Source organism: Planobacterium oryzisoli (assembly GCF_015354315.1).
Lineage (GTDB): Bacteria > Bacteroidota > Bacteroidia > Flavobacteriales > Weeksellaceae > Planobacterium_A > Planobacterium_A oryzisoli.
Map to the genome: position 1 here is coordinate 1 of NZ_JADKYY010000003.1, position 57215 is coordinate 57215.

Below are 57215 nucleotides of genomic sequence, written 5' to 3' on the forward strand. Positions count from 1 at the left end.
CTGAGGTACCAACTCATCGATAGAGGGCGGGAAAAGCCAGAGTTGGTCTTGGTTGTATTCTTTGAAAGTAGGTCGCATCTTGTTGATTATCAGTAATAAAGATACAAAATACCTCCTAATTATGCAACACTAAAACCTCCTAAAATGAAAAAACCGCCTCAATTTAGTATTGAGACGGCTTCTTTTTTATATTTACTCCTGCAAGACTTCCTAGCTAACCGTGCGCGATAAAGAATTAAGACTAAGAGAATTTACCTCATCGGACGCTGCTGCTCTGACCCTTTTGGCCAATAACCGAAAGCTCTGGCAGAACCTATCCGACCGGTTTCCACACCCCTACCGTATAGAGCACGCAAACGCCTTCATAGATTCCGTTCTCACCGGTGACTCGACCCATACCTTTGTAGTGGAATATCAGGGAGAACTCGCAGGAGTGATCGGAGCAATACTCCAAACAGATGTCTACCGAAAAAACATCGAAATAGGCTACTGGATTGGAGAAAAATTTTGGGGCAAAGGACTCTCTACCCGCGCGCTAGGTTTATACCTCGAGTACCTACGATCCCAAGACGACTTCCACCGGGTATTTGCCCGGGTGTTTGCGCCCAACAAAGCCTCCATGAAAGTCCTAGAAAACAATGGATTCTCCCTTGAGGGAATTTCACGCGAAGCTGCATTTAAAGACAACAGGTTCTTAGATGTGCACACCTTTTCGTTACTTCTATAGAAAGCAAAAAATAAAAATGCCCCCTAGCGTGTTTTATTTCCAGGGGTAGAGGAAACGGTTTAAATGCGTATTTTTAACCCGTGAACAGCGCCACCTCACTTCAATCTCTAAAACATTCCACCCTACTGCATTTTTGGGGACATCATTCCTTTCGCCCGCTGCAGAGTGAAGCCATTGATTCGCTCCTGGAAGGTAGTGATACCACAGTGCTGCTTCCCACAGGAGCAGGAAAATCCCTTTGCTACCAGCTCCCGGCCCTTCTTTTGGAAGGTACCGCCCTGGTGGTATCTCCGCTCATCGCCCTGATGCGTGATCAGGTACAGCAGCTGCGATCCATGGGTATCGAGGCCGAACTGCTCGTATCCTCCATGGAGGACCACGAAATGGAAACGGTACTTGGCCTTTGCCGGGAGGGAGTAACGAAGTTGCTGTTCGTGGCACCGGAACGGCTCAGCAGCAGAAAATTTCGCACGCAAATGGAAGATATTCCTATCTCCTTCATTGCCGTGGACGAGGCGCACTGCATTTCAGAGTGGGGACAGGACTTCAGGCCCAACTACCGCCACATCAAAACGTTTCGTGAACAGGTAAAACCAGTGCCCATCATAGCCCTTACGGCAACCGCTACACCTTCCGTACTCTTTGAGATCAAAGAACGGCTTGGACTTTCTAAGCCTCGGTCTTTCTCCCAAAGCTTTCGAAGGGAGAACCTATCGCTTTTCTTTGAGCAGACCTTAGAACCTTTCGAGCGGGTATATCAGTTGCTCTCTGGAGCCAGACAAAGCGCCTTGGTGTATTGCCGCACCCGTAAGCAAACGGAACTACTCACCCAAATGCTCCTAAACAAGGGGCTAGGCAATGTAGACTACTACCACGCGGGTCTAAGCAGTGGCCTGCGTACTAAAAAGCAGAAACAATGGCTGGAGAGTCCTGCTAAAATCCTTGTGGCCACCAATGCCTTTGGTATGGGTATCGACAAACAAGACCTGCACACCGTCATCCACCTTTCCCCGCCGCAATCCATCGAGAACTACTACCAGGAAGTCGGACGTGCAGGAAGGGATGGAAAGCCTTCCTTTGCCTTCCTTCTCTATAGCCAACCTGCCTTAACTACGATGGATTCGCTACTGGAACGCTCCATTGCCTCCCGAGTAGAATTCTATAAAATCACTTCTCTTCTTTATTCCCTCTGCCAGATAGCGGACGGAGAACGCCCCGAGCGTACCTACTATATGCCTACGGAAAAAATAGAACGTCTAAGTGGATGCCATCCTCAGAAAATACGCGGAGTAGTGGAATTCCTTCACAACCAAGAGCTGCTCTTTCTTAAAGACTACCCCGGTCCCAGTACGCTGCAGATTCATATGGCTGCGGAAGAGATCGACGATCTAGCACCTTCCCAATCCGCCTTTCTGGAAGCACTCACAAGGGCTCTTCCTGGAGTTCTTTCCTTTCCCATACCCTTCCAGCCCAAGGCATTAAGTGAGAAGCTTCAGACTTCTTGGGAGCAGATAAAGGTTAAATTGGAGGAATTATCCACGCAGCAACTTCTCACCTATACGGACGGGGAACGCTCCACTTTGCGCTTTTTAACTCCCAGGAGCGCCCGTGACCTGGAAGGAAAATTCTACCAGCTCTATGAGCGTATCCAACAGAGCAAGGTCCGAAAGTGGGAAGAGATGAAGCACTTTGTGCTGGAGAATACGCGCTGTAAGATGGAAATGATCCTTGCGTATTTTAAAGAATCCTCGCCCACGCGATGCGGGCAGTGCTCTGTCTGCCGCAGAGACCGAAGTGCCCTGGAGGGCAGCAGCGCAGAGAGTGACATACTTAGTGCCCTATCTGAGGGACCTGCCACCTTGGAGATGCTTTCCAATGCCTTCCCTTTCCATGCACGCAGCGAGCTGCAGCAAAGGCTCATCTACCTGCTCGACGAAGGTCTGGTACGTATGGTGAATTTTAAAACCTATGCCTTGGCCTAAAGAAGTTGGTGCAATACCAAGGATTGGATATCTTTGGGGCTATGAAACCACTTCGCGTTGTGTTCTTTGGAACACCAGACTTTGCAGTTGAATCTTTAAATGCCATCGTCGAATCTTCCCATCAGGTAGTAGGCGTGGTCACCGCACCAGACAAAGCCTCGGGCAGAGGCCAAAAGATCCACTTCACTGCGGTAAAGAATTATGCCCTTGAGAAAGGACTTTTGCTTTTCCAGCCCGAAAAATTAAAAGACGATGCTTTTCTTAAGCAAATGCAGGATCTTCAGGCCGACGTCTTTGTTGTGGTAGCCTTTAGAATGATGCCCCAGGTACTGTTTAGTCTCCCTAAGAAAGGTACCTTCAACCTCCACGCCTCCCTGCTTCCCCACTACCGGGGCGCGGCACCGATAAACTACGCTCTGATCAATGGAGAAACCACTACGGGAGTGACTACCTTCTTTATTAACGAGCGTATCGACGAAGGAAGCATTCTTCTGCAGCAGGAGCAGGAAATCCATCCAGAAGACACGGCAGGTACGCTGCACGATAAACTGATGCATCTAGGAGCCCACTTGGTAGTAAAGACTCTGGATGGGATCTCTGAAGGGGTACTCACCCCTACGGCGCAGCAGTCTGTCCAGCAGCCCAGGACCGCACATAAGATCTTTAAGGCCGACACGAAGATCGACTGGAACTGTACTGCTATCCAACTACACAATTTTATTCGCGGCCTCTCTCCTTATCCTGCTGCATTCACTGAAGTTATGATTGGTGAGGAAAAAAGGACACTCAAGGTCTATGCGGGGTACGTGGCCTCTACCTCTGCGCAGGGAGATAAAAAGACGATAGAACGTACAAAAGATGCTCTTCTTATTCCATTCCCGCAGGGGATCTACGCCGTGACCGATCTACAGATCGAAGGAAAGAAACGCATGAAAGCAGGGGACTTTCTCAACGGCCTTGCTCCAGAGACCATCCTTACCAGAGTATAGAGGCCACAGAAAAGCCGGGTCTGCAAGCAGCAGCCCGGCTAATTCGTTATAGCTACAGCCCTGTTTTCTAAAGTTCCACCAATTCAGTTACTTCCACGTCATAGCCTCCTACAACCGGCTTTAGATTAGGACTTTGGGTAATGACCCGAAATTTATTTATGCCTAGATTCTTAAGGATTTGCGTACCTATTCCGTAATCCCGGAAATTGGATGCTAGGGTTGGGCGCTGCTCTGCGCCGTCCTGGAAATCCAAGAACTGCTGGAGCTTACGCATTGTATTTTCTGTATTGGAAACATTGTTAATGAAGATTAGAGCTCCCTTGCCCTCCTGGTTAATCATTCGCGTCACTTTTTCCAATAGTGGCTTTTCCCCTGTGGTAAGCCTGCTTAGTACATCGAAATACGAATTGGAAGCCTGAACACGTACCAGAACCGGTTCCTCTGGAGTCCAGGTTCCTTTGGTCAGGGCAAAGTGGATCTGCTCGGTGCTGGTCTCACGGAAGGCAAAAAACCGGTAGTCCCCATAAAACGTACGCACATCACGCTCTTCAATACGTTCAATAAGATTTCCTTTCTGCAGTAGGTATTGGATCAGATCCTCTATCGAGACAATCTTCAAATCGTGCTTCTTAGCCAAAACCATAAGCTCGGGCAGACGGGCCATGGAACCGTCCTCGTTCATGATCTCACAAATAACTCCTCCTTCCTTGAGTCCCGCCAGTTTGGTCAGATCAATGGCAGCCTCGGTATGTCCTGCTCTTTTCAAAACCCCTCCCTTTCGCGCACGCAGAGGAAAAATGTGCCCTGGGCGCATGAAATCACTCGGTTTGGTTTTCTCATCCATCAAGGCAAGAATCGTCTTGGAGCGGTCACTTGCAGAAATTCCGGTCGAAACGCCCTCCCCTAAGAGGTCCACTGAAACCGTAAAGGCGGTCTCTTTTGGATCGGAGCTTCGACTCACCATAATGTCTAGACCTAGTTCGTCGCAGCGTTTTTCCGGTAGCGGCGTACATATTAGTCCCCTTCCGTGAATGGTCATAAAATTGATGATTTCGGGGGTGGTCAGCTCCGCGGCAGAGAGAAAGTCACCCTCGTTTTCACGGTTTTCATCGTCTACTACTATGATTACTTTTCCGGCTCGTAGGTCCTGGATAGCTTCCGGTATGCTATTGAGTTGTATATCTGACATTTTCGTGTAATAATATGCAAATATACGCCGACTGTACTGCAAAAAAAAATTATCCTGGAGGCTTCGGCACTTAAAAAATAATTAGTAGATTTGCACTCCAACAAAAGGGTACTTTGGCCGAGTGGTTAGGCAGTGGTCTGCAACACCATCTACAGCGGTTCGAATCCGCTAGGTACCTCTAGTAGCAATGCAATTATCTTATATACAGGTAATTGCATTTTTATTTCCTGCTCTTTCAAGCACTTTAACATTTTTTTAACAATACTTTGGCAGCACTCTTGTCTTATCTGTAGCGAACCGATTAAAGTTACCGATATGAGACACATTTTACTAATAGGCGCTTTTTCTGCAATGGCACTTACTTCATGTACGAAGGAAGATACTACTGCGCAGAAAACGCTAGAGCAAGAAAAAATGGAATACCAAGCCAGGCAATTAGATATTGAAAGACAGAAGCTGGCTATAGAGAAAGAAAAGATCGCCTTTGAGCGCGCTAAAGACAGCATCGAGAAGGTGGAACAACAAAAAGCGCAGGCCAGCGTAGCGCGGACTGCTGCAGCGCCCGTTCGCGAGCGCGTAGTGGAACGTACGGTGTACCGTAACAACTCGACTGCCTCTTCGGGTTCCTATGAGGGAGCATCCGATGGAACCTATACCCAGGCACCTGAAAGACAAGGCATTAGTAAGGCCGCCAAAGGAACTATTATTGGTACGGTGGGTGGAGCTGCTGCCGGTGCGATCATCAATAAACGAAACAGAGGCGCCGGAGCCGTTATAGGAGGTATTGTAGGTGGAGCCACCGGCTATACCATCGGACGTGCTGCCGACCGTAGGGACGGAAGGGTGCAGTAAAAAAAAGCAAAAGGATTAATTTTTCATCATAGCAGCTATTTTATGCAAGAAACGCAAGGAAAAAACCCTTGCGTTTTTTTGTGGGGTTAATTCCCGACCTAGCCCTTTAGCTGCGGGTTAAATTGTTATATTTGTTGTATGCAAACACTTGGGAATTACTTAAAGCTTACCACCTTTGGCGAGAGCCACGGCAAAGCGTACGGAGGCATCCTCTCGAATTTTCCTGCGGGCATAACCCTGGATCTGGAAAAAGTGCAGCAGGCTCTAAACCGTCGCAGGCCAGGCCAAAGCCCTATTGTGACCCAGCGAAACGAGTCCGATACGGTAGAGCTGCTCTCCGGGATATTTGAAGGAAAAACCACCGGGATGCCCATAGGCTTTATCATCCGTAATGAAAACCAGCGCAGCAAAGACTACACGCACCTGGAAAATGCCCTAAGGCCCAGTCATTCGGACTACACCCTGGAGGAAAAGTTTGGACACCGCGATTACCGCGGAGGAGGACGCTCCTCGGCTAGGGAAACCAGCAATTGGGTGGTGGCAGGAGAAATCTGCCGCCAACTTCTCCCCTCGGTCTCCATCACCGCGTATGTAAGCGGGGTAGGTACCATTACACTGGATAAGGAATGGCAGCAACTGGATTTTTCCCTTCGTGAAGAGAACCCGGTTCGGTGCCCCGACCCTGAAAAAGCACAGGAAATGGAAGAGCTTATACGCAAGGTACGCAAGGAGGGAGATACCGTAGGCGGGGTAGTGAGCTGTGTGGTGGAAAACGTTCCTAAATCGCTTGGAGAACCCGTGTTCCAAAAACTTCATGCCCAGCTAGGACATGCTATGCTAAGCATCAATGCCGTGAAAGGTTTTTCCTACGGCAGTGGTTTCTTATCTGCGCAAATGCGCGGCTCGGAGCACAACGATATATTTAACGAAGACTTCACTACACGAACCAACCACTCCGGCGGTATTCAAGGGGGCATCTCCAATGGCATGCCCATTACGTTTCAGGTAGCCTTCAAGCCCGTAGCCACCTTGCTACGACCGCAGCAAAGCTATACAATAAGCGGAACTCCCACTACCTTGGAGGGAAAAGGACGCCACGACCCCTGCGTCGTACCCCGGGCAGTTCCCGTGGTGGAAGCCCTTGCGGCATTCGTTCTTGCCGATATGTATCTAATCAACCAAGGAAGAAAAATAGAGTTATAACCTTTACATATGCAAATGAAAAAATACTGGGATAAGGCCCTTACCTTCGAGCAATATCTAGAAGTAAACAAACAGCGACTGGAAAATCCTAGCGACCAACAGGAAAAAGATTTCGCACCCTACTACGAATTAGCGGAGCAGCGCATGGGGCGTGCCATAAAAACATTCAAAGCCGACCCGGCGCAGCAGGCTCTCCTTCTCACTAAGGGGTTCAAAGGCAAGGTGCTGATCATCTCCGAGCCTTGGTGTGGGGATGCCAGCCAGACCGTACCCTCGGTCGTGGCATTTTTCCAAGACTACAATCCGGTACGCATTTTCCTGCGCGACAGTGACCCGAGCCTCATTGAGCAGTACCTCACCGAGGGTACGCAGTCCATTCCAATAGTGGTGCTTCTGGACGAGAACTACCAGCCTATCGACCATTGGGGACCACGTCCCCGTTACGGTCAGCAGCTTCTAAAAAAATTCAAGGCAGACCCCCAGGGGTATCCAAAGGAAGAGTTTTATAACGATCTGCAGGTTTACTATGCCAAGAACCGAGGAAAGGATGCCATCGCTGAAATTTTAGAACTTTTGTAAAAATTGAAACCATGAAAAAAAACCTGATTTATTTTATCGTGTTAGCTCTTTTAGGGGCCGTGTTTTTCATACCGGGGGTGAAGGATAACCTCTTTCCGGTGGCAGAGATTGAAAGTGCCGTAAAGGTAGAGGACAAGGACTATGATGTGGTACTTAAAGGAGTTAATGTGCCAAGTACCAACCTTAAGAACCTGCGGGGTAAGAAACTCATGTTCCTTAATTTTTGGGGAACCTGGTGCGCCCCCTGCCGAGAAGAGTGGCCAAGCATTGAGGCGCTCTACCAAAGCAAAAAAGACGACATGGAATTCGTACTGATCGCCATGCTGGACCAGGAGCAGGACGTAAGGAAATTTATTAAGGAAAACAACTACACCGCACCGGTATACCTTGCGCAGAGCCCTATCGAAGGAAAGATTCTACCCAAAGTATATCCTACTACCTTTATCCTGGATCCCTCCGGCAGAATCATCTCCAAGGAAACTTCCACAAAAGACTGGAATGCCCAGTCCGTACATGACTTCCTGGCTCCTTTCCTCAAGTAACATATTTAACAAATAATTACCATTTCACCGCAGAGGCGTGGAACAGCTTTTGCTACGTATATCCCGTTAAGCATTTATAGCACGATGAAATATTCTAAAATACATCTGATTAAAGAAGCAATAAAACACAAAGGATTCATGCAGAAAATTCCGGTAGTATGGCGTATGGTAAAGATGTGGAAGTCGGGGAAATACCCACTCAAGAGCATCGACATGATTATTCCCATACTGGGTCTACTCTATGTAATCTCACCTATTGACCTAATACCTGAGATTGCGGTACCATTCATTGGATCCCTTGACGATCTTGCCATCCTTGCCCTAATCATTCCCAAGCTTATGAAGGAAGTGGATAAATTCCTTCTCTGGGAGCAGATGCAGCAGGAGGGTCTTACCACCGTGGAAGCCCGCGAAATAAAGTAGATTAATTTTTCACACGATTCATACCTCAAACCACCGCACATCGGCTAGATTGTACGGTGGTTTTTTAATTCAGATAAAATCCCCAATTTTGCCCTGTGAATACGTTAATTTCCATCATTGGCCCCACCGCTTCTGGGAAGACCAGTCTAGCGCTGGAGCTTGCAGAAAAATTCGGCTGTCCAATCCTCTCTTGCGATTCCAGGCAGTTCTATCGGGAGATGCCTATCGGGACCGCAGCGCCCTCTTTAGAGGAACAACGCAGGGCCAGACATTATTTTGTAGGCCATATCGGTGTGGAGGAGCCCTACTCTATAGGCGCCTATGAAAAAGACGCACTGGAGAAAATCCAGGAATTATTCAAAATGCATTCGACGCTTGTTCTGGTGGGAGGAAGCATGATGTACGAAAAAGCAGTCATTCAGGGACTTCACCCTCTGCCTGCGGCCAATGCGCAGAACCAGGAAAAGCTCCTGGCATTATGGCAAAAAGAGGGGCTCGGAGCCTTACAGAATCTTTTACATTCGCTGGACCCCATCTACTCCTCAAAGGTAGACCTACAAAATCCAAGACGTCTTTTGCGCGCCATTGACCTTATTTGGCAGACAGGACAAAGCTATACAAGCCTTCTGAAGCAAACCCGGCCGCAGCGGGATTTTCGCGTAGTACGCATTGGGATGCAGCTGGAGCGGCAATTGCTCTACGAGCGTATCGAACAGCGCGTAGATCAAATGATTGCTCAGGGGCTCCTGGGCGAAGTAGAAGCGCTACTTCCCTATAGAGAACTTCAAGCGCTCAATACCGTAGGATACCGTGAGCTCTTCCCCTATCTTCTTGGGGAGACAACTCTTAAGCATGCCGTCGAGGAAATAAAGAAAAATACGCGGCGCTTTGCAAAGAGGCAACTGACCTGGTATAGGGGCGAAGAGGATATCCATTGGGTAACCCCTCCTCAGACCTTTTTTAATGCCCAGAAGATTCTTGAGAACTTGCGGATTGGATAGTGCATTTTTTTTTCGGGAAAGATAATTTAGTGGGGTAAATAATGTATTTTTAACTCTACAAAAAAAATCGCATTATTATGGCAAATACCCCTTCCAACATGCTTGCTCTGGGCACCAAAGCTCCCTACTTTGAACTACCCAACCCTTCGGAATCTTCCGAGATTCAATCATTGGAGGATCTAAAAGGAGAAAAGGCCACGCTGATTGTCTTTATGTGCAACCACTGTCCTTTTGTACTGCATATCATAGATAAACTGGCAGAGATCTACGAAGATTACCAGGGCCACGGCATTGAAATTATTGGTATCAATTCCAACGATGCAGAAAAATATCCTGCCGATGCTCCGGAGAAAATGATTGAATTCCAGCTGGAGAGAAAATTTGAATTCCCTTACCTCTACGACGAAAGTCAGGCCATTGCCAAAGCCTACGATGCTGCCTGCACACCGGATTTCTTTCTGTTTGACCACAAACTCGAACTCATTTACCGCGGGCAAATGGACGATTCCAGACCTGGCAACACCACGGACGTGACCGGCGAGGATCTGATTATCGCTTTTGAAAATATCCTAGCGGGGCAACCGCAAGAAGAGCTGCAAAAGCCCAGCATGGGATGCAATATTAAATGGAAATAAAAAAAGAGGCGGCATCCACAACAATGCCGCCTCTTGATTTTTTCTAGAAAAAGGGATTATGCTCTTTTTCAAAACCTACCGTGGTAGAGGGCCCGTGTCCGGAGAAAACCTGCGTGGCCCCTGGTAGGGTAAATATTTCAGTGCGCACGCTCTCCAGCAGTTGCATATGGTTACCTTTGTAAAGATCCGTACGACCAATACTTCCTTGGAATAACACATCACCGGATACCATAACCGCACTTTCGCTGGAATAGTAGGCCACGTGGCCAGGGGAATGCCCGGGTACAAAAAGCACCTTAAGGGAGAGTCCGTCCAGCTGCAACTCCTCTCCGGCCTCTATGGGAAGTAGTTCTCCAACGAAGGGTTTAAAGAAAAAACCGTACTGTGCTGCGGTCATAGGATTACGCTCCAAAATCTCCATTTCCAGTGGATGGATTCTTACCCCCACCGCGAAGGTATCTGCGGCCCACTGCAGACCAAGGACATGGTCGATATGGGCATGGGTCAAAAGTATGCTCGTTATCTTCAGATCCTCTTGCGCAATGAATTCCATAAGCTCCTGCTGCTCGGAGGGGGTATAACATCCGGGATCCACCAAAAATGCGTTTTTGGAAGGGGTGTACAGCAAATACGTATTCTCGGAAAAAGGATTGAAGGTAAATTGCTTAATATTCCACATGATTAGTTTATTTGGAAAAGTCCATCTGCTCCATGCAGAGCGTCTTTACTACCTCTATCCAGCGGTCGTCGTCGTTTAAGCACGGCAGATAGGTGAACTCCTTTCCTCCCGCTTCCAAGAATTCTTCTTTCCCTTCTACCGAGATTTCTTCCAGGGTTTCCAGGCAGTCCGATACGAATGCCGGACATACAATGGCCAGGTTTTCCACCCCCTTCTTTGGAAGATGCTCCAGGGTCTGATCCGTGTACGGCTCAATCCATTTGTCCTTTCCTAAACGCGACTGGAAGCTCACCACCACTTTTTCCGGTGCAATCCCTAGCCTCTCGCGCACTAGTTCCGTAGTCTTGAAACATTGGTGGCGGTAGCAATAAGGGTGTGCCGGGTAGTCATCCTTCATACAGCAGTCTCCAATTTTACAGGTCTTGGTAGGATCGGTCTTATATAGATGGCGCTCCGGAACACCATGGTAGGAAAACTGGAGCATATCGTAGGATTCTGGAAGGTTCTCCTTTATGCTTTCGCTTAGGGCCTCAATATAAATAGAGCGGTTGTAGAAAGGTGCCACGTAGTTGATCTTCATAGAAGGAAAGAATTTCTTCTGCACCTCTTTGGCCTTCTCTACCACTGTTTCGGTAGTACTCATCGCATACTGCGGGTAGAGAGGAAAAAGCACCACCTCATCCACACCCTGCGCCTGAAGTTTTCTAAGACCCGTTTCGATACTCGGCTCCGCATACCGCATCCCAATCTCTACAGGCACATCCACGATCTTCTCGAGTTTATCCTTGATCTGCTGTGTAATAACAATCAGGGGAGAGCCTTGGTCGGTCCAAACCGTCTTATACGCCTGGGCCGATTTCTTAGGGCGGGTACGCAAAATAATGCCTCGTACCAGTAGGGTGCGGAAGAACCACCGGTAATCAATAACCCGTTCATCCATCAAGAATTCATCGAGGTATTCTTTTACATCCTTAACCTCTGTGGATCGTGGTGACCCTAAATTAACCAGTAGTATTCCTTTCATAGTAGCAGTTACCTATTTGATTCCTTATCCGTTTACTGCCTCTACTCTCTCTACGAGTTCGGGCACAAATTGTTTTAAGATGTTCTCAATACCGCCTTTCAGAGTGGCTGTAGAACTAGGACATCCCGAGCAGGCACCCTGCAGAAGCATCTTGGCCGTCTTGGATGTGGCGTCGTATTCAAGAAGGGAGATTTTCCCTCCGTCGTTCTCCACGGCAGGAGCTACGTATTCATTTAGTATATCGGAGATTTTTTGCTCGCTTTCGGTGTAGTCCCTCTGTATGATTTGTTCCACAGGGTTTTCGTGTGTCTGGGGCGCGATATGACTTACGCTGCCTCCCGACTGTAGGTATTCAGCAATGAAACCACGCACCGGCACCATCACTTCGTGCCACTGCACCGAATCGTCCTTAGTCACTGCCACGAAATTGTCTGAGATAAACACCTCCCTTGCAAAGTCAAATTCCTGGAAAATGGCATCGGCAAGAGGAACTTGCCCGGCCTGCGTGCGGTCTTTGACTTCCAGAAAACCCTCTACGATGTAGCGCTGCGAAACGAATTTCATAACCGAAGGGTTAGGTGTCATTTCCGCATAGACTGGAAAGAGCTCGCGCTTCTTGGTCTGCTTATACAGCCTGGGATTCTCCAAAAGCGCATCTTCTATCACGGATTTTAGACTGGTAGCTACATGCTCCCATTCCACAGTATCCTGCTTGGACACTGCTATGAAATTAGCAGTGATAAATATTTGCTCGACGAAAGGGTAGTTAAACAGTTCCTGCGCCAGAGGTATATCTGCTATGTCAGAGGTGCGGTCCAGTTCCAGGGAACCCGGCACCAATGTATAATCACATACAAACTTCATCACTTTGGGATTTGCAGTGGTCTCTATTCTGACTTCTCTCATTTTTTTGTATTTTTGAGTAGCAAAAGTACGCAATTAAAGATACATGTACCCATGCCTCATGGTAGACTTTGTCAATGAAGGCGTTGGGTAAAAAAGAATAAGTATGGCACTGATCAGAGAACTACTTGGAAAGAAACCGAAGCTTGGTGAAGGAACCTTCACAGCCGAGACGGCAACGATCATCGGGGATGTCACCACCGGTAAGGACTGCAGCATCTGGTATAATGCCGTGCTACGCGGCGATGTGAATTACATCACTCTGGGCGAGAGAGTGAATGTTCAGGACAATGCCATGCTGCACTGTACCTACCAAAAATACCCTCTTATCATTGGCAACAATGTATCCATTGGCCATAATGCCATCGTGCACGGATGCACGCTCCATGACAACGTCCTGATAGGCATGGGGGCTATCGTAATGGACAACTGTGTTGTGGAGAGCAATTCCATCGTAGGTGCTGGATCGGTAGTCACTCAAGGTACCCACATCCGTTCCGGAGAAGTCTGGGGAGGAATTCCAGCCCGCAAGATAAAAGACATCTCAGTGGAGCTCCTTGAAGGCGAGGTCAACCGTATTGCACAGAACTACGTACTGTACTCCAGCTGGTACGGCACCGAAGAATCCTGATCTTGGGTAGTTTTCCCTGCCGCACTGCTTTAAGAAAATTTCAGGATTTTTACATCCTACGCAAAAAGTAGGCCCTTCGGCACGCTTTGTGAAGCCCCTGCCGTGTTTACTTTCTTATAGCAATGAAGCATCTTTCGTTTTTTATTCAGGTACTTAAAGAGTCCTTTGAGGAATGGTTTGATTCCAGTGCGATGCAGCAGAGCGCAAGCATGGCCTATTTTGCGATTTTCTCTCTTCCGGGACTGCTCATTATATTAGTGTGGGTGCTGGGAGGCATCTACGGTGATGAGGCAATACGAGGCGAGATACAAAACCAGGTAGCCTCCATCGCAGGTAAAGGCATTGGTGAGAGCGTGCAGAATATGATCACCAGCGCGGTACTAGACCATCAGAATTTCTGGATGAAGGCCATAGGAATAGGATCGCTCATCTTTGGGTCCACCACTCTGTTCTTTCATATGCAGAAGTCACTAAACACCCTCTGGGACGTAGAAGCTGCACCAAAGAAAGCGTGGCAGAAATACCTTCTGGACCGTGCCAACTCCTTAGGCATGATACTGATCATCGCATTTCTACTGCTAATAAGCTTAGTGCTCTCCTCCGTCATAGGACTTGCCAACGATTGGTTTGTGCGCCATTTTAATTTGGAAACGTTCTTTCTGGTCAAAACCATCAATTTCCTTGTAAGCTTCGTGGTGGTTTCTGCCTTGTTTGCCTTTATGTTCAAGGTCCTACCGGACGTGAGTATTTCGTGGCGCTCGGTGTGGACTGGAGCAATTCTCACAGCCGGCCTCTTTACGCTGGGAAAATTTCTTTTAGGCTACTATTTTGAAATCAGTAAACCCGAATCGGTCTTTGGCGCCGCCGGCGCATTCATTCTACTAATGCTGTGGGTGAACTATACCTGTCAGATACTGTTCTTCGGAGCAGAATTCACCAAAGTGTATGCACGCAAGAGGGGCCACGTGATACAGCCCTCACGCCACGCCAAATGGAGTGCAGAGAAAATTCTTCGAGATAGGCTAAGAAACGAGAACCAACCTGCGCGGGTGGATTAGATCTCGGACTGGTAAAAAAGTACCGGTTTCCCATTCTCGCAGCGCACGCCCGCTGGAGGAGCTACCACGGCGCAATCGGAAATAAGTCCGTACTTGAGATTGAATTCCGAACTCTGTTTGTTGTAGCGGGTGATTTTTTCCAGAAGTTCTTCTTCCAGGCTGATAGGATAGGCAATAAAGGTGGCCGGACCTCCGCACGGTTTGGAGCCCAGCGCCGCAGTGCGCCATCCGGCCGCATCACTGCACGAGGCACTTGAGATAAGAGCTTCGATCTCTTCCCTGGCAATACCAAGCGCTTTTTGGTCCCTTTCACGCTCCTGGGCCAGTCCTTCGGAATAGTCGCGCTCAGGCATTTCAGCAATATCTTTTGGAAGCTGCTCACTCTGCTCTGCGGTTTTTTTGGATTTGCAAGCGCCGATGCTAAGCAGGCAGGTAAAAAGAAGAATTGGTAGGTATCTCATAGGTAATCGGTTAGACAGTTCTTAAAGCCAACAATATGTATGCCGTAGGAACGGGGCAGTAAATTTATGTATTTTTGCCCTATGGACTCCCTACTTTTCGATCTGGTGGAACATACCTCCCGCAGTGTCTTTCTAACTGGAAAAGCAGGTACGGGGAAAACCACTTTCTTAAATGCCCTTACGGCCCGTACCCACAAGAAGCATATCATTGTGGCCCCTACGGGGATTGCGGCTATAAATGCCGGAGGCGTTACCATACACTCACTCTTTGGACTACCTCTTAGGACCTTTCTTCCTACGATGGAGCGTACCCCGGAACCCTACGGAAACAATATATCAGACCTTGTGCAGCATTTCAGGTACCGAAAGGACAAGCTCAAACTTCTCCGGGAACTAGAACTTTTGGTCATCGACGAGGTATCGATGCTTCGCTCCGATGTCCTGGACATGATCGACCACGCGCTGCGCCACGTGAGAAGGCGCATGGATCCCTTCGGTGGGGTCCAACTACTTCTTATAGGAGACCTCTACCAGTTGCCGCCGGTAGTACGTGAAGAACAGATTCTCTCCCGCTACTACGCCTCTCCTTTCTTCTTTTCCGCAAAAGCCCTGGAGCACCACCCTTTAATTACCTACGAGCTCACCGAAGTTTTTCGTCAAAAAGACCCTAAATTCCTAGAGCTTCTCAATACCATACGGTATGCCAAGCACGATGAGATTGATTTTGACCAGCTCAATAGCCGCTACCAAGAGCAGGTGCCCACTAGCAAGGAAAAATACGTTTACCTCACCTCACACAACCGAATGGCAGAGGAAATCAACCAAAGGGAATTGGAAAAACTAAGCGGCCCTGAAGTTATCTATAAGGCCTCTGTGGTGGGGGAATTCAAGGAAAGCATGTTTCCCAACGAACCCACCTTAAGGCTTAAGACCGGCGCCCAAATCATGTTCATCCGAAACGACGCCTCGGCGGAGAAGAAGTACTACAATGGAAAAATTGCTGAAGTCCTTTCGGTGGGTCCGGAGAGTATAGACGTACTCATAGAGGGAAGCGATGAGCCCTATGCCCTAAAAAAAGAAATTTGGGAAAACAAGAAGTACCTCCTGGACCAAGAAAAGAACATTAAAGAAGAAGTACTGGGGAGTTTCGAGCAGTACCCTATTCGTCTTGCTTGGGCCGTAACTATCCATAAAAGCCAGGGACTTACCTTCGAGCGTGTAGTAATTGATGCGGCCAAATCCTTTGTCCCAGGCCAAGTCTACGTGGCCCTTTCGCGCTGTAGAACCCTAGAGGGTATTGTACTGACCTCTCCTATTGCGCCACAGGCTATACTGAGCGATGCGCGCATCAGTGCCTTTGAACAGAAAACCCGGGCCAATGCACAGGTACAAAACATCATTGAAGAGGAGAAGCATCTCTTTACAGTCCTTCGCGTAGTGCACAAACTGGATCCCCGGTGGATTTCCCAGGAACTGCCCGCATGGCAGAAAGCCGCTTTGGGTGCAAAGAAACTCGAAGCCCAGGCAAGTAGCGACCTTATCCGCTCGCTGGAAGTAACAGTAAAAAACCTTACCCAAGTTTTTGAAAAATTCCAGCGTGTGGCTACATCCATGACCCAGCAGTACAGCACCGGTTCGCTCCCTTGGAGCAAAGTGCATGATAAGATGCAAGGAGCAGCGGAGTTCTTTTATAACCATGTCGAGCGGGATATTTTCCAGAGTCTCAAATCCTTCCTTGCCCAGATCAAAGGGGTGCACGGTCTAAAGACTCTCAGCGAGCTCACCCGCACCCTCACCGAACAGGTCCAGGACTACCTCGAAGAATTGCAAAGGGTCGCGCTCCTTGACCGCGTACTACTCCCGGAGCGAAAGAAACTCAGCATCTCTGTTGAAAAGATTCCTACCCATACCCTTACCATGAAACTTTTTGCTCAAGGAAAATCCCCTGTAGAAATTTCCAAAGAACGGGGCATCATGCCGGCAACGGTAATGGGGCATTTTTCCAAGATTGCCGAAATGGGGCTTCTCGACATACAGGATCTTGAGAGGCTTATTACCAGAGAGAAGATTGCAGCGTTCTCTAAGCTGCACCAAAACACCGGACACAAGACCCTGCAGGAATTCAAGGGCATGCTGCCCCCAGAATTTGAATATCCTGAAATACGGCTGCTTATGAATTTCTTCCTTAGCCGCGATACAAAGTCCTAAATAACACCATTGAAAGAATGGATCAGGATCCTTTGGTCGCTGGGCGGGCTCTTTGTATTTTTGGGTATGAAAGATTATAACCTTCCTTTTGCACTCAGTGTCTTAGACCTGGTCCCGGTAAAAAAACCAGGAGCCTATGGGGAGGCCATTGAAGAAAGCGCCCAGCTGGCAGAGCACGCCGAGCGCCTGGGATACCTTCGCTACTGGCTCGCCGAACACCATAACTTTGAAGGAATTGCAAGTTCTGCAACCTCCCTTTTAATTGGGCATATTGCCTCGCGCACTTCCCAAATACGCGTTGGCTCAGGCGGAGTGATGCTTCCCAACCACAGTTCGCTCATAATTGCCGAGCAGTTCGGAACCCTGGATGCTCTTTATCCCGGCCGGATTGACCTAGGTGTTGGGCGTGCCCCTGGAACCGACGGGCTCACTGCCCAGGCCCTGGGCCGCAACGCATCCACCATCAACGAGCTGTTTCCAAGGCAAATACTGGAACTCCAAAGGTATTTCTCTAGAGAAAACTCTAGCAGCTCGGTTAGGGCCATCCCTGGGGAGGGCGCTAATGTGCCGATCTATATTCTGGGGTCTTCCACCGACAGCGCCTATCTCGCAGCAGAACTGGGTCTGCCCTATGCCTTTGCCGGCCATTTTGCGCCGGAGATGATGGAGCGTGCCTTTACGATCTACCACGAAAGATTTTCAGCCAGCGCTGTTCTCGAGAAGCCCTATACCATTGCATGTCTCAACGGTATCGGTGCCGCAACCAAGGAAGAGGCAGAGTTTCTCGCTACCACCCTGTATCAGACTTTTCTGGGTCTTATCCGTAATGCCCGGGGCCTTAATCCCCCACCCGTAGAAAATATGGATGCCCTTTGGAACCCTTCCGAGAAAGCGCATCTCTTAAACCAACTTCGGTACAGCTTTATTGGGGGACCTAGAGAACTGCAGGAGCAGATGGCGTCTTTTTACCGGACGTTTAGGCCTAGTGAGATCATGTTCACTTCCTCCATCCACGACCAAGCAGCCCGTAGGGATTCCTACCGGATTCTTATGGAGGTGGCCAGTACATTGGAACTATAAGCTAGGTTCGTGGTAGCGGCGCTGCATGCGTACACCTACCCCTTTCATTTCCCCCGGCATAGGGGGACTGGTCTTGGTAAGGGTGATACGTGCAGCCTTGAGAGAATCAAATGCCTTGCCCAATGACGAGAGTATCCTACCCGCCACGTGCTCAAGCAAATTAGAAGGCACGGCCATCTCTTCCAAAAGAATTTGGTGCGCCAGCGCATAATTTAAGGTGTCGCTCAGCTTATCTGAATGTGCAGCCTTTTCCAGATCCACGTCCAATTCCAGATCCACTAGGTAGTATGTGCCTATAATACGTTCCTCGGGAAGCACGCCATGGTAGGCATAGATTTTTACGTCTTGAAGAAGAATGGTACTCACTGCAAAAAAGGTCTTTATTTAATGGTAGTGGATAGGGCGAGCATTTTTTCAATTGGCACCAAGGCTTTTTGCCGTAATTCCTCGTCCATCGTAATTTCCGGAAGCTCGTATTTCATACAGAGATAGAGTTTTTCCATGGTGTTTCGTTTCATAAAAAAGCATTCCGAGCAGTTGCAACTCTCATCAAATACAAGGGCGGGAATCAGGGTCTTTCCTGGCGCGCGCTTGCGCATCTCGTGGAGAATACCCTCCTCGGTAGCTACGATGAACTTCGTTGCAGCGTCTTTCTCCACGTAATTCAGAAGTGCCGAAGTCGAACCAATAAAATGGGCAAGGTCCAGTACCGCCGTCTCACTTTCCGGATGGGCAATGAGTTTGGCGTCCGGATGCTCGTGCAGCTGCTGCGCGATACGCTCCATCGAAAAAGCTTCGTGCACTATACAGCTACCGTCCCAAAGGATCATTTCTCTGCCGGTTTTTTTCATCAGATACCGGCCCAGATTCTTATCGGGCGCAAAGATCAGTGGACGGTCCTGGGGAAGGGAGCGTATAATGGTCTCGGCATTGGAACTGGTAACGATGATATCACTCTCTGCCTTAGTTTCGGCATTGCAGTTAATGTAGGTAGCAATAAGCGCCCCAGGATACTGCGCGCGCATCTTGCGAAGCCCCTCGCCACTACATCCGTCCGCCAGGGAACATCCGGCCTGGGTATCGGGCAGTACCACCTTCTTGGTGGGATTGAGAATTTTTGCAGCCTCTGCCATAAAATGCACACCACAGAAAGCAATCATATCGGCCTCAGTATCCTTGGCCTGCCGCGCAAGCTGCAGGGAATCCCCCAGAAAATCCGCAATATCCTGGATTTCAGCCGGCTGGTAGTAATGCGCGAGGATTACGGCATTCTTTTCTTTCTTTAACTGCAGAATGGCCTCTACGAGAGCCTCACCCTGGGGTATTACAAGGTCCTTGATATCTAGAAACCCCTTGACGGGTATGCTGGAAACGGCTTTTTGAAAATTCTCTGTACTCATAGGTAAGGGCGTTTGTGCTTTACTTCTAACTATTTAAAAACTCTGATATTTTTTCTTTAATCTCTTCTTTGGCCACGGAAAGCTCGGTATTGTGCAGTTTGAAATCAAATGCATCCTGATACTGTAATTCCTCCGCCGCTTTCTCCACGCGCGTGCCAATAGTGGAATGATCGTCCGTTCCGCGCAAGAGAAGCCTTCGCCTGAGTTCCTCTATAGAGGGAGGCAAAACAAATACCGAAAGTGCCTTGGACCCAAAGTATTTTTTAAGGGCAATGCCGCCTTTAACGTCCACATCAAATACCACGACCTTTCCCTGCTTCCAAATGCGCTCCACCTCACTCTTTAGGGTACCATAGAATTTATCGGTATACACCTCTTCAAATTCTACAAATTCCTCTTGCTCTATGCGTCTTTTAAACTCTTCCACAGAGAGAAAGTAATAATCCTTTCCGTGTTTCTCCTCTCCACGCGGTGCGCGCGTGGTACAAGACACCGAGAACGAAAGAGAAGCAAACTCCCCAAGGACGTACTGCACCAGAGTAGTTTTGCCACTGCCCGAGGGTGCGGAAAAAATCAAGACTTTTCCAGTGGTTTTCGAAACGGACTCCATACTAAAGAATATTTAAGGTCTGTTCCTTTATCTTTTCCAACTCGTCTTTCATCTCCACCACTAACTTCTGAATTTCGCTGTGGTTGGCCTTCGATCCGAGGGTATTGATCTCGCGTCCTATCTCCTGGGCTATAAAACCCAGTTTCTTGCCACTATGTTCCTCTAACTGCATTACTTCCAGGTAGTATTTCAGATGCTGGGAAAGCCGCACCTTTTCTTCCGAGATGTCCAGTTTCTCGGTATAGTACGCCAGTTCTTGGTAGAACCGGGTCTGGTCCACATTTTCAAATTCCTGAAGGGTGGCCTGGTATTTTTCCTTCATCATTTCAATTCGCTGGGATTCGTACGGGTCCACCTTAGAAAGGCTCTGGGCAATGTGCTCTATGTTTAGGGCGATCTCCTTACTAAGATTGCTTCCTTCCTCCCTCCTAAAATCCTCCAAACGCTGGAGGGCTTCGCCTGCAAGCTGCTGGAGCACATTCCACTCCTCGGCCTCCAGATCCTGACCTTTACTAGAGAGCACCTCGGGCATACGTACTGCCATTTTTAAGTATTCAAACATCGGCCCATCGCTTGCCAAAGACTTAAGTTCCTGCATATAGGCCTTAACCAGAGGCTGGTTGATCTTTACCTCTTGCACGTCCTCGGTGGCCTCTACATTGATGTAACAGTCCAGCTTTCCTCGTACTGCGCGCTCTTGCAGAAGTTTTCTAAGTTCAAATTCCTTCTCCCTATAGCGCGAGGCGACCTTCATGTTTAAATCAAGCGTTTTACTGTTGAGACTTTTCAGTTCAACGGAAATCTTCCTTCCCTGATACATTCCCTCGGCGCGACCGAATCCGGTCATCGATAAAACCATATATGTTCTTATTAGTAAAGCACAAATTTACTTTTTTAAATTGAATTCCCTCGCCTTAAACGTCTTGGCGCCTTTGGGATATTTTTTTTAATTTTAGGGAATGAAACGATTGATTCGCTTTGCATTTATACTTCTAACGGTGGCCTCCTGTCAGAAAGAGGCGAAACTCTCGGGAGTTGTTTCGGGTACGCCGAATGATTCCTTGGATTCACTTCCCCTTCTCTCGAAAGAAACCGAGGGTAACTCCACCGCAAAGCCCCTTCCACAGAGTGCAGGCCAAAGCTCTGGTTTCGTGCTCTACCATAACCAAAAGGCCATCCTCGAATTTTCCCCCGAATCTTCGAGTGGTACATTTTCGTGGGCAGGAAAGACTTTCCCCATCACATCAGTCACCGCGAGTGAGAACACCTACGTAATCAAAGGTGAGAACCTCGCAATCATTTTAGAAGACGGTGCATTTTCCGACCGCAGGGAAAACTGTATCGAAGGGGATTTTCCCAAATTGCAGGCCACTCTGCCTACCGGTCCACTGACATTGAAAGAGGTACAGGTTAAAGACTGCAGCACCAACTAACCCAGGGAATACCTATGAAAGCAATTAAAGTAGTGAACCCTAAGCAGGAGCGCGCGTTTTTAGAGCTTCCCGGACGAATAAATGCAGGGGATCCTTTCTATATCCGACCACTGGACAAGGATGTACGCGCAGTATTTGATCCTAAGAAGAACAAATTGTTTGCCCAAGGTACTTGCGAGCGTTTCCTTTTCTACACCTCAGAGGGGGAGCTCTTCGGCCGGGTAGCCGTCTTTATCAATCCACGCTACAAGCAGTCGCAACCCACCGGAGGAATTGGTTTCTTTGATTGCACCAACAACCAGAGGCAGGCCCACTTTATCTTTGATTTTGCAAAGAATTTCCTCCAGGAGCGAGGCATGCAGGCCATGGACGGACCTATCAATTTTGGCGAACGAGACAAATTCTGGGGGCTACTCACCGAGGGGCATCAGGAGCCACTCTACGGAATGAATTACAACCCCCTCTACTATAAGGAGCTCTTCGAATCCTACGGATTTAAGAATTACTTCGACCAGCTATGCTATTCCCGGCCGGTGCATGGAGAAGTCTCCCGTGTGTTTACCGTGATGCACACCCGCCACAGCCGGAATCCCCTTCTTTCGGCGCGCCGGCTGACGCGAAAGAATCTGGAAAAATTCGCAAAGGATTTTACCCATATATACAACAGCGCCTGGGCAAGCCACGGACAGGGCAAACAAATGGAACCGGGCAAAGCCCTTAGGATGTTCCAAATGATGAAGCCAGTAATCAACGAGCATATCTGCTGGTTCGTCTACGAAAAAGAAGAACCGATAGCCATGTGGATCAACCTTCCGGATCTGAACCAGTGGTTCAAGTATCTGGACGGAAAATTTGGGTTGTGGCAAAAACTGCGCTTCCTGTGGCTAAAAAAGACCAAGCCCAACACCAAAATGGTAGGAATCGTTTTTGGGGTAGTCCCTAAGTGGCAAAAAACCGGACTGGACGGATATATGATCATGGAAGGAACCAACCACCTTCGTGTCCACACCGATTTTCAAACTACCGAGCTACAATGGATTGGCGATTTTAATCCTAAGATGATGCGCATTGCCCAGAGCCTAGACACCACAGTGAGCCGTAAGCTCACCACCTACCGTTATCTTTTTGATTCCCAGGCCCCTTTCGAAAGGCATCCCGTGCTGGATTAAAAAAGGGCCTTTACGATCCGCTCCACCGAGCGGGATTTCCCCATCGAGTAAAAGTGCAAGGCGGGAGCGCCTCGGGCTATGAGCTCCTTTCCCTGGGCAATTGTCCACTCCTCACCAATCTGGCGTATGTGCTGGGCGCTCGGGGCTTTCTCCACCGCGCGGCTCAGCGGGTCGGGCAGATCGATCTTAAAGGTTTTGGGAAGCATATGTAGGTGGCTTTTTACTAGCAGTGGCTTGAGGCCTGGTAAGATGGGAACCGATATACCCAGGGCGCGCGCTTTTTCCACGAACTCAAAGTACTTGTTGTTGTCAAAGAACATCTGCGTCACTACATAATCCGCACCTGCATCCACTTTCTCCTTCAGACGCTGCAGATCGGTCGCTAGGCTGGGCGCCTCAATATGCTTTTCGGGATAGCCTGCCACCCCCACGCAAAACCTGCTGTTTTCAGCCACCGGACTCGGATCGGTAAGAAACTGCCCCCTTCCTACCCGGCCAATATGCGAAACGAGCTCCCTGGCATAATGGTGTCCTCCCTGGGCAGGAACGAAACTATTCTCCCCATGCATGGGATCGCCCCTTAGAGCCATCAAATTATCTATCCCCAAATACATGCAGTCTACCAGTAGGTATTCGGTCTCTTCCACGGTATAGCCACCACAGAGCACGTGGGGAACGGTATCTACAGAGTATTTATGCTGCACTGCGGCGCAGATACCCAGTGTGCCAGGCCGCATGCGGCTGATCCTACGTTCCACAAGTCCACCTCCTCGCTCCAGATACACGTACTGCTCGCGTGAAGTGGTCACGTCCACAAAACATGGTGCTAGGGCCATCAGAGGATCGAGGTTATCGTATAACGACTGAATGCCTTCGCCTTTCATTGGAGGCACAATTTCTAAGGAATAGAGTGTTTTCCCTTTCTTTTCTTCAAGGTGCTGTGTAATCTTCATCTAAATAGGAATGGTTAGTAGGCTAAATTGGCACTTAAATAACGTTCTGCCTCTTCGGTGGTAATTCCCGCGCGCAGGGCATAATCTTCCACCTGATCTTTTCCGATGCGTCCTACACCGAAATAACGCGCCTGGGGATGGGCGAAGTAGTATCCCGATACGGCCGCAGTAGGAAACATGGCAAGGGAGTCCGTAAGACAAAGCCCAATAGTTTGTTCTACTTCCATCAAGTTCCAAAGAGTCTCTTTTTCACGGTGGTCCGGACAGGCGGGATAGCCTGGAGCGGGGCGAATACCCCGGTACTTCTCCTCAATCAAATGCTCTGCGGAAAGGGATTCCTCCTTAGCGTATCCCCAGTAGTCCTTACGGATTTTTTCGTGTAGATACTCCGCAAAGGCCTCCGCCAGACGGTCGGCAAGGGCCTTGACCATGATGGCATTGTAGTCATCGCCTGCACTTTGGTACATTTCACTTAGCTGCTGGGCACCAAACCCGGCGCTTAGGGCAAAACAACCTATATAGTCCTCTACGCCCGTCTGTTGGGGAGCAATAAAATCACTTAGCGCCAGATAGGATTTGCCCTCCGCGCGCTGGCTTTGCTGGCGCAGCGTATGGAAAACAGTCTGTGGTTTGCCAAGAGCATCCAGTACCACAATATCGTCCGTAGGGTTACTAAACGCGGGGTAAATACCAAAGACCGCTTTGGCCTGAAGGAGTTTTTGAGAGGTAATTTCCTCAAGCATGCGCCTTGCATCGTGCATTAGGGAGCGGGCCTGCTCGCCCACCACTTCGTCGCTAAGGATTTGGGGGAATTTTCCGTGCAGGTCCCACGCCCTAAAGAAAGGCGTCCAGTCTATATAGGGTTCGAGCACGCAGAGAGAGGAAAGTTCCAAGGTCCGTGTGCCTAGCATAGTAGGTCTCTGCACATTATTTTCAGTAAATTCCAGCATAGGCTTTGCGGCGCGGGCCTGGGCGATGGAGACGTATTTTTTCTCTACCTGACGCGCCAGAAAAGATTCCCGCGCGAGGGTGTACTCCTCAAATACCGTTTCCCGGTACCGCTTGGAATCTTCACCTATAAGGCTACTGACTACCGATACCGCTCTGGAAGCATCGTTGACATGCACTACCTGAAACGGATACTCAGGGGCAAGTTTTACGGCAGTGTGTATCCGCGAGGTAGTGGCCCCTCCAATGAGTAGGGGTATGTTCAAATTCTGACGCTGCATCTCGCGAGCAATCTCTTTCATTTCCTCGAGACTTGGTGTAATCAGACCGCTCAGCCCCACCGCATCGACCTGCAGGCTTTTTGCCTGCTGAATAATTTCGTGGAGCGGTACCATCACCCCCAAATCCACCACGTCGTAGTTGTTGCACCCTAAAACCACCCCCACAATATTCTTCCCTATATCGTGTACATCTCCCTTAACCGTGGCCAGTAGTATCTTGCCTTTTTTCTCAGCCTCTGCACTCTTTTGCGCCAGCAGCATGGGTTGCAGGTAGGCTACGGCCCTTTTCATGACCCGTGCGGATTTAACCACCTGGGGAAGAAACATCTTACCCTGAGCAAATAGATCTCCGACAATACCCATGCCCTCCATCAGGGAAGTCTCAATGATATCTAATGGATTCTGACCCTGCTTTAGACACTCCGCAACGTCCTGTTCAATGTATTTCTCCTGTCCTTTTACCAAGGCATAATTCAGGCGCTCTTGCAAATCCAGTGCTCTCCAGTCTTGCTGCTCGGAATGTTTCTTTTGGCTCCCACGGTGCGAGGAAGCGTACTCCAGGAGCCGTTCGGTGGCCAGTGGGTCGGAGTTGAGCACCACATCTTCCACCAGTTTGCGAAGCTCAGGCTCCAGCGTATCGTAAATACCTATCTGGTGCGGGTTGACTATTCCCAGGCCCATGCCGCTTTTTATAGCATGGTAGAGAAAAACCGAATGCATGGCCTCACGTACCCTATCGTTCCCCCGAAAGGCAAACGACACGTTGGAGACCCCTCCAATGAGCGATACCCCAGGAAGATTCTCCCTTACCCACCGTAGGGCCTGAAAAAAAGCAACCGCATTATCTGCGTGCTCTGCTAGGCCCGTACCCACGGGAAAAATATTGAGATCAAAGAGGATGTCTTCACTAGGAATATTCTGCTTTTTTAAGAGCGTGTAGCAGCGCTGGGCAATCTCGATGCGCCGCTGGAACGAATCAGCCTGGCCTTTCTCATCAAAGGCCATCACCACCATAGCAGCACCGTAGCGTCTGATGGCTCTTGCCTGCTGGAGAAAAACCTCTTCCCCTTCCTTTAGGCTTATGGAATTCACTATGCCCTTACCTTGAAGCACCTGAAGACCGGCTTCAATGATTTCCCACCTGGAACTATCTATCATCACGGGAACCCGCGCTATGTCGGGTTCGCTGGCCAATAGATTTAAAAACCGCACCATGGAACTTTTTCCATCGATCAGCGCCTCGTCGAAATTTACATCCAGAATCTGGGCGCCTCCCTCCACTTGGTGACGGGCCACCTCCAAGGCTGAATGAAAGTCCCCCGCCTCAATAAGACGAAGGAACTGGCGGGATCCGGTAACGTTGGTGCGCTCGCCAATATTTATAAAATTGCTGTCTTTGGTAATAATAAGAGGCTCCAGGCCCGATAGTTTCAGTGCGGTCATAGTGTTACATAGTTTCCTCCATTACCTCCCCTATAGAGGTGGCGTTGGATTTTAAAAGTTGGTAGTGTTTTCCAAGTGCCTCGAAAAGACCGAAGCGCTTGTAGGGAAGTTGTTTCTCCCGGGCAAACTGGGCGATTTCTTCCGTAATTTCATTATAATAACTGTAGGAGTAATTGGGAAAGAGATGGTGCGCCACATGAAAATTGAAATTCCCCAGTATATGGCGAACAAACCAATTGTTTTGCTTTAAGTCGTTAGTTACTTCCAGCTGGTGCCGTACCCAACTATAGGGTAGCTGCAAATTCGAATCAGCCACAGGAAACTCATTCTCAGGCAGGGGATGCAGGGGAAGCAGCACAAAGAGAGCAAAACAGCTGCCCACCAGAATTTGCAGCAGCCATCCGCTAAGCGCCAAGCTCCATTCAACCTCAAAGAACAAAACAGGAAGGAAGATTTGGTAAAAAAAATACGCAAGTTTAAATACTATCAGTTTCACCTTTTCTATAGTAGGAATATAGGTCTGCGTCTTGGAAATCACCCTCCGTTTGTCAAAGAAGTCCCTGAAATCGCGCACGAACATCCAATTGAAGAGATAAAGCGGATAGATAAGAAAAAAGATCCGGTGCTGGTAGCGCTCAAGACCTCGGGCCTTTCCATGAGGAAATATTTTAATTACTCCACTTTGCTCCACATCGGTATCCCATCCCTCCACATTGGGATAGGCATGGTGGCTCACCAAATGCCTTTTTTTCCAAATGTAGCTGTTGGCTCCCACCGCATCGAAGAGGTAGAGTACGGCGCGGTTCAGGGCCTTACTCCTGAATATATTGTTGTGGGCCGCTTCATGAATTAAATTCAGATAAATAAGCACCAGAGTGATACCCATCAGTGCAAAGAGTCCCAGGTAAAGGCCCGAATGGGACGCTTGAGTCAAGGCAAGGCCATAGAGTGAAAAATACAGCAGTGGCAACGCCACGGCCTTGATCTTAATAGGCAGTTCCTTGTCTGTTTTTACCGTACTCACTCTATCTTTCACTCTGTTCCTTAGTTCATTAAATAGTGTTGCATCCTGCGGATCTTTAAAGTACATCGGTTTTTCCATAACTGAATTTTTTCCTTTGGTCCTTTAAAATTACCTATTTGCTTTTTTAGTGTCTTACAACGTTACAGGCAGAGCTTTACGAGGTTTGTATCTATTGCACAGTGCACTGAGCGCCTCGATATGCTCGGGAGTAGTCCCGCAGCATCCACCTACTATGTTCACCAGCTCCTTCTCCAGATAGGGCACCATTTCCATAGCCATGGCTTGAGGTCCTTGGTCGTAGCCTCCGAAAGCATTGGGCAGGCCCGCATTGGGATACACGCTGGTACAAAGGGATGTCTTTCGCGAGAGCTCGTACATATACGGGAAAAGCTGCCCAGCCCCCAACGCGCAGTTGAGTCCCACAGAGAGAAGCCGCACATGGGAAATCGAAATCAAGAAGGCTTCCAGTGTCTGCCCACTTAGGGTACGGCCCGAGGCATCGGTGATCGTACCGGACACCATTACAGGAAGATCCCGATTTTTTCGCTCTAGGACCTGACTAATAGCAAAGAGTGCTGCCTTGGCATTAAGGGTATCAAATATCGTTTCCACTAGAAGCACATCGACTCCGCCGTCGATCAGACCCTCGCATTGCGTAGCGTAGGCTTCTCGCAGCGTCTCAAAATCCACGGCGCGAAAAGCAGGATCACTTACATCAGGCGAAAGAGAGGCTGTTTTGGAAGTGGGACCTATGGAACCCACTGCAAAGCGGGGCTTGAGAGGATTATTTTGCGTATACTCCTGACAAAGACGCTTTGCCAGGCGCGCGGCCGCCACGTTTAATTCGTAGCACAGATCCTCTAGCCCGTAGTCTTCCATGGCTATGGCATTGGAGGAAAAGGTATTGGTCTCAATGAGATCCGCTCCGCTGTCGAGATACTGCCTATGGATCTGCGAAATCTTCTCCGGTTTCGTAAGGGTGAGTAGGTCGTTGTTTCCTTTAAGTGGCTTGGGATGGTTTTTAAAGCGCTCGCCCCGAAAATGGTGCTCCTCCAGGTTCAATTTTTGAATCATGGTTCCCATGGCACCGTCCAAAATTAGGATTCGCTTTGAAAGAAGCTCTTCTATAGGGTAAGTAGGTTGTGTCATTTTGTGATTTTTTCCATTGCTTTTCGTAAGTCCTCGATAATATCCTCCGGATGCTCCAGTCCTACGGACAGCCGGAGCATATTTTCTTTAATGCCCGCATCCGCCCGCTGCGAAGGCGTTAGCTTACTGTGCGTGCTGGAGGCGGGGTGGGTGATTATCGAGCGGGTATCTCCCAAATTGGCCGATATACTAAGCATCTCCAGCGCATCGATGAGTCCCTGCGCACTATGTGTGCCGGCATTCAAAGAGAACGCCACGATACTTCCTCCCAGGACCATCTGCTCCCGGGCCATAGAATACTGTGGGTGGGACGTAAGAAACGGATAACGCACCATTTCCACCTGACTGTGCTCTTCTAAGAACCGGGCCACTTCCAAGGCATTCTCAGAGTGTTTCTCCACCCGCACATACAGTGTTTCCAGACTCTTGGAAAGAACCCAAGCATTAAACGGGGAAAGGCAAGAGCCACTGATCCGGGCGAACTGGTAGATCTCTTCCACAAGGGCGGATTTTCCCACCACCACTCCGCCCAGGACCCTACCCTGCCCGTCGATGAGCTTGGTAGCGGAATGCACCACCAAATCCGCACCCAGTTGCAGTGGTCTTTGTAGTACGGGCGTTGCAAAGCAGTTGTCTACGATAAGAATAAGACCGTGCTTTTTAGCAAAGCGTGCCATCATCGCTATATCGAGTATCTCCACCCCTGGATTGGTCGGCGTCTCTATAAAAAGTATCTTGGTAGTGGGGCGCAGATAGCCGGAGAGATCCCCCTGCTGCTGCACCCGAAAATAACTCGACTCCACTCCGAATTTAACGAAATACTTATTTAACAGGGAAAGGGTAGCACCAAAGACGCTGTGGCAGCAAAGCACGTGGTCTCCAGACTTTAAGAGTGCCGCCAGCGTATTGTATATCGCAGCCATTCCAGAGGAAAAACTATAGCCCGCTTCAGCACCTTCCAAAAGCACCATCTTGGAAGTGAACTCATCCACGGTGGGATTGGTATACCTACTGTAGATGGTTTTCTCTTTCTCTTCGTTAAAGCTGCTGCGCATATCTTCGGCATTTTCAAAGAGAAAACTCGAGGTCAGATGCAGAGCGGTGGAATGCTCCATAAAGCTGCTGCGTGGCGCCTGAGTGCGTACCGCTAGGGTCTGTAGATGTTTAAAAGTGCTCATAGTTCTAATTTGTGTGCTGTTCTGAAATCCGTAATATATCACCGAATACACCGCGCGCCGTTACCTGAGCACCGGCTCCCGCGCCCATAATGGTAATGGGTCGCTCTGCGTAGCTTGCGGTAAAGATGCGAAAGAGCGAATCCGAGCCCTCCAGCTGTCCGAGGGAAGAGTTCTGGGGTACCGACAACAGCCGTACCTTAAGAATTCCCTTTTCTTTTTGAAGGTCTCCGGAAAGCTCTCCCACGTAGCGCAGCACGTGGCCCTGCGCTTGCTGCTCCTTGAGTTTGTGGTAATGGCTGTCGAGCGCTTCAAACCGAGAAGAGAACTCTTCCCAGCTGCCTGTGCGCAGCGCCTCAGGGATAAGACTTTCCACCTCCACGTCTTCCAGCTCATTGGAAAGGTCCAGTTCGCGTGATAGAATAAGTAGTTTTCTTGCCACATCCCTACCGCTTAAATCCTCCCGTGGATCGGGCTCGGTAAGCCCCTTTGCCCTGGCCTCCATAAGAATTTCTGAAAAGGGCAGATTGGATGAGGAAAATCGGTTCAGCACGTAGCTCAGCGAACCGGAAAACACCCCCTCAATGCGGGTGATGTCCTCTCCCGAAAGATGCAGGAGCCGTATAGTATCAATCAGGGGCAATCCCGCTCCCACATTGGTCTCGTAGAGGTATTTCTTACGGTAGCGCGAAAGGCTCGTGCGCAGGGCGCGGTAGGAGTGGATATCCAGTGTGTTAAAAACCTTATTGGAGGAAACCAAATCAAACCCTGCCTTAAGCAGGACCTCGTATTTTTCCACGAGCGTGGTACTGCCGGTATTGTCCACCGCTACTAGATTCTCAAGCTGGTGCTGCGCTGCATAGGAAATCAGCTCCTCTACACTGGAGACGGTGCTTGAAGCAGCTATAGCCTGCTGCCAATCCTCCCCTATCCCCGAGTGATCCAGTACCATGTAGCGGGAATTAAGCACTGCAAAGATTTTTAGATCCACCTTCTTCCTTCTTTTTATTTCGTCTCTGCTTTCAAGAAGCTGCCCGATCAGCGCGCCTCCTACATTTCCATGTCCCAGTAGGGCCAAGTGCAGTGTACGCATCGTGCCTTGCAGCTCTGCCTCCAAGATATTGAATGCTTTTTGGGCCTGGGAATTGGGTACTACCAAATTAATGCGGTGGTCGGTGCTGCTTTGGTTGACCAGTAACGGGAAAATACGGTTGCGGGTGAGCTCAGTGGATAGGGCATCGAAGTTTCTGCTGTTGAATGCAAGTACACTGACCTCATTGATGCTGTAGATCATTCGCACTTCTCCGGAAAGTAGTTCTTTTTCAAATTCACGGGTGAGGCATTCCACGGCCTTATCGCTTTGCTTTTGGGAGACAAGCACGCTCACTCCGTTCTCCACGGCCTGTTGCGATATGATTCCCACACTGATCCGCCCATAGGTTAGTGCTTTAAATATCCTTCCATCGATTCCAATCCGTCCTTTAAAATCAGGACCTTCAAAGCGCACAATGGCTTTGTCTTTATGCAGAGTTACTGCCTGGGTCTTATTCATAAGTAAATAGGGGTTTTAAAAATTCATGCATCTTTTGGTTCTCAATTAAAAAGCCGTCGTGGCCGTGCGGTGACTCCAGCTGCAAAAATTCGGACTGTACCTTGCTCTGCAGTAGCAAACGGTGCAGATTAAGGCTCCGCTCAAAACTAAAGAGACCGTCAGAGGCAGTGGCAATATGGAAGTACTGCGCGTGGCTTTGCACAAGTGCAGCAAAAGGCACATCGATCGTGCGCAGCACATGGTTCATTCGTCGGTAGGCATCCAGCTGCATTTTTAGCTTAAGGCTTTGCCCGTGATAATCCAGCCACTCCAAAGATGCGCGCGAACCCGTAGCGGAGTACTGGTCCTTAAACCGGTTGTTAATTCCCTCCATCGAACGGTAGCTGAGCATTGCGTGGGCGCGTGCCTTTCCGATAGGATCCACAGGATGCTGCAGTAAAGCTTCCTGCACCTGACAGTGGGATACTAGCCAATCGGAACTGCGGTAGTCGGATGCCACTACGATGACTTTCTCATACCGCTCTGGCGAAAGAGCTGCCATATGTAAGGCAACGCCCCCGCCCACGCTGGCGCCAAGGAGCACCTCTACCCGCTTTAAATGAAGCGCCAAAAGAACCGCATCGAAAATTTCTGCTGTCTCGAGGGCATTAAACCAAGGGAGGTGGTCTGCGCTCGGGGTACCCACAGCGCCGTTTCCGGGAACATCCAGACACAGTACACTCCAGTGGCGCAGGTCCACTGCCAACCCTTCCCCCACTAATTTATTCCACCATCCCCTGGGCCCGGCAAGTAGACTGTTAGAGGTAAGGGTATGGCAGAATACAGCCAAAGGTGCGGTGCCTAGAGGCTGACCCCAGACACGATAAGACACGTCCACTGACAAGGCAGGGGCCGTAGCGGGTTGGTAGGTAGTAGTTAGTATGTGTAGCGGAGCTTCCAATTTTAAAATAAAGGTTAAAATTGAAAATGCTACCGTAGAAAGATCTAGGAAAAGTACATGGACGTTATCTCTCTCAAAGATTGAGTAGAATGTAGCACCTTTCCGCCGGAGCGGGAGGTTGCTAAGGTTTCACAGGGTCTAGTCCCTCCACCTTTCTTGATAACATTTTCAGATTATGTAAATGATCGTTGCTGTGCAAATTTACAGCAAATTTGGAACTATGCAAGTTCCTTCGGTAAAAAAAAATATATAGTCTTAGTCCTCTAAAAATTCCAGGCGGCAGCGCTTGAGCTCCTCGGCTTCCTTGGTATGTCCTATTTCCCGCAGGGTTTCGACACGCAAATCCAGCATATGCTTTATGTTTGCTACCAGCTCTTCTAAGGTGGCTCCTTCGGCAGAAAGCCCATCCAGCTCTCTGGCGTATCCACTATACCCCCTGGTGGTAGGATAGTAAATGATTTGGATTAAAGTGGGTTCCATGTTAAGGTGTTTGAACTATAAATTTACAAAAATCCCTCTAGAAGCACTATATTAAATCTTGTTCACAGGCGTGTGGAAATCCCACTAAAAAAAAACAATTAATTTTACGGCTTAATACTGGTCAACGATGAGTGAAAAACAGCGCAGCACAATAGAAGAATGGAAGCAGTGGGGACCCTATGTGAGCAACCGCCAATGGGGCACCGTTCGCGAAGACTACAGTACCCATGGGGATGCGTGGGGGCATACCACCTACCGGCAGGCCCTCTCTAGAACCTACCGGTGGAGTGAGGACGGTATCGCGGGAATCTGCGATAAAAAGCAGCGCCTTTGTCTTTCGCTTGCTTTATGGAACAAAAAGGACCCCTTCCTCAAGGAGCGCTTCTTTGGTCTAAGCAATTACGAAGGAAACCACGGAGAAGACATCAAGGAGATTTTCTACTATCTGGACAATACCCCTTCCCACGCGTACATGAAAATGGTCTATAAGTACCCGATCGAGCAGTTCCCCTACGAGGCGCTCTTACAGGAGAACTCCAGGCGGGATAAGACGCAGCGGGAATTCGAACTGATCGATACCGGTATATTTAGTGCAAACCGCTATTTTGATGTCTTTATCGAATACGCTAAAGAAGGACCCGAGGACATTCTCATGCGCCTTACGGTAGTGAACCGCAGCATGGAACCAGCGCCTCTGGTTCTGCTTCCTACTCTATGGTACAGAAACAATTGGAGCTGGGGCTATGGCACCTACCGGCCTTTACTAAAGTCACAAGTTCCCGGACAAATAGAGATCTTGCACGAGGATCTGGGAGTGAAAATGCTCTATGCAAAGGATCCTTCCACCAGTGCCCTGTTCTGTGATAACGAGACCAATCCGCACCGCTGCGACACCCCCAGCACATCAAGTACTTTCTATAAAGACGGCATCAACGACCATATCGTTGATGGTCTGGATACGGTCAATCCACTGAAACAAGGAACAAAGGCCTGCTTTGTGGTCGATACAATGCTACTGGGTGGGGAGAGCAAGACCTTTGATTTCCGGCTTTCCAATAGTTCGCCGGAGGCACCATTTGCCGATTTTGACTCTATTATGCAGCGTCGCAAGCAGGAGGCGGACGCCTTCTACGACGAGCTACAAAAGGACATGGCCTGCCAGGAGGAAAAAAATGTACAACGTCAGGCCTTCGCAGGACTTCTCTGGAATAAACAGTTCTACCACTACAATGTTTCCAAATGGCTTAAAGGCGATCCCAACTTTCCTGTGCAGCGAAATTTTTCCGGGCACGTGAGGAACCGCGAATGGGCCCATATGCACAATAAGGATGTGATTTCCATGCCCGATAAATGGGAATATCCATGGTTTGCCACCTGGGATCTGGCCTTCCACTGCGTACCCCTGGCATTAATTGACGGCGGCTTTGCGAAAAACCAGCTACGTCTGCTTACAAGAGAATGGTATCTGCACCCCAATGGGCAGCTCCCTGCCTACGAATGGGATTTCAGTGATGTAAATCCCCCAGTGCATGCCTGGGCATGTTTTCGCGTCTTTAAAATAGACGAGAAGAACTCAGGCAAAGCCGATGTGCCTTTCCTGGAGAGTGTCTTTCAGAAACTATTGCTGAATTTCACCTGGTGGGTGAACCGTAAGGACCGCAAAGGAAATAATATTTTTGGTGGGGGGTTCCTGGGACTCGATAACATTGGCGCGTTCGACAGAAATATGCGTTTTCCGGGGGGACAGTATCTGGAGCAGGCAGACGGCACCAGTTGGATGGCTATGTTTGCCCTGAATATGATGCGTATCGCAATGGAACTGGCACGGTACAATCCCGTGTATGAGGAGATGGCTATTAAGTTCTTCGAACACTACCTCTATATTGCCCAGGCCATGGAGACCATTGGCGATAAGGACGGTCTGTGGAACGAAAAGGACGGATTTTTCTACGACGTCTTACAGAATAAAGAAGGCGGGAGTGTGAATCTCAAACTAAGAAGTATCGTAGGACTTATCCCTATGTTTGCCGTCGAAGTAATCGATCACCAAACCCTGGAGCATCTTCCTGCCTTCAAGCAGCGCATGGAGTGGATTCTAAAGCACAAACCGGACCTTGCCAACCTCGTATCCCACTGGGAGGTTGAGGGAAAGGGCCGTAAGCATCTGATGAGCATACTGCGTAAGACGCGACTCAAACGCATCTTAGAGCGCATGCTGGACGAAAAAGAGTTCCTCAGTCCCTACGGTATACGGTCCCTGTCTAAAGTGTACGAAGACGAGCCTTTTGAGTTCACCCTGGATAAAGAACGTTTCCGTGTACAGTACCTGCCGGCAGAAAGCGACAGTAGGATGTTTGGAGGCAACAGCAATTGGCGTGGTCCGATCTGGTTCCCTATCAATTTTCTTATCGTAGAATCCCTCCAACGATTTCATTTTTACTACGACGAAAGCATGCAGGTAGAATTTCCTGTGGGCAGTGGACAGATAAGAAACCTGGATTTTGTATCCCGGGATCTAAGCCAGAGACTCCTCTCCCTTTTTCTACCGGGCCAAGATGGGAAACGCCCTTTCAATGGAGACGAAGACCTACTTAATTTTGACACCCACTTTAAGGATTATATTATGTTCTATGAGTATTTTCATGCAGACAATGGCCGAGGCGTGGGCGCCTCGCACCAAAGTGGATGGACAGCCACCATCGCTAAACTGATTCAACCCCGCAGTATCTGACCACTTTACTGCTCCAGTACCTGCGCTCCATTGACTACTACTTTAAAACCCACATGTACCTTGGGCTCCAAGGTCTTGGAAACAGAACAGTACTTGGCGAAGGAAAGCTCAGCCGCACGCCAGGCTTTTTGAGGATCCACTTGCCCCTCCAAGAAAAACTGCACCTCAATGCTTCGAAACGGTTTGGCCTGCTCCTCTGCAACACGCTCTGCTTCCACCTGAGCAGAAAAAGAGCTGATGCTTTGTCTTTGCTTCTGCAGAATGGAAATGATATCGATTCCACTGCAGGCAGCCACAGCCATTAGTACGCTTTCCATGGGCGATACCCCCTTGGCATTCGGTTGGGAAGTATTATCCAGGAGGATGGAATTTCCCTGGCTATTGGTGCATTCAAAAAGATACTGATCGTTCACACGGTTGAGTTGTATTTTCATAGAAAGTTAAATTTAGTTACTTAAGCAGCTTACAGGCACGCGGTTTGCATCTTTATTGCAACAGGTGCACAACGGTAGTTTCTGCCTGTTAAATTTAAAGTGATTTTTTTTAATAATTTCACAAACCTCACTTTTTTACAAATTAATAAAAAAGCGCTTATGATTTACGAAAATAATAAAAGTGGCAACGGTGGAGTCATCACCCTTAGAAACGAAACGGAGGAAATCGGCCGGCTCACCTATACCGTATTTCCGGAAGACAAGAAACTAATTATATCCTATGTCTTGGTCCATCCTGAATTTGAGGGTCGTGGCATGGGAAAATACCTGGTGGAGCATGCCATGGAATTCTCCAGACAAAACAATTGGAAAATCTACCCCCACTGCTCCTACGCGCGCAGTGTAATGAAAAGAATGCCCGAAGCATTAGATTTGCTGCTAGATTAAATAAAATAAGTCGCTTGAAAGCGACTTATTTTATTTTACGTAAGTAAGAGCTTTTACATCTGCTCTAGCTGTTCTTGTGTAATGTCCATATTGTGGTATACATTCTGCACGTCGTCGTCCTGTTCAAACCGCTCCAGCATTTTCATATTGGCCTTGAACTGCTCCATGGTCACTTCCTTGCTGATATTGGCAATACGTTCCAGTTCCGCACTTTTCACCTCTATGCCTAATTCTTCCAACTTATGAGAGAGGGCGCCAAAATCTTCAAATGCGGTAGTGATTAGTACCTCCGTTTCGTCTCCTTCGATATCCTCTGCACCGGCATCGATCATCTCCATTTCAAAATCGTCCCATTCCATCGAGATCACGCTTCGATCCAAAGTAAATATCCCTTTACGGTCAAATATAAAGGCAAGTTCTCCGTTCTTCCCTAAGTTACCGTCAAACTTATTGAAGATCGCACGTACATTGGCTACCGTACGGGTAGGATTATTAGTGGTACACTCTATAAAGAATGCCACACCGCCCTGTCCGTATCCTTCATAGGTGGTTTCCTCGTACTGTTCAGCGTCGGCTCCTGAAGCCTTCTTTATTGCGCGGTCTACGTTATCCTTGGGCATGTTGGCGCCTTTTGCGTTCTGTATGCAGCGTCTTAGCGCAGGATTACTGTCAGGATCCGGTCCACCGGCTTTCACTGCCAGCGCTATATCTTTTCCGATCTTGGAAAATGTTTTTGCCATCTTGTCCCATCGGGCCATTTTTGAGGCTTTTCTGTATTCGAATGCGCGTCCCATAATATGCGGTTTTAATCCGTGCAAAAATAAATAAATTCCAGCAAAAAAAAACACCCGCCAGTGGCGGATGTTTTCTTTATTTAGGATTTACTATTTTCTAGTAATCTCTTTTTTGGATAGCGTCCCAAGCAGCAGCATCAACCGCGCTTACAACTACTTTTCTGTCTTTCATTCTCTCAGCGTTAGATGCATTCTCAGCAACAGTTGCTTCAGCTTCACCAACACCTTTAGATTTAAGTTGAGTATCGTTTACTCCTCTAGCTTCTAGAGCCTGAACTACAGCGTATGCTCTTCTTTGAGATAGTCTCAAGTTATAAGCTTCAGATCCTTTTTTATCTGTGTGACCAGTGATTAGGAACGTTCCACCGTTAGAAGACTTGATGATTTCTGCAGCAGCATCTAACTTAGGGTTAGATTCTTTTCTGATTGTAGACTTGTCGAAGTCAAACAGAATGTCTTGAAGTGCTACAGTAGCTTCGTTAGCGTACTCAGCCTGTGGCTTAGGACATCCATTGTACTGCGCAAGACCTGGAACTGTAGGACATGCATCGTCTTTGTCAAGGATTCCGTCACCGTCAGTATCTGGCCAAGGACATCCGTTGTTTTCTGCTGGACCTGCAACTGTAGGACACTGATCGTCTTTGTCAACTACACCGTCACCGTCAGTATCTGGCCAAGGGCATCCGTTGTTTTCAACTGGACCTGCCACATCTGGACATTGATCGTCTTTATCTGGAACTCCGTCTCCATCCGTATCAGGACATCCTTGGAATTCTGCTAAACCTGGAGTGTCTGGACAAAGATCGTCTTTGTCAAGGATTCCGTCTTTATCTCTGTCAGAGTTTCCAAATCTAAATAGAAGGGAAGCTCCAGCTTGCCAGAAGTTAGCAACAGAAGACTTGTCACCTGGAGTAGACACATAATCTCCTTGGATACCTAGACCGAAGTTGTCGGTTAGCCAGAAGTTAGATCCAATACCGGTAGCAAGAGCGAAGTGGTCTGCTCCTACAGCTTTACCGTCTCCGTTTACAGCTCCTGTTCCTGAATAGTCATGTCTTAGGTAGTTAGCACCTACTCTTAAGAACGGATCGAACCAAGATTCAGTGTTCCAAAGAGAGTTGGCTTTCAATTGAAGACCAAGACCTGTCATTAGCATGAATTCTTTATCCATACCGATTCTCTTGTTGTCAACATTTCCAACAGTAGTCTGCCAGTCAAGAACTAGTGGACCTGCTAAATGTCTTGCAACAGTTAGTTTGGAAAGCGGTGGTGTGATGGTGAAATTATTAATGCTGTATAATTCACTACCTCCGAAAGCCTGTTCGAAAACATCGCCGACCTTTCCACCTGCAGCCACATGATTTTCTGCGTGAGCACCAACTCCGATAAGCCACGGATTATTGGCAGTCTGAGCAAATACAGTAGAGGCAATAGTGAGTGCCAATGCTGAAATTCCAATTTTTAGATTTTTCATAGAATTAAATGATTAAATAATTGATATTGCAAAATAAATATAATTTTTCTTTATAAACAAAGCTTTTTCGACAATTTTCACTTTTCTCTAAGGATTCTGTCAAGGTTTCGTTTGTTTTCTCTATCCTTTATGGATTCCCTTTTATCAAAGAGTTTTTTACCGCGTGCCAGCGAAATGAGCAACTTTGCTTTTCCTTTTTCATTAATATACAACTTTAAAGGAACAATAGTGTTTCCCGCATCCTTTAATTTACGCTCCCATTTCTGCAGTTCCCTTCGGTGCAGCAGAAGCTTGCGTTCCCTCTTGGTTTTATGGTTATAGAACGTTCCCAGTTTATATTCATCAATCATCATATTGATGATATAAAGCTCACCGTCGATAAACTGGCAGAAACTTTCTGTTATCGAAGCTTTGGACGAGCGAAGCGATTTAATCTCGGTACCCGTCAGGACTATTCCAGCCTCTAGTTGCTCCAGTAACTCGTACTCAAAGCGAGCACGTTTATTTTGTATCGTAACCGACTTCTCAATCTTCATGGTTCTCTTGCAAATGTATAGGTATTGGCTGTATGCCGTATTATATAATTCTGTTAATAAATATTAACATTTAATGAAAACGGCAAAAAGACCTAAAGGATGATGTTTAACTATTTCCAAACAAAAGGCTTGGATACAACCGAACTTCTCTAACCCAATTAGTTTTCGTATTTTTGCACCAAATTTACAAAACTCTATGTTAACAGTATCAAATTTATCTTTACAGTTCGGAAAACGCGTGCTTTTCGATGAGGTGAACATCATGTTCACGAAAGGTAATTGCTATGGAATTATCGGCGCTAATGGTGCGGGTAAATCTACATTTTTAAAAATTCTCACCGGTAAGCAAGACCCTACCACAGGTTCCGTATCCCTGGAACCGGGCAAAAGAATGTCCGTTCTGGAACAAGACCACTACGCATACGATAATTTCACTGTACTGGAAACAGTACTACGAGGAAACAAGAAACTCTTCGAAATAAAAGAGCAAATGGATGCCCTATATGCCAAGGAAGACTTCTCGGACGAGGACGGAATAAAAGCCGGAGAACTTGGCGTGGTGTACGATGAGATGGGTGGATGGAATTCCGAATCGGATGCGGGAACGATGCTATCCAATGTGGGTATTAAAGACGAGATGCACTACCAAATGATGGGAGAGCTTGAGAATAAGGACAAGGTAAAAGTCCTTTTGGCCCAGGCGCTTTTTGGAAATCCTGATGTACTTATATTAGACGAACCTACCAACGATTTGGACATCGAGACGATTGCCTGGCTAGAAGACTTTTTAGCTGAATACGAAAACACGGTGATCGTAGTTTCCCACGACCGACATTTTCTAGATGCCGTATGTACCCACATCGGCGATTTGGATTATGCAAAATTAAATCTCTATACCGGAAACTATTCTTTCTGGTACCAGGCTTCTCAATTAGCCACACGCCAAAGAGCGCAGGCCAATAAGAAAGCCGAGGAAAAGAAAAAGGAACTTCAAGACTTTATCGCCCGCTTCAGTTCCAATGTAGCAAAAGCCAAACAGGCCACTGCAAGAAAAAAGATGCTTGATAAACTTAATGTGGAAGATATTAAACCTTCTTCCCGAAGATATCCGGCAATCATTTTTGAAACCGAGCGTGAAGCCGGAGACCAGATACTGGAAGTTAAAAACCTGGAGAAGACAAAAGACGGTGAACTTCTGTTCAAAGGAATTGACTTCAAATTAAAAAAGGGGGACAAAGTAGCAATACTTTCCAGAAATTCCCTTGCTATCTCCGAGTTCTTTGAAATAATTTCGGGAAATGCAGCGCCAGACCAGGGTGAATATTCTTGGGGTGTAACTACTACCCAATCCTATATGCCGGTAGACAATTCGTCTTTCTTCCAAGATAAGGACATGAACCTAGTGGATTGGTTAAGACAATTTACCAAGAACGACGAGGAACGTCATGAGGAATACATGCGTGGTTTCCTAGGAAAGATGCTCTTTTCTGGTGACGAAGCACTAAAGTCCTGTACAGTACTTTCCGGAGGTGAGAAAATGCGCTGTATGTTCAGTAGAATGATGCTTCAGCGTGCCAATGTACTTTTAATGGATGAACCTACCAACCACCTGGACCTTGAGAGTATTACTACGCTTAACAACTCCCTGGTGAATTTCAAGGGTACGGTCCTACTTTCTTCCCATGACCATGAGTTGCTACAAACGGTGTGTAACCGTATCATTGAGCTTACTCCTGGAGGAGTGATTGACCGTGATATGTCCTACGATGAGTATTTGGAGGATAAAAAAATGAAAGAGTTAAGAGACCAAATGTACCGTTAAGCGGTACCATGGATAAAATGCAATGCATCTGCCCCAGGCAGATGCATTTTTTTTGGTTAAAACAATGGTGGTGCTCTGGCATTAAGCATTAGGACCAACAAGTATGGGCAGAAATTTTTCACTATTTTTGCTTTCTATGAAGCAAAAGTGGATTTTCAAAACAGAGCCGGATGAGGACGTGGTCGATGCCTTAAGCACCTCCCTGGGTTATGGCACCTTGGAATCCAAAATTCTGGTGCTTCGAGGTATTGACAATTATCAGAAAGCGCGCGAATTTTTCAAACCCAATCTTCAGGATATTCACAGCCCTTTCCTTATGGCCGACATGCAAAAAGCAGTAGAGCGGATTGCCACGGCAGTGGAGAACGGAGAAAAAATAATGGTATATGGGGACTACGATGTAGACGGGACCACCGCTGTAGCCCTGATGTACCTCTACCTTAGCAAGCTTGTAGAGAAAAAATATCTTGATTTTTATATTCCTGATAGAAACAGTGAAGGGTACGGTATTTCCAAGGAAGGGATAGAATATGCCCATGCCCACAACTTTTCGCTCATTATTGCGTTGGATTGTGGCATCAAGGCAATCGACAAAATTGACTACGCCAAAACGTTGGGCATTGATTTCATTATCTGTGACCACCATTTACCAGGCGAACAGATCCCCCAGGCCAGTGCCGTACTGGATCCCAAAAGAAAAGACTGTCGGTATCCATTCAAGGAACTGTCGGGTTGCGGCGTTGGTTTTAAACTCTGTCAGGGTCTTAATACTATCTATAAAATCCCGGATGCGGAACTTTTTGAGCTCACCGACCTACTTGCAATTTCGATTGCAGCCGATATTGTTTCCATGACCGGTGAGAACCGCGTTCTGGCAAAAATGGGGCTGAAAACCCTTCGCAAGACACGCAACCTAGGCCTTCGGATACTTATTCCGGAAGAGAAGCTGGCAACCTACGAAATCTCCAATATTGTATTTGAAATTGCCCCCAAGATCAATGCTGCGGGAAGGATTTCCCATGGAAAAGCAGCCGTGGAACTGATGGTATCAGACAACCTGCGCCACGCGCACCAGATTGCCAGCGAGATCGTGGATCTGAACGATTCGCGCAGGGAGCTAGACCTTTCCAGCACCACTGAGGCACTTGATCAAGTCTTAACCACCAACCAGTTAAATAATGCCACCACGGTGGTGTACGGTCCGAACTGGAATAAGGGGGTAATTGGCATAGTGGCATCGCGTCTCATTGAGAGCTACTATAAACCTACGCTGGTATTCACCAATGGAAACAACGGGGAACTTGTAGCCTCTGCGCGCTCGGTATCTGATTTTGACCTGCACCATGCCTTGGAGCTCTGCTCGGAGTATTTTACCAAATTCGGTGGCCACCCCATGGCCGCTGGTCTTTCTATGGAACGGGAACGCTTTGAGGAATTTAAAGAGCGTTTTGAATCGATTGTATCTTCCAGTCTCCAAGAACACCAAAAAGAACCTTCCATTACGATTGATGCGGTGGTGGACATGGAAAACCTCAACAAAGATTTCTTTAACTTTCACCGCAAACTCGCTCCCTTTGGTCCGCACAACCAAAAACCCGTGCTAGTGTTGAAAAACCAAAAGGTGGCGGGATATGTCAAGCAAATGGGTAAGGACGGGAACCATATCAAATTTTATCTGCATAACCCCGCCACCAATCGAAACATTGAATGCGTAGGGTTCAAATTGGGAAAATACTTTGAAGAATTCAAAAACAGTAGTTTTGATATGGCTTTTACCGCTGAAGAAAACCACTGGAAAGGCAATGTGACGTATTATTTAAGTATTAAAGATGTCAAATTCACTCAGCAGTAAGCACGTAGGACTCTTTTTTGGATCATTCAATCCCATTCATATGGGGCATTTGATCCTTGCCAACCATATTGTGGAAACACAAGGGCTCGCAGAACTGTGGTTCGTTGTAAGCCCGCAGAACCCCTTCAAGGAGAAAAAATCGCTGCTAAGTGACCACCACCGCCTTGATATGGTGCAACGTGCCATTAAAAATTACCCCAAGATGAGAGCCAGCAACGTGGAATTTGCTCTGCCCCGTCCAAGTTACACTATCGATACCCTTACCCATTTGGCGGAGAAGTATCCCCACAACGAATTTACCCTTATTATGGGTGAGGATAATCTATTGGGGCTCCATAAATGGAAAAATGCAAAGGCCCTACTGGCAAAATACCCCATCATGGTTTATCCACGGCTTATGGACCGTCGCAGGCCTGAATACCAACTCCCTGAACCAGCACGAATCGTCCATATTGACGCACCTATCATTGAGCTTTCTGCAACGCATATCCGAGGGATGATTGCTGAAGGAAAGAATGTAAGACCACTGCTTCCTCCCGAGGTGTTTGAGTACCTAGACGGATCTTCTTTTTATAAAACTAGCTAAGCATGGAAAAACTATCCGCAATTCTTATCGATAAATTCGGGCAGGAGAAAATCATAAAATGGTTCAAACAGGTATGTATTATTGAGGCCTGGACCTGCTTTTTTCTGTATCTGGTAGCCATGCCATTGAAGCGCTACTACCCAGAAGAAGACTTTGCTCTTATATTTATCATCGTGGTAGGAAATCTCCACGGACTTTTCTTTTCACTCTATCTACTACTGTCGCTTCCAGCTCGAAAAATCTACCAGTGGGACGACGAGGACTTTGTCTTTGCTCTCCTGGCTGCATTTTTTCCCTTTGCCACTATTTGGATTGACAAAAAACTGGCCCGTCACGACCGGGAATAATCTCTACTTTTCGATGTAATGAATACCCTTGCCAAGTTGTGTATACCATAGTACTTGAACTAGGGTAAAATTTTTTGTATCTCAATATCAATGCGTTACAAACTAAATTAATTTTTCTTCACTACTTTGTATTGCATAATACTAAAATATTAATATATCTTTGCATTGTAAATAACCATACAAAACACATAAGCCAGAGTCAAAAACTAAAAGCTACAAAAAACTAATAACCATCCTCTGGTCCCTAAAAAAAACAAACCTATGAAAACAGCTGTTCTACCCATTTTCTTGCTTGCCTTTACGTTTGCTACCGCACAGGAAAAACTTGAAGATTCAAACAAGGTGCATGAAATCAAAGAGGTTACAATGACTAAAAAAGTATTTAGCAAAAAGTCGGATCGATTTGTATACGATGTCGCGGCCTCTCCAGTTGCTAAAGGCAATACTGCATTTTCGCTTCTAAAGGAAACTCCTCTGGTGAGCTCCACCGATGACAAATCACTCAAGATATTGGGTAAGTCCAAAGCAGTGATCTACATCAATGGCCGCAAAAGCAATATGAACGAAGAAGCAGTACTGGAAATGCTTAAAAATATGCCTGCGGAGAATATAAGCAAAATTGAAGTCATTACCCTTCCCGGGAGTGAATTCAATGTAGAGGCCTCGGACGGAGTAATAAATATCATTTTAAAGAAAAAGTTGGACGATGGGGTTAATGGAAATCTTAGAATGAATAATAACCAAAATATTCGTAACCGCCAAAGTGCAGCCGGCAGCATCAACTACCGCAAAAACCGGGTGGGCATTTCTGCCAGCCTGAATAGTTCCGACTGGACCAATTCGCAGCATTATATACTAACCAACGGAACCTCCTCCAGCAGCAACACCTCAGTAGGTCCTATTGTAGATCCCAATCTTAATGTGGGAGGATATCTCAATATGGACTACGAAATAAACGAGAACCAGAATCTGGCCTTGAGCTACAATGCCCATGCTAACAAAAGTTACGGCAGCTATTCCAGTCTATTTAACACTTCACAGCGCGCTGGTTCTTTAGCATACAGCATTACGGAGCTGGATGAAAATTCCCGTTCTTATAACAACTCAGCAAACCTGAATTACGAGGCCAAAACAGATGATAAAGGCAGTAAGCTCAACCTCAATGCAGCCTACTTAAATTTCCGCCGCTTTCAGCGCAGCACCAATACCACATTTTTATCTAGCGCGCTGCAGGATAAGCTGGGCACTCAGGCCGTATTTAATCAAAGGACTCCCCAAATCATTAACAACTACGCTTTCACGGGCGACTATATAAAGAAGTTTGACAAAGACCTAACCCTCTCCACCGGAGCAAACCTGTCTTTTACCAAAACAGATAACGACACCTACTTCGAGGCCCTCAACAGCGCTACGGGCAGCTTCGAAAAAGATGGCAATCAATCCAATCATTTTACCTACGACGAGAGACTTTCAGGACTTTATGTTACAGCAGAAAAGAAATTCTCCGATAAGTTCTCAGGTAAAGTAGGAGTACGTGTGGAAAACACCTCCTCCGAAGGCAACGTTCTGGACACTGGAGAGACTATCAAGAGAAATTATACTAATGTTCTTCCTTATCTAAGCGTAAATGCGAATTTATCGGGTGCAAGCTCCCTTTCGTATGCTTTCTCCTCACGTGTTCGAAGACCTTCTTTTTGGGAAATAAATCCAGTACGTATGTATTTGACCTCGACCAACTACGTACAGAATAATCCATTCGTGAAGGCTTCTGCCGTGTATAACAGTGAACTCACCTACATGCTGAAGCAATCCTATTTCCTTATAGCGTCCCACACACTTGCTAAGGATGATAATGCACAAGTCCCTCTACAGAACGGACAGGAATTACGATACATCCGTACCAATTTCGGAGACAAGCAGGAACTCGGACTATCCGCTGGTATGCAAAAGAATTTCTTTAATGGTGTTCTCACTACAAATACCTCGGTCGGTGTACAATTTAACACCGTGAAGGGAAGCCTCTCCAAAGATCCTTTGACTGGAGACGAGTTTGAGCCTTATACTATTGATTCCAGTACAAGCTCGCTCTTTATACAATCCAACAACAACCTAAGGTTAAGCAAGAACAAAGACTGGTTTATGGGTGTGAACTTTTTCTATATAGGAGAACAAATCATTAATCTGGGCACATTAAGCCCGTTGTCCAGCCTGGATCTTTCCGTAAAAAAAATATGGAACGACTGGACCTTTAACCTCCAATTTAGAGATGTATTTAGAACCCATATCCTTAGACTTAAAGACACGCAAAGCAACGGAAACTATAATACGGTACGAAATAACAATTACTCGCAAAGTGTAGAGTTCTCTTTAACATACAACTTTGGTAATAAGAGCGTAAAGAAAATTCGCTCGATAAACGAAGCCAATAAAGACATCAAATCCAGAACCAACTAAACAGTTGTTATACAGAAGGTAAAGGGCCGGATTCAAATTGAACTCTGGCCCTTACTGATTTATTGAATCCGGGGAAGAAACACTTCGGCAAGCATGCAGCGGGCGCTGCCTCCTCCATTAGTCTCAATGGTTTGCAGATCGCTGTAAATTATCTCATTATGCTTCTCAATCAAATCCAATTGCTTTTGGTTCAGGCTCTTAAATGCAGATTCACTCATCACTAGAAATTTCTGCCCCTCACGGTTACGAACCTCGAGCATATTCCCAGCAAACTGTTGCATCTGGTCTTCTGAAATCTCCACAATATACTTACCAGTAGATTTGATTACTTCCTGCACTTTTTCGCGCTCCATTTCATTGTCAATCGCATCAAGACAAATGACCACAAAATCACTTGCCACGCACATCATCACATTAGTGTGGTAAATTGGCAGGCGCTCTGTTCCTTGGGATTGGTAGCTATGAAAGACTACCGGAGTGTAATTGTACTGCGCGCAGAACGATCTAAAAAGCGTCTCGTCCAGTCGCAGAGAAACCGAACCATAAGCTATCCGGTTCTCATGATCGAAGATCATACTCCCGGTTCCTTCTAGGAAACGCTGCTCCTTTTCATGCTGCGACAAGTCAATGATTTCCTTTACTTCAAAACCCTCTGCCTTAATCTTTTCAATAATATCCATTCTGCGCTCGTCCCGCCGATTGGGTGCGAACATAGGATATAAAAATACGTCGCCGTTTGAATGGAAACTGATCCAATTATTGGGAAAGATGGAATCGGGTGTATGCGGAGAAAGCGTGTCCTGCACATTTATGACCTTGATCCCTTTTTGCCTTAGCTTAGAAACAAACCGATCAAATTCCTCCAACGCCTTTATCTGCGTGTCCTCGTTCTGCGAATTGACCTGAAAGTAGTTGTTTTCTGCTGTTTGGCTGTTATAGCCAAATGCGACGGGTTGGATCATCAAAAGAGTATCTGTACTTTGCATTAAAATGGGATTTAAACAAAAATAGTATTTATTACCCACTCCACCACATTGCCACCGGATTAAAATATTGTAATTTAGATTGATGAAATTCACTCCGAACAGCAGACGTAAATTCTTGAAGACCGCTTCTTTAGGAGCGGCGGGATTACTTCTTCCCTCTTTTAAATCTAGCCGAACTTTGGGTTCTGCAAAAGGAGGTGCTCCCTTGGTTCTATCGACCTGGGATTTTGGCTTACAAGCTAATGCGCATGCTTGGAAAATTATCTCAAGTGGGGGCTCCAGCTTGGATGCGATAGAGAGTGGTATCAACTACGTGGAAAACGATCCCAACGAACGAAGTGTAGGACTAGGTGGCCGGCCGGACCGAGAAGGCCGAGTAAGTTTAGACGCCTGCATCATGGATGAAAGGTCAGGGATCGGATCAGTTGCGAATCTGGAACACATAAAAAACCCCATTTCGGTGGCACGCAGAGTTATGGAGCACACACCGCACACTATGCTGGTAGGTGAAGGAGCATTAGAATTTGCATTCTCTCAAGGCTTTATAAAGGAAGATCTGCTCACCGAGCAGAGCGCAAGGGAATGGGCAGATTGGAAACAAACCAGCAAGTACGTGCCTAAGGTGAACATAGAAAACCACGACACCATAGGGATGATTGCACTGGACACAAAAGGCAATCTCTCCGGAGGTTGCAGCACCTCCGGTATGGCATATAAAATGAAAGGCAGGGTAGGAGATTCTCCCATAATAGGTGCAGGCCTCTATGTGGATAATAGCATTGGCGCTGCAACTGCCACCGGCCATGGTGAAGAAATCATGCGGACGGTAGGTTCCTTTTTAGTAGTAGAGCTTATGCGACAGGGTTATACCCCCGAACAGGCATGCAAAGAAGCTATCCGACGCATCGAGGAGAATTTCCGCCGTGAAAAGCGATCAATTACAGACACGCAGATAGGTTTTATAGCAATAAGTAAAGCAGGGCACTACGGCGCTTATAGTTTGCAGACTGGATTTACCTACGCCGTGAAAAGCGATAAAGAAGAAATACTGCGCACCGCCCCTCATGCCCTTAAATGATGAAAAAGATACTGGAAATAGCTTGCTTTGATTTTCTTTCTGCAGAAATTGCACTGAGCTCTCTGGCAGACAGAATTGAACTGTGCCAGGACCGCCAAAACGGTGGTCTAACACCTTCCCTGGAAGAGTTTAAATATTTAAGAGGCAAATACTCCAAACCGATCTATGTCATGATTCGGCCCAGTGCGGGTACTTTTTTGTATACGGATCTGGAACTGGAATTAATGCAACGGGATCTACTTTCCTTCAAGCAGGCCGGTGCGGATGGATTTGTCTTTGGAATTCTTACTCCCCATAACGAAATTGATGCGGCGCACTGCGCCAAACTGCTGGATCTTGCTGCAGGTCTTCCCTGTACATTCCACCGGGCAGTTGACCAGACAAGTGATTTAGAAAAAAGTATAGAGCAATTGGTTTCTCTTGGATTTCAAAGCGTACTTACCTCAGGAGGTAAACACACCGCGCTGGAGGGAGCGCAGACCCTAGCTCAACTGGTACATAAGTACTCAGAGAAAATCGAGATCATAGTGGGAGGAAACGTTCGCTCAGAGAATATCGTAGAATTGCAAAATACTACAGGCGCCGGATCCTACCACTCTTCCGCCATTTTGGATTACGAATCGTTTGCCAGCGGGGAAGAAATCAAGAGATTGCGCATGCTTTTATAATCATTCCCTGACCAGCGGCATGGTAGAACAGCGTAGGAGCCCTCCCATCTTGGAAATTTCACGGTAAGGTACTTCTTCTACAACCATTCCCCACTCTTCACGAAGGAAATTATTCATCCTGGTAAAAGTTTTATCCGAGACCACCACCTCCGGGGAAATGGAAAAGACATTGGGAAACATCTCAAACATTTCCTGGTCCGTCACGTGGAAACAGTTTTCCTCACCAAAGATATCTATCAAAAGACGGTAATCACTTTCATCCACAAAGCCTCCTTTATAAATTATGCATTTATCTTTTCCGACTGGATTAAATGTACAGTCCAGATGAAGTATGCCCTCGTAGGGAATGGTGTCGTTCTTCTTAAGCTCCAGATCGATAATTCTCTTCTTTGGGAAATATTCTTTAAGAATCTCTATGGCGTATTCGTTGGTGCGTGCCGTCTTGTAGTTTCGGTAATCCTGCGAAAAACAGGTCCCTATAAATAGAAAATCGTCCCATACAATTACATCACCTCCCTCAATGTGTGCGGTCTCAGGTAGGTTGATTATATCGCGCCATTTTACCTTTTCAAAGATATTCCTATAGGCATCCTGCTCATCGGCGCGGTCTGCAATTACATTGGAAATGATCATCTTGTCGTCTATCACAAAAGCTACGTCACGTGCAAATACTTGATTGTAATCCTCAATGACATCCGGGCGAAGAACCTCCACATTATGTTTTAGGAGAACCTGCTCGAAGGATTGCATTTCCAAAACAATATCACTTTCCTTAGGGTAGATTCCCTTAGAGATAGAGTGGTACGACTTGGCATCGTAACTCTCCTCAAGCGTGGGAGTTCCTCCCATAGAAAGTGGCTGGCCTAATACTACGGATTTGAGTCGTGCGGTTTCGTTGGGTATATTGAGTTTCATACATTCAGCATTCAAGCAAATATACAGATTAGAAGGTGAAGAAAAAAGTCCCCGCACTTTATCCTCTTTAACGCCTAAAGACATAAAAAATCCTGCGCCATTGCCGGCGCAGGAATATATATATGAGACTGTATTATCTTATCTTAGATTCATATCTACATAATCCCTCTTTTCGGATCCTTTGTAGACTTGTCGAGGTCTACCAATTGGATCACCCATGAGGCGCATCTCTTTCCACTGAGAAATCCAACCTGGCAGTCTACCAAGAGCAAACATAACAGTGAACATTTCGGTAGGAATTCCTAAAGCCCGGTAAATGATACCAGAATAGAAATCCACATTTGGATAGAGCTTTCTCTCTACGAAATACTCGTCTTCAAGAGCAACTTTTTCCAACTGCATTGCTATGTCCAGAGCCTTGTCGTGAATTCCTAAGGAATTTAGAATATCATCAGCCGCCTTCTTGATGATTTTAGCTCTCGGATCAAAGTTCTTGTATACTCTGTGACCAAAGCCCATCAATCGGAAGTTATCTTCCTTATTTTTGGCTTTCTCTACATATTTCGCAACATCTCCTCCGTCCGCTTCGATCATCTCAAGCATTTCAATAACCGCTTGGTTCGCACCGCCATGGAGCGGTCCCCAAAGAGCCGACACCCCCGCAGAGATAGATGCAAAAAGTCCCGTATGCGCTGATCCAACCATTCTTACGGTCGAGGTTGAACAGTTCTGTTCGTGGTCTGCATGAAGAATTAACAATTTATCTAGCGCATTAACTACTACAGGATTCATATCAAAATCCTGGTTAGGCATACGGAAGGTCATTTTGTAGAAATTCTCTACATAATTTAAGTTATTGTCTGCATGGTTAAGAGAAAAGCCTTGAGTCTTTCTGTACGTCCATGCACATAGATGTGCGAACTTAGCAATTAGCATCTCCGCAGCATGATCCAAGTCTTCTTTAGAGCGGACATCTACCGCTTTAGGATTGAATGCGGTCAGCGCTGAGGTCAGTGAGGAAAGCACACCCATTGGATGCGCTGAACGAGGAAAGGCATCAATGATCTTTTTCATTTCCTCTGCAACATAATTGTATTTTTTTATGTTGGCTTCAAAACCCTGAAATTGGTTCTGCGTCGGAAGCTCCCCATACAAGAGAAGATACATTACTTCAGTAAAGTTGGACTTCTCAGCTATCTGTTCAATTGGATATCCTCGGTAGTACAGCTCGCCTTTATCTCCATCCAAATAAGTGATCTCACTTAGGGTGGCTCCGGTATTTTTATACCCTAGATCTAAAGTGATTAATCCCGTCTCGTCACGCAATTTCGAAATATCAATTCCTCTGTCCCCAATGGTACTTTCTACCACTGGATATTCAAAGGATTTTCCATCATAATTTAATATAACTTTGTTCTCTGACATGTGTAGTATATTTTGCCCTAAAATTACGCAAAAACGCCCGAACAATCAACTTGGCGCCATAGGATATTCATTAATTTTATCTATACGGCTAATTAGAACGCTGCTTTAAATGCCTATCTCGCTACACTACTGATATACGTGGCTTATAATCAAATATTTATAAAAAAAACATCGGGAGAATTTCCCGATGTTTTGCATATTAAAAAAGGTGTAAATTACCTTCTAATTTTAAAAGCATCTAGCCCTGGGAACACAGCTGTTTCTCCAAGTGCTTCCTCGATGCGAAGTAGTTGGTTGTACTTGGCCATGCGGTCGGATCTGGAAGCCGAACCGGTCTTGATTTGACCACAGTTCATCGCAACGGCCAAATCGGCTATTGTAGCATCCTCAGTCTCCCCTGAGCGGTGGGACATCACTGAAGTGTATCGGTTGTGCTGAGCCATTTGTACTGCTGCCATAGTCTCAGAAAGTGAACCAATCTGATTGACTTTTACCAAAATGGAATTGGCCACACCCTCTTCAATACCTCGCGACAGACGATTAACGTTAGTCACGAAAAGATCATCCCCTACAAGCTGTACACGGTCGCCAATTTTATCGGTTAGCATTTTCCATCCTTCCCAATCGTCTTCGTGCATACCGTCTTCAATCGAGATAATTGGATACTTGGATGCGAGTTCTGCCAGGTAGGAAACCTGCTCCTCACGGCTACGGAATGCTCCTTTATCCCCTTCAAATTTTCTATAGTCGTAATTTCCATCCTTATAGAATTCCGAAGAAGCGCAATCTAAAGCAAACATGATATCGTCTCCTGGTTTGTATCCTGCTTTTTCAATTGCACGCGTTAACGTATCCAGTGCATCTTCCGTACCCTCAAAAGTAGGAGCAAACCCTCCCTCATCTCCTACTGCTGTAGAAAGACCACGGTCTTTAAGAATGGACTTCAACTGATGGAAAATCTCTGTTCCCTTGCGTAAAGCATGTGAAAAAGACTCTGCTTTTACCGGCATTATCATAAACTCTTGAAAGGCAATCGGCGCATCGGAATGGGATCCCCCATTGATAACGTTCATCATTGGAACAGGAAGCGTATTGGCATTTACTCCGCCCACATATTTATAAAGCGGCATGCGAAGTTCCGTAGCAGCTGCTTTAGCAGCCGCAAGCGATACTCCCAAGATTGCATTTGCGCCTAAAGAACCTTTATTTGATGTTCCGTCTAAATCAATCATTATCCGGTCAATAAGATTCTGATCAAATACCGGAAGCCCTATTAGCTCGGGAGCAATTACCTCACGCACATTCTCTACTGCCTTTAATACACCTCTTCCTAGGTATTCTTGACCCTTATCGCGTAATTCTACTGCTTCATGTTCACCGGTGGATGCTCCTGAAGGTACGGCGGCGCGCCCCATCGATCCATTCTCAGTAAATACATCTACTTCTACCGTTGGATTACCACGTGAATCCAGAATCTGTCTTGCTTCAATGTAGGAAATGTAACTCATTGCTTGTCGTTTTAGTTAGTGTCTTGTTATTGCTCCACAAATTTAGGCAAATTCTAGCGGTCAATCACTTAGCAACCTTGTAATTTTACTTATGAATTATATTAGCTTTCTTATTTTAAATAGTTTTACATTTAAAATAAAAAAAATGAAATCAATTCTTGTAACATCCATCGTTTCTCTTGCACTTGTATCGTGTCAAAAAGAAACCAAGAGTAACCAGACGGATTCTACCCTCACCACAACAGACACAATTACCTCTACGATTCCTGAAGTGGAAACTGAGACGTACCGTTATGTAGCCATAGACGGGAGTAACACCAATGTAACATTTACCGACACAGAACCAAATGATCTTATCACTGTGAAAAGTGCGCAACTTACTTTAACGGTACCAAAAGCACAGGAGCTAGGAGATCGGGATATTTATCGCGAAGGAGATATAGAAATTGTAAAAACGGGCGATTCGCTCTATATTACCCAAGGGACAAACGTCATTGAGCTTAAAAAAGCGCAGGGGCAGGATTAAAAAAATTCCGCAAATCCAAAGGACTTGCGGAATTATAATTTAGAATAAAACCTGTTGGTTTATGCTTTCTCTTCCTCTGATGGAGTCGAATCGTTTGATTCTTCCGAAGTTTCAGGAGCTACTTCCTCAGTAGTTTCTGCTACTGGCATAGTGGCTACCGGTTCCGCCTTCTTTGCAGCACCTCTTCTACTTCTTCTAGTTGTTTTCTTCTCCTCAGCGTTTGGATTATAGATCTCATTGAAATCAACAAGTTCTATCATTGCCATATCCGCAGCATCACCAGGACGGAATCCTGTTTTGATAATACGTGTATATCCACCGTTTCTCTCTGCAATCTTAGGTGCTACGGTTCTAAAAAGTTCCGTTACCGCTTCCTTGCTTTGAAGGTAGGAGAATACTGTTCTTCTATTGTGAGTTGTATCTTCTTTTGCTTTTGTTAAAAGAGGTTCCACATACACTCTAAGTGCTTTGGCTTTTGCCACAGTGGTGTTGATTCTTTTATGCTCAATAAGAGAACAAGCCATATTAGAAAGCATTGCCTTTCTGTGTGGCGCTGTTCTTCCTAAGTGATTAAATTTTTTACCGTGTCTCATTGTTTGTTATTTATCAGCATCTAGTTTATACTTTGCAACGTCAAAACCGAAGTTAAGACCTTTTGAATGCACTAATTCTTCTAATTCTGTTAATGATTTCTTACCGAAATTTCTAAATTTCATTAAATCAGACTTACTGTAGGAAACTAGTTCACCAAGAGTCTCCACTTCTGCAGCTTTCAGACAGTTCAGTGCTCTCACAGAGAGATCCATGTCCGAGAGTTTGCTCTTAAGAAGTTGTCTTGTGTGAAGAGTTTCTTCGTCATACTGAATAGAAGCCTTCACTGCCTCAGTTTCAAGCGTAATACGCTCGTCAGAGAACAACATGAAGTGGTAAATCAAAATCTTAGAAGCTTCAGTTAAAGCATTCTGAGGAGTGATTGAGCCGTCGGTTTCAATATCTAGTATAAGCTTTTCGTAGTCTGTTTTTTGCTCTACACGGTAGTTTTCAATTGAATACTGAACTTTTTTGATCGGAGTAAAGATCGAATCAATAGCAATTGTTCCCAAAGGAGCATTGTTTGATTTATTCTGTTCGGAAGGAACATAACCTCTACCTTGCTCAATATTTAACGTAATTTCAAAAGTAACGTCCTGCGTCATATTGCAAATTACCAAATCAGTATTAAGGACCTCAAAACCGTTCATTGCATTCCCCAAATCGCCAGCTGTAACTTGATTCTGCCCTGATATCTTAGCAATCACCTGCTCGCTACCTGGGTTTTCACCTTTGGCTTTAAGACGTAACTGCTTAAGGTTCAAGATAATCTCAGTCACATCCTCGATTACACCAGGAATCGTTGAAAACTCGTGCTCTACACCTTCAATTTTGATAGATGAAATAGCATATCCTTCTAGAGAAGATAATAATACTCTTCTCAAAGCATTACCGATGGTAAGTCCGAAACCCGGTTCTAGGGGTCTGAACTCAAACTGACCTTTATAGTCGTCTGAGTTTAATAGAATTACTTTATCGGGTTTTATGAATTGTAAAATTGCCATATTGTGGGTTGAGCAAAAATTGATTTAATTATTATTTGTTGTATAACTCTACGATGAATTGTTCCTTGATATCTTCAGGGATCTGAATTCTCTCAGGAACCGCTACAAAAGTACATTCTCTTTTCTCGTCGTTGTACTGTAGCCACTCGTAGGTTGATTTTGAAGCCAGTGAATCTGCAATTACTTCAAGAGATTTGGATTTCTCTCTGATTGCAATTACATCACCTGCCTTCAATAGGTAAGATGGGATGTTAACCAATTCCCCATTCACTGTAATGTGTCTGTGGGAAACTAGTTGTCTAGCACCTGCTCTGCTCTTTGCAAAACCTGCTCTGTACACTACATTGTCAAGTCTTGATTCGCAAAGTTGAAGTAGAATCTCACCAGTAACACCACTTGCTCTGGATGCTTTCTCAAAAAGGTTAGCAAATTGCTTCTCTAGGATACCGTACGTATACTTAGCTTTCTGCTTCTCAGCAAGCTGGTTGGCATATTCTGATTTTTTTGCGCCTCTTCTTTTGTTAGGTCCGTGTTGACCTGGCGGTTGGTTTTTTCTTCTCTCGAAGTTTTTGTCGTCTCCGAAGATTGCAGCACCAAACTTTCTGGCAATCTTAGTCTTTGGTCCAATATATCTAGCCATAGGTAAATTCTAAAAATTAAACTCTTCTTCTTTTTGGTGGTCTACATCCGTTGTGCGGCATTGGAGTCACGTCAACGATTTCACTAACTTCGATTCCGGAGTTGTGAATGGTTCTGATCGCAGATTCTCTTCCCTGCCCAGGTCCTTTAACATAAACCTTAACTCTGCGAAGTCCCGCCTCATGCGCAACTGCTGCACAGTTTTCCGCAGCCATCTGTGCTGCGAAAGGAGTATTCTTTTTAGATCCTCTGAAACCCATTTTACCGGCAGACGACCAAGAAATTACTTCTCCGTTTTTATTGGTCAAAGAAATAATAATATTATTGAAAGACGCTTGGATATGTGCTTCTCCAATAGCCTCTACTTTTACTTTTCTTTTTTTAACTACTTTAGTTTGCTTTGCCATAATTCTAACGATTATTTACTTGCCTTTTTCTTGTTAGCAACAGTTTTTCTTCTTCCTTTACGGGTTCTAGAATTGTTTTTCGTTCTTTGGCCTCTTAAAGGTAATCCAAGTCTGTGACGTATTCCTCGTTGGCATCCTATGTCCATCAGACGCTTGATGTTCAATTGAACTTCAGAGCGCAGTTCCCCTTCCACCTTGATATTGTCGGTGATAAAGTTTCTGATGGCAGCCAATTCATCGTCATTCCATTCGTTGACTTTTTTGTCTTCGCTAATACCGGCATTCTTAAGGATTTGGGAAGCAGTGCTTCTTCCGATTCCATAAATATAAGTCAAACCGATAACTCCTCTTTTGTTTTTTGGTAAATCAATACCTGAAATTCTCGCCATAATTTAATTTTAGCCTTGTCTTTGTTTAAATTTTGGGTTCTTTTTGTTGATTACAAACAGAACGCCTTTACGACGGACAATCTTGCAATCAGCACTTCTTTTTTTAATCGATGCTCTAACTTTCATTATAATTTTTTTTAATATCTAAAAGTGATGCGCCCTTTGGACAAATCGTAAGGGGACATTTCGAGTTTTACCCGGTCTCCGGGTAATAATTTAATATAATGCATTCGCATTTTACCAGAAATATGGGCTATAAGTATATGCCCATTTTCTAGCTCTACACGGAACATGGCGTTCGATAGTGCCTCCACTATCACGCCATCCTGTTCAATATGTTTTTGTTTAGCCATTAACTGTTAAATATTTGACGTTCGGGACAATTTTGACTGCATCAACCCATCGTAATGGTGGTTCAACAAATAGGTATTGATCTGCTGAATGGTGTCAAGAATAACACCTACCATAATTAATAGAGATGTTCCGCCGAAAAATAAGGCGAATCTATCTGTCTGAACGAGAGTTCCGTACACAAGTGCCGGAAGGACTGCAAAGATAGCTAAAAATATCGAACCCGGCAACGTGATCTTAGATAAGATATCATCCAGAAAATCAGCGGTTTCCTTCCCAGGACGCACTTTTGGTATAAGACCACCGTTGCGTTTTAAGTCGTCCGCCATCTGATTCACAGGAATTGTTATTGCCGTGTAGAAGAATGTAAATACAATAATTAAAAAAGCAAACAATACATTGTACTGCCAGCTAAAAACATTTTTGAATCCTGCCAAAAATGTATTGGATTCATCCAAATTAGTAAGTAACCCAGGTACGAACATAAGAGCCTGTGCAAAGATAATTGGCATTACACCAGCTGCATTC

At 46.5% G+C, this 57215-nt stretch carries 59 protein-coding genes, 1 tRNA gene and 1 riboswitch (1 of these 61 running past the window's edge); of the genes, 27 read left to right on the plus strand and 33 right to left on the minus strand.

Annotated elements, in window-relative coordinates; translation table 11 throughout:
* Positions 1–220 precede the first annotated feature (220 nt).
* The 3 genes from IC612_RS02780 to fmt all read left to right on the plus strand — a co-directional run bounded on the left by IC612_RS02780 (position 221) and on the right by fmt (position 3698).
* Positions 221–727: a GNAT family N-acetyltransferase gene (locus tag IC612_RS02780; protein ID WP_194738657.1), complete on the plus strand. Its 507-nt coding sequence runs from the start codon at positions 221–223 to the stop codon at positions 725–727.
* Positions 728–807: 80 nt separating this feature from the next.
* Positions 808–2709, plus strand: a complete 1902-nt coding sequence (locus tag IC612_RS02785) for a RecQ family ATP-dependent DNA helicase (RefSeq protein WP_194738658.1) — start codon at positions 808–810, stop codon at positions 2707–2709.
* A gap of 41 nt (positions 2710–2750) precedes the next feature.
* Positions 2751–3698, plus strand: coding sequence for a methionyl-tRNA formyltransferase (fmt, locus tag IC612_RS02790; protein WP_194738659.1), 948 nt, complete (start codon positions 2751–2753; stop codon positions 3696–3698).
* A 67-nt stretch (positions 3699–3765) separates the two neighbouring features.
* Here the strand turns inward: fmt and ribB are convergent, their stop codons facing one another.
* Positions 3766–4887 (minus strand): 3,4-dihydroxy-2-butanone-4-phosphate synthase, encoded by a 1122-nt coding sequence (ribB, locus tag IC612_RS02795; protein ID WP_194738660.1) that lies wholly within the window; start codon positions 4885–4887, stop codon positions 3766–3768.
* A gap of 107 nt (positions 4888–4994) precedes the next feature.
* Between ribB and IC612_RS02800 the strand changes: the two genes are divergently transcribed.
* The 8 genes from IC612_RS02800 to IC612_RS02835 all read left to right on the plus strand — a co-directional run bounded on the left by IC612_RS02800 (position 4995) and on the right by IC612_RS02835 (position 10122).
* Positions 4995–5065: transfer RNA gene (locus tag IC612_RS02800), tRNA-Cys, on the plus strand.
* Between the two features lie 137 nt (positions 5066–5202).
* The gene (locus IC612_RS02805; RefSeq protein WP_194738661.1) at positions 5203–5739 is read left to right on the plus strand and encodes a YMGG-like glycine zipper-containing protein; all 537 of its coding nucleotides are present in this window, start codon (positions 5203–5205) and stop codon (positions 5737–5739) included.
* A gap of 138 nt (positions 5740–5877) precedes the next feature.
* Positions 5878–6942: a chorismate synthase gene (gene aroC / locus IC612_RS02810; RefSeq protein WP_194738662.1), complete on the plus strand. Its 1065-nt coding sequence runs from the start codon at positions 5878–5880 to the stop codon at positions 6940–6942.
* Positions 6943–6957: 15 nt separating this feature from the next.
* Positions 6958–7521 (plus strand): thioredoxin family protein, encoded by a 564-nt coding sequence (locus tag IC612_RS02815; RefSeq protein ID WP_194738853.1) that lies wholly within the window; start codon positions 6958–6960, stop codon positions 7519–7521.
* Between the two features lie 11 nt (positions 7522–7532).
* Entirely contained in the window at positions 7533–8063 is a 531-nt protein-coding gene (locus IC612_RS02820; RefSeq protein WP_194738663.1) for a TlpA family protein disulfide reductase, read from the plus strand.
* Between the two features lie 84 nt (positions 8064–8147).
* A complete protein-coding gene (locus IC612_RS02825) occupies positions 8148–8486 on the plus strand; it encodes a YkvA family protein (RefSeq protein ID WP_194738664.1) in 339 nt (112 codons plus the stop codon).
* Positions 8487–8581: 95 nt separating this feature from the next.
* Complete coding sequence (gene miaA / locus IC612_RS02830) at positions 8582–9487, plus strand: tRNA (adenosine(37)-N6)-dimethylallyltransferase MiaA (RefSeq protein ID WP_194738665.1); 906 nt, start codon at positions 8582–8584, stop codon at positions 9485–9487.
* 77 nt (positions 9488–9564) lie between these two features.
* Positions 9565–10122 (plus strand): thioredoxin family protein, encoded by a 558-nt coding sequence (locus IC612_RS02835; protein ID WP_194738666.1) that lies wholly within the window; start codon positions 9565–9567, stop codon positions 10120–10122.
* Positions 10123–10165: 43 nt separating this feature from the next.
* Here IC612_RS02835 and IC612_RS02840 read toward each other — a convergent pair whose 3' ends face one another.
* The 3 genes from IC612_RS02840 to IC612_RS02850 are packed head-to-tail and all read right to left on the minus strand — an operon-like array spanning position 10166 to position 12731.
* A complete protein-coding gene (locus IC612_RS02840) occupies positions 10166–10801 on the minus strand; it encodes an MBL fold metallo-hydrolase (RefSeq protein ID WP_194738667.1) in 636 nt (211 codons plus the stop codon).
* 7 nt (positions 10802–10808) lie between these two features.
* Positions 10809–11825 carry a ferrochelatase gene (gene hemH, locus IC612_RS02845; RefSeq protein ID WP_194738668.1) on the minus strand — a complete coding sequence of 339 codons (1017 nt, stop codon included), beginning with the start codon at positions 11823–11825 and terminating at the stop codon, positions 10809–10811.
* A gap of 24 nt (positions 11826–11849) precedes the next feature.
* The gene (locus tag IC612_RS02850) at positions 11850–12731 is read right to left on the minus strand and encodes a NifU family protein (RefSeq protein ID WP_194738669.1); all 882 of its coding nucleotides are present in this window, start codon (positions 12729–12731) and stop codon (positions 11850–11852) included.
* Positions 12732–12834: 103 nt separating this feature from the next.
* Between IC612_RS02850 and IC612_RS02855 the strand changes: the two genes are divergently transcribed.
* Both IC612_RS02855 and IC612_RS02860 read left to right on the plus strand, forming a co-directional pair.
* Positions 12835–13359 (plus strand): gamma carbonic anhydrase family protein, encoded by a 525-nt coding sequence (locus IC612_RS02855; RefSeq protein WP_194738670.1) that lies wholly within the window; start codon positions 12835–12837, stop codon positions 13357–13359.
* 122 nt (positions 13360–13481) lie between these two features.
* A complete protein-coding gene (locus tag IC612_RS02860; RefSeq protein WP_194738671.1) occupies positions 13482–14417 on the plus strand; it encodes a YihY/virulence factor BrkB family protein in 936 nt (311 codons plus the stop codon).
* On the opposite strand, the gene IC612_RS02865 is transcribed toward IC612_RS02860, so the two are convergent.
* Entirely contained in the window at positions 14414–14878 is a 465-nt protein-coding gene (locus IC612_RS02865) for a hypothetical protein (protein WP_194738672.1), read from the minus strand. The genes IC612_RS02860 and IC612_RS02865 overlap by 4 nt on opposite strands.
* Before the next feature lie 81 nt (positions 14879–14959).
* Here IC612_RS02865 and IC612_RS02870 point away from each other — a divergent pair, with 81 nt between their 5' ends.
* Together IC612_RS02870 and IC612_RS02875 are read left to right on the plus strand one after the other, a co-directional pair.
* Positions 14960–17086, plus strand: coding sequence for a helix-turn-helix domain-containing protein (locus IC612_RS02870; protein ID WP_194738673.1), 2127 nt, complete (start codon positions 14960–14962; stop codon positions 17084–17086).
* 66 nt (positions 17087–17152) lie between these two features.
* The gene (locus tag IC612_RS02875) at positions 17153–18166 is read left to right on the plus strand and encodes an LLM class flavin-dependent oxidoreductase (RefSeq protein ID WP_194738854.1); all 1014 of its coding nucleotides are present in this window, start codon (positions 17153–17155) and stop codon (positions 18164–18166) included.
* On the opposite strand, the gene folB is transcribed toward IC612_RS02875, so the two are convergent.
* The 4 genes from folB to IC612_RS02895 are packed head-to-tail and all read right to left on the minus strand — an operon-like array spanning position 18161 to position 21035.
* Complete coding sequence (gene folB / locus IC612_RS02880; protein WP_194738674.1) at positions 18161–18532, minus strand: dihydroneopterin aldolase; 372 nt, start codon at positions 18530–18532, stop codon at positions 18161–18163. The genes IC612_RS02875 and folB overlap by 6 nt on opposite strands.
* A gap of 14 nt (positions 18533–18546) precedes the next feature.
* Positions 18547–19566 (minus strand): quinolinate synthase NadA, encoded by a 1020-nt coding sequence (gene nadA / locus IC612_RS02885; protein WP_194738675.1) that lies wholly within the window; start codon positions 19564–19566, stop codon positions 18547–18549.
* A 25-nt stretch (positions 19567–19591) separates the two neighbouring features.
* Positions 19592–20176, minus strand: a complete 585-nt coding sequence (gene gmk, locus IC612_RS02890) for a guanylate kinase (RefSeq protein WP_194738676.1) — start codon at positions 20174–20176, stop codon at positions 19592–19594.
* A gap of 1 nt (position 20177) precedes the next feature.
* Complete coding sequence (locus IC612_RS02895) at positions 20178–21035, minus strand: YicC/YloC family endoribonuclease (protein WP_194738677.1); 858 nt, start codon at positions 21033–21035, stop codon at positions 20178–20180.
* A 100-nt stretch (positions 21036–21135) separates the two neighbouring features.
* Here IC612_RS02895 and IC612_RS02900 point away from each other — a divergent pair, with 100 nt between their 5' ends.
* Entirely contained in the window at positions 21136–21609 is a 474-nt protein-coding gene (locus IC612_RS02900) for a hypothetical protein (protein ID WP_194738678.1), read from the plus strand.
* Positions 21610–21623: 14 nt separating this feature from the next.
* Positions 21624–22778 (plus strand): hypothetical protein, encoded by a 1155-nt coding sequence (locus tag IC612_RS02905; protein WP_194738679.1) that lies wholly within the window; start codon positions 21624–21626, stop codon positions 22776–22778.
* Here the strand turns inward: IC612_RS02905 and IC612_RS02910 are convergent.
* The 8 genes from IC612_RS02910 to IC612_RS02945 form a co-directional block, all read right to left on the minus strand.
* Positions 22775–23731 carry a methylenetetrahydrofolate reductase gene (locus tag IC612_RS02910; RefSeq protein WP_194738680.1) on the minus strand — a complete coding sequence of 319 codons (957 nt, stop codon included), beginning with the start codon at positions 23729–23731 and terminating at the stop codon, positions 22775–22777. The two genes, IC612_RS02905 and IC612_RS02910, sit on opposite strands and share 4 nt — an antisense overlap.
* Positions 23732–23745: 14 nt before the next feature.
* Positions 23746–26403 (minus strand): methionine synthase, encoded by a 2658-nt coding sequence (metH, locus tag IC612_RS02915; RefSeq protein ID WP_194738681.1) that lies wholly within the window; start codon positions 26401–26403, stop codon positions 23746–23748.
* A 4-nt stretch (positions 26404–26407) separates the two neighbouring features.
* On the minus strand, positions 26408–27505 hold the full coding sequence (locus tag IC612_RS02920; RefSeq protein WP_194738682.1) for a fatty acid desaturase family protein: 1098 nt from the start codon (positions 27503–27505) through the stop codon (positions 26408–26410).
* A gap of 54 nt (positions 27506–27559) precedes the next feature.
* On the minus strand, positions 27560–28576 hold the full coding sequence (locus IC612_RS02925) for a homocysteine S-methyltransferase family protein (protein ID WP_194738683.1): 1017 nt from the start codon (positions 28574–28576) through the stop codon (positions 27560–27562).
* On the minus strand, positions 28573–29754 hold the full coding sequence (locus IC612_RS02930; RefSeq protein ID WP_194738684.1) for a trans-sulfuration enzyme family protein: 1182 nt from the start codon (positions 29752–29754) through the stop codon (positions 28573–28575). Before IC612_RS02930 ends, IC612_RS02925 begins: the two co-directional genes overlap by 4 nt.
* A gap of 4 nt (positions 29755–29758) precedes the next feature.
* Entirely contained in the window at positions 29759–31303 is a 1545-nt protein-coding gene (locus IC612_RS02935; protein WP_194738685.1) for an ACT domain-containing protein, read from the minus strand.
* Positions 31296–32243, minus strand: a complete 948-nt coding sequence (locus IC612_RS02940; RefSeq protein WP_194738686.1) for an alpha/beta fold hydrolase — start codon at positions 32241–32243, stop codon at positions 31296–31298. The genes IC612_RS02935 and IC612_RS02940 overlap by 8 nt, the downstream gene beginning before the upstream one ends.
* A 61-nt stretch (positions 32244–32304) precedes the next feature.
* Positions 32305–32409, minus strand: a riboswitch (SAM riboswitch).
* An 89-nt stretch (positions 32410–32498) separates the two neighbouring features.
* Positions 32499–32723 carry a type II toxin-antitoxin system HicB family antitoxin gene (locus tag IC612_RS02945; protein WP_194738687.1) on the minus strand — a complete coding sequence of 75 codons (225 nt, stop codon included), beginning with the start codon at positions 32721–32723 and terminating at the stop codon, positions 32499–32501.
* 127 nt (positions 32724–32850) lie between these two features.
* Between IC612_RS02945 and IC612_RS02950 the strand changes: the two genes are divergently transcribed.
* Complete coding sequence (locus IC612_RS02950) at positions 32851–35454, plus strand: MGH1-like glycoside hydrolase domain-containing protein (protein WP_194738688.1); 2604 nt, start codon at positions 32851–32853, stop codon at positions 35452–35454.
* A 5-nt stretch (positions 35455–35459) separates the two neighbouring features.
* Here the strand turns inward: IC612_RS02950 and IC612_RS02955 are convergent, their stop codons facing one another.
* Complete coding sequence (locus tag IC612_RS02955) at positions 35460–35888, minus strand: OsmC family protein (protein WP_194738689.1); 429 nt, start codon at positions 35886–35888, stop codon at positions 35460–35462.
* 159 nt (positions 35889–36047) lie between these two features.
* Here IC612_RS02955 and IC612_RS02960 point away from each other — a divergent pair, with 159 nt between their 5' ends.
* Positions 36048–36335, plus strand: coding sequence for a GNAT family N-acetyltransferase (locus tag IC612_RS02960; RefSeq protein WP_194738690.1), 288 nt, complete (start codon positions 36048–36050; stop codon positions 36333–36335).
* A gap of 53 nt (positions 36336–36388) precedes the next feature.
* Here the strand turns inward: IC612_RS02960 and IC612_RS02965 are convergent, their stop codons facing one another.
* From IC612_RS02965 to smpB, 3 genes are all read right to left on the minus strand, one after another.
* Positions 36389–37129 carry a YebC/PmpR family DNA-binding transcriptional regulator gene (locus IC612_RS02965; protein WP_194738691.1) on the minus strand — a complete coding sequence of 247 codons (741 nt, stop codon included), beginning with the start codon at positions 37127–37129 and terminating at the stop codon, positions 36389–36391.
* A gap of 97 nt (positions 37130–37226) precedes the next feature.
* Positions 37227–38603, minus strand: a complete 1377-nt coding sequence (locus IC612_RS02970; RefSeq protein ID WP_194738692.1) for an OmpA family protein — start codon at positions 38601–38603, stop codon at positions 37227–37229.
* A 77-nt stretch (positions 38604–38680) separates the two neighbouring features.
* Positions 38681–39139 carry an SsrA-binding protein SmpB gene (smpB, locus tag IC612_RS02975; protein ID WP_194738693.1) on the minus strand — a complete coding sequence of 153 codons (459 nt, stop codon included), beginning with the start codon at positions 39137–39139 and terminating at the stop codon, positions 38681–38683.
* A gap of 196 nt (positions 39140–39335) precedes the next feature.
* On the opposite strand from smpB, the gene IC612_RS02980 reads away from it, so the two are divergent.
* The 5 genes from IC612_RS02980 (at position 39336) to IC612_RS03000 (ending at position 46200) form a co-directional block, all read left to right on the plus strand.
* Positions 39336–40961 carry an ABC-F family ATP-binding cassette domain-containing protein gene (locus IC612_RS02980; protein ID WP_194738694.1) on the plus strand — a complete coding sequence of 542 codons (1626 nt, stop codon included), beginning with the start codon at positions 39336–39338 and terminating at the stop codon, positions 40959–40961.
* Between the two features lie 136 nt (positions 40962–41097).
* Positions 41098–42813 (plus strand): single-stranded-DNA-specific exonuclease RecJ, encoded by a 1716-nt coding sequence (gene recJ, locus IC612_RS02985; protein ID WP_194738695.1) that lies wholly within the window; start codon positions 41098–41100, stop codon positions 42811–42813.
* Positions 42791–43399 carry a nicotinate (nicotinamide) nucleotide adenylyltransferase gene (gene nadD, locus IC612_RS02990; protein ID WP_194738696.1) on the plus strand — a complete coding sequence of 203 codons (609 nt, stop codon included), beginning with the start codon at positions 42791–42793 and terminating at the stop codon, positions 43397–43399. Before recJ ends, nadD begins: the two co-directional genes overlap by 23 nt.
* Positions 43400–43401: 2 nt before the next feature.
* Complete coding sequence (locus IC612_RS02995; protein ID WP_194738697.1) at positions 43402–43746, plus strand: DUF3817 domain-containing protein; 345 nt, start codon at positions 43402–43404, stop codon at positions 43744–43746.
* Positions 43747–44007: 261 nt separating this feature from the next.
* Positions 44008–46200, plus strand: coding sequence for an outer membrane beta-barrel family protein (locus tag IC612_RS03000; RefSeq protein WP_194738698.1), 2193 nt, complete (start codon positions 44008–44010; stop codon positions 46198–46200).
* Between the two features lie 59 nt (positions 46201–46259).
* Here the strand turns inward: IC612_RS03000 and ctlX are convergent, their stop codons facing one another.
* A complete protein-coding gene (gene ctlX, locus IC612_RS03005; RefSeq protein WP_194738699.1) occupies positions 46260–47186 on the minus strand; it encodes a citrulline utilization hydrolase CtlX in 927 nt (308 codons plus the stop codon).
* A gap of 82 nt (positions 47187–47268) precedes the next feature.
* Here ctlX and IC612_RS03010 point away from each other — a divergent pair, with 82 nt between their 5' ends.
* Positions 47269–48264, plus strand: a complete 996-nt coding sequence (locus IC612_RS03010) for a N(4)-(beta-N-acetylglucosaminyl)-L-asparaginase (protein ID WP_194738700.1) — start codon at positions 47269–47271, stop codon at positions 48262–48264.
* On the plus strand, positions 48264–48932 hold the full coding sequence (locus IC612_RS03015) for a copper homeostasis protein CutC (protein ID WP_194738701.1): 669 nt from the start codon (positions 48264–48266) through the stop codon (positions 48930–48932). The genes IC612_RS03010 and IC612_RS03015 overlap by 1 nt, the downstream gene beginning before the upstream one ends.
* Here IC612_RS03015 and IC612_RS03020 read toward each other — a convergent pair whose 3' ends face one another.
* From IC612_RS03020 to eno, 3 genes are all read right to left on the minus strand, one after another.
* A complete protein-coding gene (locus tag IC612_RS03020) occupies positions 48933–49847 on the minus strand; it encodes a dimethylarginine dimethylaminohydrolase family protein (protein ID WP_194738702.1) in 915 nt (304 codons plus the stop codon).
* A 138-nt stretch (positions 49848–49985) separates the two neighbouring features.
* A complete protein-coding gene (locus tag IC612_RS03025; protein WP_194738703.1) occupies positions 49986–51272 on the minus strand; it encodes a citrate synthase in 1287 nt (428 codons plus the stop codon).
* 215 nt (positions 51273–51487) lie between these two features.
* Positions 51488–52780, minus strand: coding sequence for a phosphopyruvate hydratase (gene eno / locus IC612_RS03030; protein WP_194738704.1), 1293 nt, complete (start codon positions 52778–52780; stop codon positions 51488–51490).
* 145 nt (positions 52781–52925) lie between these two features.
* On the opposite strand from eno, the gene IC612_RS03035 reads away from it, so the two are divergent.
* Positions 52926–53306 carry a hypothetical protein gene (locus IC612_RS03035; protein ID WP_194738705.1) on the plus strand — a complete coding sequence of 127 codons (381 nt, stop codon included), beginning with the start codon at positions 52926–52928 and terminating at the stop codon, positions 53304–53306.
* 59 nt (positions 53307–53365) lie between these two features.
* Here the strand turns inward: IC612_RS03035 and rplQ are convergent, their stop codons facing one another.
* The 8 genes in view from rplQ to secY are tightly spaced (at most 31 nt apart) and all read right to left on the minus strand, a layout consistent with a single transcriptional unit that may run on beyond the window.
* Positions 53366–53899: a 50S ribosomal protein L17 gene (gene rplQ / locus IC612_RS03040; protein WP_194738706.1), complete on the minus strand. Its 534-nt coding sequence runs from the start codon at positions 53897–53899 to the stop codon at positions 53366–53368.
* A 6-nt stretch (positions 53900–53905) separates the two neighbouring features.
* Positions 53906–54901, minus strand: a complete 996-nt coding sequence (locus tag IC612_RS03045; RefSeq protein WP_194738707.1) for a DNA-directed RNA polymerase subunit alpha — start codon at positions 54899–54901, stop codon at positions 53906–53908.
* 31 nt (positions 54902–54932) lie between these two features.
* Positions 54933–55541 (minus strand): 30S ribosomal protein S4, encoded by a 609-nt coding sequence (rpsD, locus tag IC612_RS03050; protein WP_194738708.1) that lies wholly within the window; start codon positions 55539–55541, stop codon positions 54933–54935.
* A 16-nt stretch (positions 55542–55557) separates the two neighbouring features.
* Positions 55558–55947 carry a 30S ribosomal protein S11 gene (gene rpsK / locus IC612_RS03055; RefSeq protein ID WP_194738709.1) on the minus strand — a complete coding sequence of 130 codons (390 nt, stop codon included), beginning with the start codon at positions 55945–55947 and terminating at the stop codon, positions 55558–55560.
* A gap of 11 nt (positions 55948–55958) precedes the next feature.
* Positions 55959–56336 carry a 30S ribosomal protein S13 gene (gene rpsM, locus IC612_RS03060; protein WP_194738710.1) on the minus strand — a complete coding sequence of 126 codons (378 nt, stop codon included), beginning with the start codon at positions 56334–56336 and terminating at the stop codon, positions 55959–55961.
* Positions 56337–56345: 9 nt separating this feature from the next.
* Positions 56346–56462 (minus strand): 50S ribosomal protein L36, encoded by a 117-nt coding sequence (gene rpmJ / locus IC612_RS03065; RefSeq protein WP_007839480.1) that lies wholly within the window; start codon positions 56460–56462, stop codon positions 56346–56348.
* Positions 56463–56473: 11 nt separating this feature from the next.
* A complete protein-coding gene (gene infA, locus IC612_RS03070) occupies positions 56474–56689 on the minus strand; it encodes a translation initiation factor IF-1 (protein WP_194738711.1) in 216 nt (71 codons plus the stop codon).
* Between the two features lie 6 nt (positions 56690–56695).
* Positions 56696–57215, minus strand: partial view of a preprotein translocase subunit SecY gene (secY, locus tag IC612_RS03075; RefSeq protein WP_194738712.1) — the 3' portion only. Its footprint extends 860 nt past the window's final position; only the last 520 of its 1380 coding nucleotides appear in the window; its start codon lies beyond the right edge, outside the window; the stop codon is at positions 56696–56698.

Bases quoted from the DNA above. Each gene is read 5' to 3' on its own strand.
- IC612_RS02815 (WP_194738853.1), top strand. From the start codon at position 6,958: ATGAAAAAATACTGGGATAAGGCCCTTACCTTCGAGCAATATCTAGAA.
- IC612_RS02820 (WP_194738663.1), top strand. From the start codon at position 7,533: ATGAAAAAAAACCTGATTTATTTTATCGTGTTAGCTCTTTTAGGGGCC.
- rpsD (WP_194738708.1), bottom strand. From the start codon at position 55,541: ATGGCTAGATATATTGGACCAAAGACTAAGATTGCCAGAAAGTTTGGT.
- IC612_RS02980 (WP_194738694.1), top strand. From the start codon at position 39,336: ATGTTAACAGTATCAAATTTATCTTTACAGTTCGGAAAACGCGTGCTT.
- IC612_RS02930 (WP_194738684.1), bottom strand. From the start codon at position 29,754: ATGAGCACTTTTAAACATCTACAGACCCTAGCGGTACGCACTCAGGCG.
- IC612_RS03000 (WP_194738698.1), top strand. From the start codon at position 44,008: ATGAAAACAGCTGTTCTACCCATTTTCTTGCTTGCCTTTACGTTTGCT.
- rpmJ (WP_007839480.1), bottom strand. From the start codon at position 56,462: ATGAAAGTTAGAGCATCGATTAAAAAAAGAAGTGCTGATTGCAAGATT.
- IC612_RS02840 (WP_194738667.1), bottom strand. From the start codon at position 10,801: ATGTGGAATATTAAGCAATTTACCTTCAATCCTTTTTCCGAGAATACG.
- IC612_RS02850 (WP_194738669.1), bottom strand. From the start codon at position 12,731: ATGAGAGAAGTCAGAATAGAGACCACTGCAAATCCCAAAGTGATGAAG.
- IC612_RS02920 (WP_194738682.1), bottom strand. From the start codon at position 27,505: ATGGAAAAACCGATGTACTTTAAAGATCCGCAGGATGCAACACTATTT.
- IC612_RS02805 (WP_194738661.1), top strand. From the start codon at position 5,203: ATGAGACACATTTTACTAATAGGCGCTTTTTCTGCAATGGCACTTACT.
- IC612_RS02855 (WP_194738670.1), top strand. From the start codon at position 12,835: ATGGCACTGATCAGAGAACTACTTGGAAAGAAACCGAAGCTTGGTGAA.
- IC612_RS02970 (WP_194738692.1), bottom strand. From the start codon at position 38,603: ATGAAAAATCTAAAAATTGGAATTTCAGCATTGGCACTCACTATTGCC.
- ctlX (WP_194738699.1), bottom strand. From the start codon at position 47,186: ATGCAAAGTACAGATACTCTTTTGATGATCCAACCCGTCGCATTTGGC.
- IC612_RS03045 (WP_194738707.1), bottom strand. From the start codon at position 54,901: ATGGCAATTTTACAATTCATAAAACCCGATAAAGTAATTCTATTAAAC.
- nadD (WP_194738696.1), top strand. From the start codon at position 42,791: ATGTCAAATTCACTCAGCAGTAAGCACGTAGGACTCTTTTTTGGATCA.
- IC612_RS03020 (WP_194738702.1), bottom strand. From the start codon at position 49,847: ATGAAACTCAATATACCCAACGAAACCGCACGACTCAAATCCGTAGTA.
- IC612_RS02825 (WP_194738664.1), top strand. From the start codon at position 8,148: ATGAAATATTCTAAAATACATCTGATTAAAGAAGCAATAAAACACAAA.
- rpsK (WP_194738709.1), bottom strand. From the start codon at position 55,947: ATGGCAAAGCAAACTAAAGTAGTTAAAAAAAGAAAAGTAAAAGTAGAG.
- IC612_RS02900 (WP_194738678.1), top strand. From the start codon at position 21,136: ATGAAACGATTGATTCGCTTTGCATTTATACTTCTAACGGTGGCCTCC.
- aroC (WP_194738662.1), top strand. From the start codon at position 5,878: ATGCAAACACTTGGGAATTACTTAAAGCTTACCACCTTTGGCGAGAGC.
- metH (WP_194738681.1), bottom strand. From the start codon at position 26,403: ATGACCGCACTGAAACTATCGGGCCTGGAGCCTCTTATTATTACCAAA.
- IC612_RS02905 (WP_194738679.1), top strand. From the start codon at position 21,624: ATGAAAGCAATTAAAGTAGTGAACCCTAAGCAGGAGCGCGCGTTTTTA.
- IC612_RS02870 (WP_194738673.1), top strand. From the start codon at position 14,960: ATGGACTCCCTACTTTTCGATCTGGTGGAACATACCTCCCGCAGTGTC.
- fmt (WP_194738659.1), top strand. From the start codon at position 2,751: ATGAAACCACTTCGCGTTGTGTTCTTTGGAACACCAGACTTTGCAGTT.
- nadA (WP_194738675.1), bottom strand. From the start codon at position 19,566: ATGAGTACAGAGAATTTTCAAAAAGCCGTTTCCAGCATACCCGTCAAG.
- IC612_RS02875 (WP_194738854.1), top strand. From the start codon at position 17,153: ATGAAAGATTATAACCTTCCTTTTGCACTCAGTGTCTTAGACCTGGTC.
- IC612_RS02945 (WP_194738687.1), bottom strand. From the start codon at position 32,723: ATGGAACCCACTTTAATCCAAATCATTTACTATCCTACCACCAGGGGG.
- IC612_RS02955 (WP_194738689.1), bottom strand. From the start codon at position 35,888: ATGAAAATACAACTCAACCGTGTGAACGATCAGTATCTTTTTGAATGC.
- IC612_RS03010 (WP_194738700.1), top strand. From the start codon at position 47,269: ATGAAATTCACTCCGAACAGCAGACGTAAATTCTTGAAGACCGCTTCT.
- IC612_RS02860 (WP_194738671.1), top strand. From the start codon at position 13,482: ATGAAGCATCTTTCGTTTTTTATTCAGGTACTTAAAGAGTCCTTTGAG.
- IC612_RS02910 (WP_194738680.1), bottom strand. From the start codon at position 23,731: ATGAAGATTACACAGCACCTTGAAGAAAAGAAAGGGAAAACACTCTAT.
- eno (WP_194738704.1), bottom strand. From the start codon at position 52,780: ATGAGTTACATTTCCTACATTGAAGCAAGACAGATTCTGGATTCACGT.
- IC612_RS02925 (WP_194738683.1), bottom strand. From the start codon at position 28,576: ATGACACAACCTACTTACCCTATAGAAGAGCTTCTTTCAAAGCGAATC.
- IC612_RS02950 (WP_194738688.1), top strand. From the start codon at position 32,851: ATGAGTGAAAAACAGCGCAGCACAATAGAAGAATGGAAGCAGTGGGGA.
- rpsM (WP_194738710.1), bottom strand. From the start codon at position 56,336: ATGGCGAGAATTTCAGGTATTGATTTACCAAAAAACAAAAGAGGAGTT.
- IC612_RS03035 (WP_194738705.1), top strand. From the start codon at position 52,926: ATGAAATCAATTCTTGTAACATCCATCGTTTCTCTTGCACTTGTATCG.
- infA (WP_194738711.1), bottom strand. From the start codon at position 56,689: ATGGCTAAACAAAAACATATTGAACAGGATGGCGTGATAGTGGAGGCA.
- hemH (WP_194738668.1), bottom strand. From the start codon at position 11,825: ATGAAAGGAATACTACTGGTTAATTTAGGGTCACCACGATCCACAGAG.
- IC612_RS03025 (WP_194738703.1), bottom strand. From the start codon at position 51,272: ATGTCAGAGAACAAAGTTATATTAAATTATGATGGAAAATCCTTTGAA.
- IC612_RS02895 (WP_194738677.1), bottom strand. From the start codon at position 21,035: ATGGTTTTATCGATGACCGGATTCGGTCGCGCCGAGGGAATGTATCAG.
- IC612_RS02995 (WP_194738697.1), top strand. From the start codon at position 43,402: ATGGAAAAACTATCCGCAATTCTTATCGATAAATTCGGGCAGGAGAAA.
- smpB (WP_194738693.1), bottom strand. From the start codon at position 39,139: ATGAAGATTGAGAAGTCGGTTACGATACAAAATAAACGTGCTCGCTTT.
- IC612_RS02835 (WP_194738666.1), top strand. From the start codon at position 9,565: ATGGCAAATACCCCTTCCAACATGCTTGCTCTGGGCACCAAAGCTCCC.
- gmk (WP_194738676.1), bottom strand. From the start codon at position 20,176: ATGGAGTCCGTTTCGAAAACCACTGGAAAAGTCTTGATTTTTTCCGCA.
- IC612_RS02865 (WP_194738672.1), bottom strand. From the start codon at position 14,878: ATGAGATACCTACCAATTCTTCTTTTTACCTGCCTGCTTAGCATCGGC.
- ribB (WP_194738660.1), bottom strand. From the start codon at position 4,887: ATGTCAGATATACAACTCAATAGCATACCGGAAGCTATCCAGGACCTA.
- IC612_RS02935 (WP_194738685.1), bottom strand. From the start codon at position 31,303: ATGAATAAGACCCAGGCAGTAACTCTGCATAAAGACAAAGCCATTGTG.
- rplQ (WP_194738706.1), bottom strand. From the start codon at position 53,899: ATGAGACACGGTAAAAAATTTAATCACTTAGGAAGAACAGCGCCACAC.
- IC612_RS02960 (WP_194738690.1), top strand. From the start codon at position 36,048: ATGATTTACGAAAATAATAAAAGTGGCAACGGTGGAGTCATCACCCTT.
- IC612_RS03015 (WP_194738701.1), top strand. From the start codon at position 48,264: ATGAAAAAGATACTGGAAATAGCTTGCTTTGATTTTCTTTCTGCAGAA.
- IC612_RS02965 (WP_194738691.1), bottom strand. From the start codon at position 37,129: ATGGGACGCGCATTCGAATACAGAAAAGCCTCAAAAATGGCCCGATGG.
- recJ (WP_194738695.1), top strand. From the start codon at position 41,098: ATGAAGCAAAAGTGGATTTTCAAAACAGAGCCGGATGAGGACGTGGTC.